Source organism: Streptococcus nakanonensis, assembly GCF_059738785.1.
Window position 1 is genome coordinate 1,340,699 of sequence record NZ_AP027139.1, and the last position, 57,671, is coordinate 1,398,369.

General features: G+C 40.2%; 52 protein-coding genes, 3 tRNA genes, 1 other RNA gene and 2 pseudogenes (2 of these 58 running past the window's edge). 11 read left to right on the top strand and 47 right to left on the bottom strand.

The window, feature by feature from the left end:
* Together pfkB and AC6I9F_RS06490 are read right to left on the bottom strand one after the other, a co-directional pair.
* On the bottom strand, window positions 1-681 hold the 5' portion of the coding sequence (gene pfkB, locus AC6I9F_RS06485) for a 1-phosphofructokinase (RefSeq protein ID WP_079252826.1). Its footprint begins 285 nt before the window's first position; only the first 681 of its 966 coding nucleotides appear in the window; it begins with the start codon at window positions 679-681; its stop codon lies beyond the left edge, outside the window.
* Window positions 678-1,418, bottom strand: coding sequence for a DeoR/GlpR family DNA-binding transcription regulator (locus tag AC6I9F_RS06490; protein ID WP_000920651.1), 741 nt, complete (start codon window positions 1,416-1,418; stop codon window positions 678-680). The genes pfkB and AC6I9F_RS06490 overlap by 4 nt, the downstream gene beginning before the upstream one ends.
* A gap of 161 nt (window positions 1,419-1,579) precedes the next feature.
* On the opposite strand from AC6I9F_RS06490, the gene AC6I9F_RS06495 reads away from it, so the two are divergent.
* Window positions 1,580-1,667: transfer RNA gene (locus AC6I9F_RS06495), tRNA-Ser, on the top strand.
* Between the two features lie 78 nt (window positions 1,668-1,745).
* Here the strand turns inward: AC6I9F_RS06495 and AC6I9F_RS06500 are convergent.
* From AC6I9F_RS06500 to cozE, 3 genes are all read right to left on the bottom strand, one after another.
* Entirely contained in the window at window positions 1,746-3,080 is a 1,335-nt protein-coding gene (locus AC6I9F_RS06500) for an Nramp family divalent metal transporter (RefSeq protein WP_000094601.1), read from the bottom strand.
* A gap of 327 nt (window positions 3,081-3,407) precedes the next feature.
* Window positions 3,408-3,755: a transfer-messenger RNA gene (ssrA, locus tag AC6I9F_RS06505) on the bottom strand.
* Between the two features lie 541 nt (window positions 3,756-4,296).
* The gene (gene cozE / locus AC6I9F_RS06510) at window positions 4,297-5,406 is read right to left on the bottom strand and encodes a cell elongation protein CozE (RefSeq protein WP_050079225.1); all 1,110 of its coding nucleotides are present in this window, start codon (window positions 5,404-5,406) and stop codon (window positions 4,297-4,299) included.
* Between the two features lie 102 nt (window positions 5,407-5,508).
* Between cozE and pbp3 the strand changes: the two genes are divergently transcribed.
* Both pbp3 and AC6I9F_RS06520 read left to right on the top strand, forming a co-directional pair.
* Window positions 5,509-6,750 (top strand): D-alanyl-D-alanine carboxypeptidase PBP3, encoded by a 1,242-nt coding sequence (gene pbp3, locus AC6I9F_RS06515; RefSeq protein ID WP_498021209.1) that lies wholly within the window; start codon window positions 5,509-5,511, stop codon window positions 6,748-6,750.
* A gap of 80 nt (window positions 6,751-6,830) precedes the next feature.
* Window positions 6,831-6,974 carry a hypothetical protein gene (locus AC6I9F_RS06520; protein WP_498021211.1) on the top strand — a complete coding sequence of 48 codons (144 nt, stop codon included), beginning with the start codon at window positions 6,831-6,833 and terminating at the stop codon, window positions 6,972-6,974.
* On the opposite strand, the gene sufB is transcribed toward AC6I9F_RS06520, so the two are convergent.
* The 18 genes from sufB to parE form a co-directional block, all read right to left on the bottom strand.
* Window positions 6,947-8,359 (bottom strand): Fe-S cluster assembly protein SufB, encoded by a 1,413-nt coding sequence (gene sufB / locus AC6I9F_RS06525; protein WP_000797047.1) that lies wholly within the window; start codon window positions 8,357-8,359, stop codon window positions 6,947-6,949. The genes AC6I9F_RS06520 and sufB overlap by 28 nt on opposite strands.
* 57 nt (window positions 8,360-8,416) lie before the next feature.
* Complete coding sequence (gene sufU, locus AC6I9F_RS06530; RefSeq protein WP_173270323.1) at window positions 8,417-8,857, bottom strand: Fe-S cluster assembly sulfur transfer protein SufU; 441 nt, start codon at window positions 8,855-8,857, stop codon at window positions 8,417-8,419.
* Window positions 8,844-10,070 (bottom strand): cysteine desulfurase, encoded by a 1,227-nt coding sequence (locus AC6I9F_RS06535; protein WP_485678815.1) that lies wholly within the window; start codon window positions 10,068-10,070, stop codon window positions 8,844-8,846. Before AC6I9F_RS06535 ends, sufU begins: the two co-directional genes overlap by 14 nt.
* Window positions 10,071-10,080: 10 nt before the next feature.
* A complete protein-coding gene (sufD, locus tag AC6I9F_RS06540) occupies window positions 10,081-11,343 on the bottom strand; it encodes a Fe-S cluster assembly protein SufD (RefSeq protein WP_498021214.1) in 1,263 nt (420 codons plus the stop codon).
* A 27-nt stretch (window positions 11,344-11,370) separates the two neighbouring features.
* Window positions 11,371-12,141: a Fe-S cluster assembly ATPase SufC gene (gene sufC, locus AC6I9F_RS06545; protein ID WP_000114489.1), complete on the bottom strand. Its 771-nt coding sequence runs from the start codon at window positions 12,139-12,141 to the stop codon at window positions 11,371-11,373.
* Window positions 12,142-12,405: 264 nt separating this feature from the next.
* Window positions 12,406-12,600 (bottom strand): DUF3272 domain-containing protein, encoded by a 195-nt coding sequence (locus AC6I9F_RS06550; protein ID WP_119943155.1) that lies wholly within the window; start codon window positions 12,598-12,600, stop codon window positions 12,406-12,408.
* A 27-nt stretch (window positions 12,601-12,627) separates the two neighbouring features.
* Window positions 12,628-14,283, bottom strand: coding sequence for a DNA polymerase III subunit gamma/tau (gene dnaX / locus AC6I9F_RS06555; RefSeq protein ID WP_498021217.1), 1,656 nt, complete (start codon window positions 14,281-14,283; stop codon window positions 12,628-12,630).
* A complete protein-coding gene (locus tag AC6I9F_RS06560) occupies window positions 14,283-14,780 on the bottom strand; it encodes a GAF domain-containing protein (protein ID WP_498021219.1) in 498 nt (165 codons plus the stop codon). Before AC6I9F_RS06560 ends, dnaX begins: the two co-directional genes overlap by 1 nt.
* 85 nt (window positions 14,781-14,865) lie before the next feature.
* Window positions 14,866-16,068, bottom strand: coding sequence for a 30S ribosomal protein S1 (gene rpsA / locus AC6I9F_RS06565; protein WP_498021221.1), 1,203 nt, complete (start codon window positions 16,066-16,068; stop codon window positions 14,866-14,868).
* Window positions 16,069-16,229: 161 nt separating this feature from the next.
* Window positions 16,230-16,301: transfer RNA gene (locus tag AC6I9F_RS06570), tRNA-Gln, on the bottom strand.
* A 9-nt stretch (window positions 16,302-16,310) separates the two neighbouring features.
* A tRNA-Tyr gene (locus tag AC6I9F_RS06575) sits at window positions 16,311-16,391 on the bottom strand.
* Between the two features lie 49 nt (window positions 16,392-16,440).
* Complete coding sequence (locus AC6I9F_RS06580) at window positions 16,441-16,671, bottom strand: DUF2969 domain-containing protein (protein WP_000037113.1); 231 nt, start codon at window positions 16,669-16,671, stop codon at window positions 16,441-16,443.
* 98 nt (window positions 16,672-16,769) lie between these two features.
* Window positions 16,770-18,737: a peptide ABC transporter substrate-binding protein gene (locus AC6I9F_RS06585; protein WP_498021230.1), complete on the bottom strand. Its 1,968-nt coding sequence runs from the start codon at window positions 18,735-18,737 to the stop codon at window positions 16,770-16,772.
* A 22-nt stretch (window positions 18,738-18,759) separates the two neighbouring features.
* Window positions 18,760-19,782, bottom strand: coding sequence for a branched-chain amino acid aminotransferase (locus AC6I9F_RS06590; RefSeq protein ID WP_218757600.1), 1,023 nt, complete (start codon window positions 19,780-19,782; stop codon window positions 18,760-18,762).
* Window positions 19,783-19,916: 134 nt separating this feature from the next.
* Complete coding sequence (gene parC, locus AC6I9F_RS06595) at window positions 19,917-22,388, bottom strand: DNA topoisomerase IV subunit A (protein ID WP_498021232.1); 2,472 nt, start codon at window positions 22,386-22,388, stop codon at window positions 19,917-19,919.
* Window positions 22,389-22,867: 479 nt separating this feature from the next.
* A complete protein-coding gene (locus AC6I9F_RS06600) occupies window positions 22,868-23,428 on the bottom strand; it encodes a RelA/SpoT-related domain-containing protein (protein ID WP_050242447.1) in 561 nt (186 codons plus the stop codon).
* A 29-nt stretch (window positions 23,429-23,457) separates the two neighbouring features.
* Window positions 23,458-24,285 (bottom strand): aminoglycoside 6-adenylyltransferase, encoded by an 828-nt coding sequence (locus tag AC6I9F_RS06605; protein ID WP_498021234.1) that lies wholly within the window; start codon window positions 24,283-24,285, stop codon window positions 23,458-23,460.
* Window positions 24,286-24,312: 27 nt separating this feature from the next.
* Complete coding sequence (gene parE / locus AC6I9F_RS06610) at window positions 24,313-26,256, bottom strand: DNA topoisomerase IV subunit B (RefSeq protein WP_176139801.1); 1,944 nt, start codon at window positions 26,254-26,256, stop codon at window positions 24,313-24,315.
* A 135-nt stretch (window positions 26,257-26,391) separates the two neighbouring features.
* Here parE and plsY point away from each other — a divergent pair, with 135 nt between their 5' ends.
* On the top strand, window positions 26,392-27,033 hold the full coding sequence (gene plsY, locus AC6I9F_RS06615; RefSeq protein WP_498021237.1) for a glycerol-3-phosphate 1-O-acyltransferase PlsY: 642 nt from the start codon (window positions 26,392-26,394) through the stop codon (window positions 27,031-27,033).
* A 37-nt stretch (window positions 27,034-27,070) separates the two neighbouring features.
* Here the strand turns inward: plsY and AC6I9F_RS06620 are convergent, their stop codons facing one another.
* The 9 genes from AC6I9F_RS06620 to AC6I9F_RS06660 all read right to left on the bottom strand — a co-directional run bounded on the left by AC6I9F_RS06620 (window position 27,071) and on the right by AC6I9F_RS06660 (window position 35,443).
* Window positions 27,071-28,027, bottom strand: a complete 957-nt coding sequence (locus AC6I9F_RS06620; protein WP_498021239.1) for an ABC transporter permease — start codon at window positions 28,025-28,027, stop codon at window positions 27,071-27,073.
* Window positions 28,028-28,029: 2 nt separating this feature from the next.
* Entirely contained in the window at window positions 28,030-29,088 is a 1,059-nt protein-coding gene (locus AC6I9F_RS06625) for an ABC transporter permease (protein WP_023942990.1), read from the bottom strand.
* Window positions 29,081-30,616 carry an ABC transporter ATP-binding protein gene (locus tag AC6I9F_RS06630; protein WP_000929812.1) on the bottom strand — a complete coding sequence of 512 codons (1,536 nt, stop codon included), beginning with the start codon at window positions 30,614-30,616 and terminating at the stop codon, window positions 29,081-29,083. The genes AC6I9F_RS06625 and AC6I9F_RS06630 overlap by 8 nt, the downstream gene beginning before the upstream one ends.
* A gap of 142 nt (window positions 30,617-30,758) precedes the next feature.
* Window positions 30,759-31,811 (bottom strand): BMP family lipoprotein, encoded by a 1,053-nt coding sequence (locus AC6I9F_RS06635; protein ID WP_498021241.1) that lies wholly within the window; start codon window positions 31,809-31,811, stop codon window positions 30,759-30,761.
* 89 nt (window positions 31,812-31,900) lie between these two features.
* Entirely contained in the window at window positions 31,901-32,290 is a 390-nt protein-coding gene (locus AC6I9F_RS06640) for a cytidine deaminase (RefSeq protein ID WP_000246098.1), read from the bottom strand.
* Window positions 32,277-32,939 (bottom strand): deoxyribose-phosphate aldolase, encoded by a 663-nt coding sequence (gene deoC, locus AC6I9F_RS06645; protein ID WP_054392738.1) that lies wholly within the window; start codon window positions 32,937-32,939, stop codon window positions 32,277-32,279. The genes AC6I9F_RS06640 and deoC overlap by 14 nt, the downstream gene beginning before the upstream one ends.
* 19 nt (window positions 32,940-32,958) lie before the next feature.
* Complete coding sequence (locus tag AC6I9F_RS06650; RefSeq protein WP_498021242.1) at window positions 32,959-34,236, bottom strand: pyrimidine-nucleoside phosphorylase; 1,278 nt, start codon at window positions 34,234-34,236, stop codon at window positions 32,959-32,961.
* Window positions 34,233-34,823, bottom strand: a complete 591-nt coding sequence (locus tag AC6I9F_RS06655) for a class I SAM-dependent methyltransferase (RefSeq protein ID WP_319946291.1) — start codon at window positions 34,821-34,823, stop codon at window positions 34,233-34,235. The genes AC6I9F_RS06650 and AC6I9F_RS06655 overlap by 4 nt, the downstream gene beginning before the upstream one ends.
* A gap of 215 nt (window positions 34,824-35,038) precedes the next feature.
* Window positions 35,039-35,443, bottom strand: coding sequence for a hypothetical protein (locus AC6I9F_RS06660; protein WP_173217585.1), 405 nt, complete (start codon window positions 35,441-35,443; stop codon window positions 35,039-35,041).
* A 200-nt stretch (window positions 35,444-35,643) separates the two neighbouring features.
* Between AC6I9F_RS06660 and coaA the strand changes: the two genes are divergently transcribed.
* From coaA to AC6I9F_RS06675, 3 genes are all read left to right on the top strand, one after another.
* Entirely contained in the window at window positions 35,644-36,564 is a 921-nt protein-coding gene (gene coaA / locus AC6I9F_RS06665; RefSeq protein ID WP_173217587.1) for a type I pantothenate kinase, read from the top strand.
* Window positions 36,565-36,631: 67 nt separating this feature from the next.
* On the top strand, window positions 36,632-36,868 hold the full coding sequence (rpsT, locus tag AC6I9F_RS06670) for a 30S ribosomal protein S20 (protein WP_001274000.1): 237 nt from the start codon (window positions 36,632-36,634) through the stop codon (window positions 36,866-36,868).
* A gap of 52 nt (window positions 36,869-36,920) precedes the next feature.
* Window positions 36,921-37,445, top strand: a complete 525-nt coding sequence (locus AC6I9F_RS06675; RefSeq protein WP_173217589.1) for a DNA topology modulation protein — start codon at window positions 36,921-36,923, stop codon at window positions 37,443-37,445.
* Window positions 37,446-37,471: 26 nt separating this feature from the next.
* Here AC6I9F_RS06675 and deoD read toward each other — a convergent pair whose 3' ends face one another.
* The 13 genes and pseudogenes from deoD to AC6I9F_RS06740 all read right to left on the bottom strand — a co-directional run bounded on the left by deoD (window position 37,472) and on the right by AC6I9F_RS06740 (window position 51,440).
* Entirely contained in the window at window positions 37,472-38,182 is a 711-nt protein-coding gene (gene deoD / locus AC6I9F_RS06680) for a purine-nucleoside phosphorylase (protein ID WP_173217591.1), read from the bottom strand.
* Window positions 38,183-38,744: 562 nt separating this feature from the next.
* Window positions 38,745-40,024: pseudogene (locus AC6I9F_RS06685) on the bottom strand (chloride channel protein).
* Window positions 40,018-40,253 (bottom strand): annotated as a pseudogene (locus AC6I9F_RS06690) (phosphorylase family protein); the annotation flags it as partial. The pseudogenes AC6I9F_RS06685 and AC6I9F_RS06690, both read right to left, overlap by 7 nt.
* A gap of 291 nt (window positions 40,254-40,544) precedes the next feature.
* Window positions 40,545-43,292: a thiol-activated cytolysin C-terminal domain-containing protein gene (locus AC6I9F_RS06695; RefSeq protein WP_498021245.1), complete on the bottom strand. Its 2,748-nt coding sequence runs from the start codon at window positions 43,290-43,292 to the stop codon at window positions 40,545-40,547.
* Window positions 43,293-43,593: 301 nt separating this feature from the next.
* Window positions 43,594-44,403: a purine-nucleoside phosphorylase gene (locus AC6I9F_RS06700; protein ID WP_112443522.1), complete on the bottom strand. Its 810-nt coding sequence runs from the start codon at window positions 44,401-44,403 to the stop codon at window positions 43,594-43,596.
* Complete coding sequence (locus AC6I9F_RS06705) at window positions 44,400-44,960, bottom strand: DUF1697 domain-containing protein (protein WP_112443521.1); 561 nt, start codon at window positions 44,958-44,960, stop codon at window positions 44,400-44,402. The genes AC6I9F_RS06700 and AC6I9F_RS06705 overlap by 4 nt, the downstream gene beginning before the upstream one ends.
* Before the next feature lies 1 nt (window position 44,961).
* Window positions 44,962-46,173 carry a phosphopentomutase gene (locus tag AC6I9F_RS06710; RefSeq protein ID WP_000033091.1) on the bottom strand — a complete coding sequence of 404 codons (1,212 nt, stop codon included), beginning with the start codon at window positions 46,171-46,173 and terminating at the stop codon, window positions 44,962-44,964.
* Between the two features lie 23 nt (window positions 46,174-46,196).
* The gene (gene rpiA / locus AC6I9F_RS06715) at window positions 46,197-46,880 is read right to left on the bottom strand and encodes a ribose-5-phosphate isomerase RpiA (RefSeq protein ID WP_498021248.1); all 684 of its coding nucleotides are present in this window, start codon (window positions 46,878-46,880) and stop codon (window positions 46,197-46,199) included.
* A gap of 281 nt (window positions 46,881-47,161) precedes the next feature.
* Window positions 47,162-48,034 (bottom strand): NAD(P)H-hydrate dehydratase, encoded by an 873-nt coding sequence (locus AC6I9F_RS06720; protein WP_498021250.1) that lies wholly within the window; start codon window positions 48,032-48,034, stop codon window positions 47,162-47,164.
* Between the two features lie 14 nt (window positions 48,035-48,048).
* Window positions 48,049-48,870: a phosphate ABC transporter ATPase gene (locus AC6I9F_RS06725; protein ID WP_498021252.1), complete on the bottom strand. Its 822-nt coding sequence runs from the start codon at window positions 48,868-48,870 to the stop codon at window positions 48,049-48,051.
* Between the two features lie 136 nt (window positions 48,871-49,006).
* Window positions 49,007-49,864, bottom strand: coding sequence for a bifunctional methylenetetrahydrofolate dehydrogenase/methenyltetrahydrofolate cyclohydrolase (locus tag AC6I9F_RS06730; protein ID WP_000192089.1), 858 nt, complete (start codon window positions 49,862-49,864; stop codon window positions 49,007-49,009).
* A gap of 158 nt (window positions 49,865-50,022) precedes the next feature.
* Window positions 50,023-50,757, bottom strand: a complete 735-nt coding sequence (locus AC6I9F_RS06735; protein ID WP_112443516.1) for an amino acid ABC transporter ATP-binding protein — start codon at window positions 50,755-50,757, stop codon at window positions 50,023-50,025.
* A complete protein-coding gene (locus tag AC6I9F_RS06740) occupies window positions 50,757-51,440 on the bottom strand; it encodes an amino acid ABC transporter permease (RefSeq protein ID WP_001011642.1) in 684 nt (227 codons plus the stop codon). The genes AC6I9F_RS06735 and AC6I9F_RS06740 overlap by 1 nt, the downstream gene beginning before the upstream one ends.
* Before the next feature lie 189 nt (window positions 51,441-51,629).
* On the opposite strand from AC6I9F_RS06740, the gene AC6I9F_RS06745 reads away from it, so the two are divergent.
* The 4 genes from AC6I9F_RS06745 to AC6I9F_RS06760 all read left to right on the top strand — a co-directional run bounded on the left by AC6I9F_RS06745 (window position 51,630) and on the right by AC6I9F_RS06760 (window position 55,439).
* Window positions 51,630-51,860 (top strand): DUF1797 family protein, encoded by a 231-nt coding sequence (locus AC6I9F_RS06745; RefSeq protein ID WP_000443574.1) that lies wholly within the window; start codon window positions 51,630-51,632, stop codon window positions 51,858-51,860.
* A gap of 228 nt (window positions 51,861-52,088) precedes the next feature.
* On the top strand, window positions 52,089-54,347 hold the full coding sequence (locus tag AC6I9F_RS06750) for an ATP-dependent Clp protease ATP-binding subunit (protein WP_498021255.1): 2,259 nt from the start codon (window positions 52,089-52,091) through the stop codon (window positions 54,345-54,347).
* 129 nt (window positions 54,348-54,476) lie between these two features.
* The gene (locus tag AC6I9F_RS06755) at window positions 54,477-54,929 is read left to right on the top strand and encodes an NUDIX hydrolase (protein ID WP_498021257.1); all 453 of its coding nucleotides are present in this window, start codon (window positions 54,477-54,479) and stop codon (window positions 54,927-54,929) included.
* 210 nt (window positions 54,930-55,139) lie between these two features.
* On the top strand, window positions 55,140-55,439 hold the full coding sequence (locus AC6I9F_RS06760; RefSeq protein ID WP_061439313.1) for a DUF1827 family protein: 300 nt from the start codon (window positions 55,140-55,142) through the stop codon (window positions 55,437-55,439).
* Between the two features lie 185 nt (window positions 55,440-55,624).
* On the opposite strand, the gene ezrA is transcribed toward AC6I9F_RS06760, so the two are convergent.
* Window positions 55,625-57,352: a septation ring formation regulator EzrA gene (ezrA, locus tag AC6I9F_RS06765; protein WP_173233801.1), complete on the bottom strand. Its 1,728-nt coding sequence runs from the start codon at window positions 57,350-57,352 to the stop codon at window positions 55,625-55,627.
* A gap of 81 nt (window positions 57,353-57,433) precedes the next feature.
* Window positions 57,434-57,671, bottom strand: the 3' end of a protein-coding gene (gene gyrB, locus AC6I9F_RS06770) for a DNA topoisomerase (ATP-hydrolyzing) subunit B (protein ID WP_173233799.1). It continues 1,709 nt past the right edge of the window; only the last 238 of its 1,947 coding nucleotides appear in the window; its start codon lies off the right edge, out of view; it ends in the stop codon at window positions 57,434-57,436.

Below are 57,671 nucleotides of genomic sequence, written 5' to 3' on the forward strand. Positions count from 1 at the left end.
TGTGACAAGAAGGGCACCGTCCCCAGCCATAGAGATAATAACATTTTGAGCACCTTTAGCCAGTAACTCACGAGCGTATTTCTCAATTTCATCTAAACTTTCGAGTTTAACCCCAAAAATCGCTCCAAGTTCATGATTGTTTGGTTTTACAAGAAGAGGTTGGTAGTCCAAACTATCAATTAAGGTCTGTCCTTCAAAGTCACAGACCACTTGCGCACCAGTCTGGCGCGTCAAGGAAATCAAATCCTTATAGATGACATTGCCTAGATTTTTAGCACTTGAACCAGCAAACACAACCGTGTCTTCTGCTGTCAGACTAGATAAAATAGCTTTCAATTCTTCTAGCTGAGCTGCGTCAACATTTGGACCGGTTCCGTTGATTTCTGTTTCTTGGTCTGCTTTAATCTTGACATTGATACGCGTATCTTCTGCCAATTGGACAAAGCGTGTTTCAATTTTTTCCTCTGCCAAAGTATCTGTGATAAATTTACCAGTAAAACCTCCGATAAATCCCGTCGCTGTATTTGGAATACCCAAGCGTTTCAAGACACGACTGACATTGATTCCTTTCCCACCAGCAAACTTATCATCACTGTCCATACGATTGACACTACCGACTTGAACTTGGTCCAAACGAACGATATAGTCAATGGATGGATTGAGTGTGACTGTATAAATCATACTTCTATTACCTCCGTTTTCTCCTTAATAGCCTGCAAGAGCTCATGCCCTTGACTTGTGATAACAATAGCTCGTTTGAGTGGTGCTACCTTAGCAAAGCAAGTTTGTCCAATTTTTGATGAATCCACCAAGACATAGGTCTGTTTGGCATTCTCCAAAATAGCTCGCTTCACAGCTCCCTCCTCCATATCAGGAGTCGTATAATAGCCATCGTCCACACCATTCATCCCGATAAAGGCACGGTCAAAGTGCAATTGGTTAATTTGGTTAAGAGCAACGCCCCCGATGCTAGCATCTGTTGCCATCTTGACACTTCCTCCAACCATGACAGTTGGAATCTGCTTTTCAACCAACTGTGCGGCATGATGAATCGAATTTGTCACAACAGTAATATTCTTATTGACCAATTCATGGATCAAAAAAGCAGTTGTTGTTCCAGCATCGATAAAGATGACATCTTGTTCCTTAATGAGAGAGGCTGCTTTCTGAGCCAGCAACTTCTTTTCTTGAAGGTTTTTGACAGATTTTTCTTGAATGGTTTCTTCTTCCTGCAAGGAATGGGGCAATTCTGCTCCACCATGCACGCGACGAAGCTTGTTTTCCGCTTCCAACTCATCCAAGTCTCTTCGAACCGTTGATTCTGAGGTCTCTAGCAAACTAACTAATTTTTCTAGAGAAACTACATGATGTTGATTTAACTCCTCTAAAATCAGTTGTTTCCGCTCTGTTTTTAACACTGAATCACCTCCTGTTATCGTTTACACTATTCATTCTATCACACTTTCTTTCGAAGTCAAGCATTTTTTATCATTTTCTTTCAAAATCTATCATTTTTCTTATTTCTAGAATTTTTATTGCAAGATAGGGGCCTTTATGGTAGACTATTTGAGTAAGTATTGGAAGATTACTCAAGAGGCTTAAGAGGCCGTGTTGGAAACGCGGTAGGCGTGTAACAGCGTGCGTGGGTTCGAATCCCATGTCTTCCGTTTATTTTAAAAAAGATACCCAAGAAATCTTGGGTATCTTTTTTCTTATATGCTTGTTTTATAACTCGGGTGAATTTCTTAGAAAATATCAAATAACAATTTCACATTGAGAATTGTTAAGATAATGGAAACGATATAGCCAAGGATGGTATTCCATTTGGCATTGGTAAATTCTCCCATCAGTGATTTCTTAGAAGTTAGATAAATCAGTGGGAAGATTGAAAATGGAAGAGCAATCGAAAGAAAGACTTGTGAATAAACCAATAACTGATCCAATGTTTTTTCCTGATGACCAAACAGAACCGCTACAATCATGACAGGCAACAAGGCAAAGAGACGAGTTGCCAAACGAATGAACCATTGAGGTAATCTCATATGCAAGAAACCTTCCATAACGATTTGTCCAGTCAAGGTACCCGTAATTGTCGAATTTTGACCACTGGCTAATAAAGCCAAGGCAAACAAGGTTGATAAGGTCGAGCTAGCTATAGCTCCTGCAATAGTAGAATCCTGCAAGGCATTATACATTTGAGAGAAGGCAGAAATCTCAGATGCATGGCCGAAAAAGAGAGCCGCCCCGAGAATTAATAGAAGGGAGTTAACCACAAAGGCCAAGGATAATTGGAGATTTGAATCCCAGGTCATAAAGCGCACGGCTTTTCGAACATCATTCTTGTCCTTGTGATTGATTTTCCGAGTTTGTGACAAGGAAGAATGCAAATAGAGGTTATGGGGCATAACCGTTGCTCCCACGATCCCTAGTGCCAAGGTTAATTGACTTTCATGCCCTGGCAAGGGACTTTCAAATAAGGTTGCATTCGGTAGATAACCCTCAACGATTCCTTGGAAGCTTGGATGTGACAAAGCTACCAGATAGGTAAAAATTGCTAGAATGGTTAAAATCAGTGTTGTCACAATAGCTTCAATCTTCTTAAAGCCAAATTTCATCAGAAGCAATAAGAGAAAAACATCCAACACGGTCAAGAGAATTGCTATCATAATCGGAATCTTAAAGAGAAGATTGAGAGCAATCGCTGAACCTAGAACTTCTGCCAGATCTGTCGCCATCAAGGCTAATTCTAAAATCACCCATAGACTATAACGAAGCCATTTAGGTGAATGATGAGCCGTTGCTTGAGCCAGGTCCATCTGGGTTACAATACCAAGCTTTCCTGCCATCTGCTGAAGTTGCATGGCAATGAGAGATGAAATCAAGATAACAAACAAGAGACTATACTTATAGGAAGCACCACCGACTACACTGGTAATCCAGTTTCCTGGATCCATATAACCAACTGCGACAAGAGCACCCGGACCTAAAAAGGCATTTAAATTTTGCCAGAAATGATTGTTATTTGGAGTATCGATAGATTGATTAATCTCAGAGAGTGACACTTTTTTATGAGAAGACATAGATACTTACCTCTTTCTAAACCTACTTTTTCATTATTTTCTATTAGAGAAAAATAAGATTGACTTTAAACTATTAAAACAATGAAAACTATATGAAAAACATTTAGTTTTTTCATTATTTTTCTTAAGGCACCTTAATATTTTTCTTAAGGCACCTTAATTATAACAGAAAATATGATAAAAACTTAAGAAAATTCAGGACTTGATTTAATATTTAGGATACAACAAAATGTTGTATTCTTTTTTTGCAAAAGAATACCAAAGAATAAAATAAAAAACGTTGTAAAAACAACGTTTTAGAAAGATTTACAAAACAATGTAAATTATCAATGGAGCCGGTGGGAGTCGAACCCACGTCCAAACATCTGCTAACATATTTGTCTACAACCATAGGTTATGTATTCGTTTAACAGTCCCTCGACACATAACTCAAGCCTAGAAACCGCGAGTCTATCAATCTCTTATCAAGCCGCTAGACAAGACTTGATCGTATCTCGCTAATAATAAGACCTGTCATTGAACACGAGCAATCCAAATCGGGTCACGCCTGCTGGTTTTTAGGCAGCTAGAGCGTAAGAAGTGTTATTTTTTGCAGTTATATTTAACTGAGCGTTTACGTCGCCACACGAGTCGCAAAATATGCCTCATAATGCCTGTCGAATCCGTAACGACCCCAAAAGACAATAAAACCATTATACCTTATCTAACACAAAAATGCAAAAAGGAAATCACGTACCTAAAAAAGATACTATTCGAGAAATTTAGCAAACTGGGAGACTAACTACAACTTTCTCAGTGCATAACTTTACGATTGTGAATAGAGCTTACGAAATCCAATTAACACATACCTAAGATGAAGCTATCTGTTTTTAAGAAATTCACGAAGAGAATTATTCTAAAATACTTTCAGATGAGAAGTTTCCTACTCTCTTTGTTTCAATTCATTTGAGTTTAAAAACTATAAAATCAATCCTTATATTATTCGAACTACGTTTCATTTGCTGTGCTAAAATAAATAAGTTTCATTCGAACTTTAATAGACTATGAAAACCAGTGGAACTTACCCTGACACGGAATTCCACTGGTTTTTTCGATTTTTATCAGATTAACTTCTACTATTTTTAGCTGTGAAAATTAGTTTAGGACTTTAACTTATTTTCAATCTTCTAATCTAAAGGCCACTTCCAGTAAAGAAAAATCAGGGTTCTCCTGACTTTTACTTAGCTAATTCTCTTTCTCGTTCTTTCATGATTTTATGATTTTCATACAAACGGGATAAGAACTTAGAAATTTCTTTTAAGATAGAATAGGTTGGCACTGCGACAATCATTCCAACTACACCATAGATATTGCTTGACAACAAAAGTAAAACCAAAATCGTGATTGGATGAACCTTCATAACACTTCCTACGATTCGAGGATATAAGATATTGCCATCTACCTGCTGAACAACAAGCATATAAATCACTGCAATCAGCATTCTATGGGGATCAGTGAATATATTTGCGATGATCATAGGAATCAAACCAATACTTGGCCCCACATAAGGAATTAAATTGGCTACACCAGAAAAAATAGCGAAAACTAAAGCATATTTTAAACCAATAATACTATAGCCAATATAAGCCAAACAACCTATAATGATTGCGTCAATCGAAACTCCACTAATATAGCGAGCAATCGTCGCATTTAAATTCTTTAATAAGCCTGCAATATGCAAGCGATCCCTCTTTAGAATTGTTCTTTCAAGCATGGGCAAGAATTTATGTCCATCTAGTAAGAAATAAACCAAAAAAACTGGAGTCATAATCAAAATCAAAACAGTACTGATAAGAGCTGACAAGACGCTCCCCACACTATTTGATACGCTATTTAGGATATTTTGAAGAATATCAACATAGGATAAGTTTAGTTGCTGAATTGTAGCTTCTACATCCAAATTCTGGAGCGCAGGATAATTAGATAAGTCTATGATTAAGTCTTGTACTCGACTATAAATAGTTTGACTAGATATAATCAAACTAGATAACTGATTAATCAAAATAGGTAAGAGATAGACAACACCTATGACCATTCCCCAGACCAAAGCACACAAGGTAATTAAAATACCAAGTAAACGATTGAGTTTACAGACTTTATTTAAGAAAGTAACAATAGGGTTTGTCAAATAATAAAGAAAGCCCCCTAATAAAAATGGAATCATAATTGTATTAAGCACACTAACAAAAGGGTTAATCAAAGACCCCATCTGTCTCCATAGGTAAAAGATGATGGTTAAGAGTAAAATTTCTGTGGTCCAAAAAAATAATTTATTTCTACGAAACATGAGTTACCTCCCTCACTCTATTTTACCATATTTTCAAAAAGCTTAACGGATGAATTATTAAAGCAAGAATATTTTTTTTCTTTATGATAGAATAAGACTACTATGAAAAAAATATTTTTAACTTTATTAACTGTCTCCCTTTTAGGAGGTGCTTCTACTGTTGCTGCTCAAGATTTTACCGTTGCCGCTAAACATGCCATTGCTGTTGAGGCAAATACTGGTAAAATTCTCTATGAGAAGGATGCAACGCAACCTGTCGAAATTGCTTCCATAACAAAATTGATTACTGTTTATCTAGTCTATGAAGCTCTGGAAAATGGAAGTATCACACTATCCACCCCAGTAGATATTTCTGATTATCCTTATCAATTGACGACAAATTCTGAAGCCAGTAATGTTCCTATGGAGGCCCGTAATTATACTGTCGAAGAGTTACTTGAAGCAACTCTGGTATCTAGTGCCAACAGCGCCGCTATTGCCCTAGCTGAGAAAATTGCTGGCTCAGAAAAAGATTTCGTCGATAGGATGAGGGCAAAACTCTTGGAATGGGGAATCAAAGATGCCACGGTTGTCAATACAACTGGTCTTAACAACGAGACTCTAGGAGATAACATTTACCCAGGTTCTAATAAAGATGATGAAAATAAGCTCAGTGCTTATGATGTTGCCATCGTTGCCCGCAACCTCATCAAAAAATACCCACAAGTCTTGGAAATCACCAAAAAACCTTCTTCTACTTTTGCTGGAATGACAATTACTTCAACCAACTACATGTTAGAAGGTATGCCTGCTTACCGTGGTGGTTTTGATGGGCTAAAAACAGGAACAACAGACAAAGCTGGAGAATCTTTTGTTGGTACTACTGTCGAAAAAGGGATGAGGGTTATCACAGTTGTTTTAAATGCAGACCATCAAGACAATAATCCCTACGCTCGGTTTACAGCTACATCGTCCCTAATGGATTATATTTCTTCTACATTTACACTTCGCAAAATCGTTCAGAAAGGCGATGCCTATCAAGATAGCAAAGCCCCTGTACAAGATGGAAAAGAAGATACGGTCACTGCAGTGGCCCCAGAGGATATCTATCTAATTGAACGTGTTGGAAATCAATCTTCCCAATCTGTTCAATTCACTCCCGATTCTAAAGCAATCCCAGCACCACTTGAAGCCGGAACAGTGGTTGGCCATCTGACTTATGAAGACAAGGACTTGATTGGTCAAGGTTACATCACCACAGAGCGCCCTAGTTTCGAAATGGTTGCAGAAAAGAAAATTGAAAAAGCCTTCTTCTTAAAAGTTTGGTGGAATCAGTTTATCCGATTTGTTAATGAGAAATTATAAAAAAATCGCGATTTAAACCGCGATTTTTTTGTTACAAGTTCATCTGCAAAATCTTTGATTTTGAATAAATCTAATACTCAATGAAAATCAAAGAGCAAACTAGGAAGCTAGCCGCAGGTTGCTCAAAGCACCGCTTTGAGGTTGTAGATAAAGCTGACGTGTTTGGAGAGATTTTCGAAGAGTATAAAAACAAATTTTACCCGACTGATCCTTCCATTTCATAGCTAATCAAGCGGTTCAGCTCAACAGCATACTCCATTGGAAGTTCTTTTGTGAAGGGCTCCACAAATCCCATGACAATCATTTCTGTCGCTTCTGATTCTGACAATCCACGGCTCATGAGGTAATAGAGTTGCTCTTCTGAAATCTTAGAAACCTTAGCTTCATGTTCCAAAGCGACTTGCGAGTTATGAATTTCATTAAATGGAATAGTATCTGATGCTGACAAGTCATCCATGATAATGGTATCACACTCGATGTGAGAAACAGATTTCTTAGAGTTCTTGTTAAAGGTTACTTGTCCACGGTAGTCAACCTTACCTCCACCTTTAGCGATGGATTTAGACACGATAGACGAGCTTGTATGTGGAGCGTTGTGGATCATCTTAGCTCCCGTATCTTGGTGTTGCCCTGCATTAGCAAAGGCAATAGAAAGCATGGTACCACGCGCACCTTCTCCATCAAGGTAAACAGATGGGTATTTCATAGTTGTCTTGGCACCCAAGTTTCCATCAATCCACTCAACAGTAGCATCTTTTTGAGCCTTAGCGCGTTTTGTAACCAAGTTATAGACGTTATCAGACCAGTTTTGGATGGTTGTATAACGCATATAAGCTCCATCCAAGGCAAAGATTTCTACGATGGCCGCATGCAAGCTGTTACTTGAATAAGTTGGTGCTGTACAGCCCTCTACGTAGTGGACACTTGCTCCCTCATCAACGATAATCAAAGTACGTTCAAACTGACCAGTATTCTCGTTGTTGATACGGAAGTAGGTTTGAAGTGGAATATCCACTTTGACCCCTTTTGGTACGTAGATAAAGGTTCCACCTGACCATACTGCTGAGTTAAGGGCAGCCAACTTGTTATCTGTCGGCGGTACCAACTTAGCGAAGTATTGTTTAAACAAGTCTGGGTATTCCTTGAGGGCAGAATCTGTATCTGTAAAGATGATACCTAACTTCTCAAATTCTTCCTTCATGTTGTGGTAAACTACTTCTGACTCGTACTGGGCAGAGGCACCAGCTAGATAAGCACGCTCAGCTTCTGGAATTCCGATACGTTCAAATGTTTCCTTGATTTTTTCAGGCACATCATCCCAAGAACGAGCTGGTTTATCAGATGGTTTTTGGTAGTAGATCAAGTCATCAAAATCAATCTCTGACAAATCTGCTCCCCAAGTTTGCATGGGCATTTTTTTGAAGGTTTCATAAGACTTCAAACGGAATTCTAACATCCACTCAGGTTCTCCCTTGGCAGCTGATAGTTCACGAATGACATCTTCATTCAATCCTTTTCCTGTCGATAGGACAGGCTCTACATCATCATGGAAACCAAATTTATATTCACCAAGATCAATTGGTTTTGGTTCTACTCTTTCTTCAGCCATAATATCCTTTCTTTCATTCTTCATTTCTACTGATTCATAAGACAAAAGAAACTTGCCTTACTTGTTTTCTTGATTTTCAATTGTTTTCTTCAGGGCGTTCCAAGCTAGGGTCGCACACTTGATTCGTTGAGGGAATTTGGCAACACCTGACAAGAAAGCTGCATCACCAAGACTATCTTGTCTGTCATCTTTTTGCCCTTGAACCATTTCAGAAAAAATGGTCGCAAGTTCTAAGATTTCTTGCTTGGTTTTTCCTAAAACTGCATCTGTCATCATGCTAGCAGAGGCAGTTGAGATGGTACAACCTGAGTTTAGAAAAGCGATATCTTCCAAACGGTCATTTACATCAAACTTGACAGAGAGATTGATAACATCGCCACAGGTCGGATTGTTGAGACTGATTTGTTCAGCATCTTCCAACTTCCCTTGGTGATGTGGATTTTTCGAATGGTCCGCTACCACTGCCATATAAAGGCTATCTAGTTTAGAAAGTGCCATTGAAAAACTCCTTTGTCTTTTGTAAGGCATCAACTAGCTTGTCGCAATCTGCCTTGGTATTGTAGATATAAAAACTTGCACGAGCTGTTGCTGGAACACCCAAATACTGGAGCAAGGGTTGCGCACAATGGTGACCTGCACGAACAGCCACTCCTTCATAATCCAAAGCAGTCGCAAGGTCGTGAGGATGAAGGTCGCCTAGGTTAAAAGCAATGACACCTGAACGTTGAGTCAAGTCCTGAGAACCGTAAATAGTCAATCCTTCAATCGCCTGCAATTTTGGATAGACATAGGCGATCAATTCCTGTTCATGGGCTTCAATGGCATCCATACCAATCTTTTCCAGATAATCAACTACAGCAGCAAGTCCGATTGCACCAGCCATGTTAGGAGTTCCAGCCTCGAATTTCCAAGGCAATTCCTTCCAACTAGCAGATTGTTCATAAACGAAATCAATCATTTCGCCGCCAAATTCAACTGGTGACATTTGTTCCAGATACTTTTCTTTGCCGTAAAGAACACCGATACCAGTTGGACCAGCCATCTTGTGACCTGAAAAGGCAAAGAAGTCCACATCCAAGTCCTGGACATCAATCTTCATATGAGGCGTAGATTGTGCTCCATCAACTACCATGATGGCTCCAACTTGGTGGGCTATTTGAGTGATTTCCTTGATAGGATTAACCACTCCAAGAACATTTGAGGCATGAGCTAGGGAGACAAATTTCACCTTATCAGTCAATTTAACTCGCAAATCCTCCATATCCAAGGCACCGTCCTTAAGATAGACATAAACAAGCTCTGCCCCAGTCTTACGGCAGGCTTCCTGCCAAGGAATGATGTTGGAATGGTGTTCCATGACGGAAATCAAAACTTGATCTCCCTCAGTCAGAATTTCCTCAGCAAAGCGTGCTACCCAGTTAAGACTGGTTGTCGTTCCTCTGGTAAAGAGAACTTCCTTTGTAGAGCCTGCATTGATAAACTTACGAATGGATTCACGAGCGGCTTCATAGGAAGCTGTCGCACGCTCTGCCAAGGTATGAACACCACGGTGAACATTGGCATTGTCGTTCTCATAGTAGCGGTTAATCGTTTCAAGAACTGCTAGTGGTTTTTGTGTCGTCGCAGCATTGTCCAAATAAACCAACGGTTCATCGTTGACAATCTGGTCTAAAATTGGAAAATCCTTGCGAATCGCTTCTACATCTAACATAGGCTACCCCTTAGCGTTTTGACAATTTCTCTTCGATCGTTGCAATCATTTCATCACGAACTTCCTTGACTGGAATCTCAACGATAACGGAGCCAAGAAAACCACGGACAACCAAGCGTTCTGCAGTTGCCTTGTCCAAACCACGACTCATGAGGTAATACATATCTTCTGGATCTACCTGACCGATAGAAGCCGCGTGTCCTGCAGTTACGTCATTTTCATCAATCAAAAGAATTGGGTTAGCATCTGAACGAGCCTGGTCTGAAAGCATGAGAACACGACTTTCTTGTTGCGCATCTGCTCCCTTGGCCCCCTTGATAATGTGGCCAATACCATTGAAGGTCAAGGTTGCTTTTTCAAGAATAACCCCATGTTGTAGAATGTTTCCGATTGAGTTGCAACCATAGTTAGTTACTCGAGTATCAATCCCTTGTACCTGACGACCGCTTGAAAGAGCTACAACTTTCAGGTCAGCATGGCTACCGTTACCAATCAAATCGCTATCAAAGTCAGCAACAACATTTCCTTCGTTCATAACACCAATCGCCCAGTCAATACTTGCATCGTTGCCTAATTTACCACGACGGCTAATGTAAGCAGTGACGTTTTCACCTAGACGATCAATCGCAGCAAACTTCACTTGAGCACCAGAACGTGCAATTACTTCTACTGTGATATTGGCAGTTGCTTTTACACTACCTCCACCTCGTGACTCTAAACGTTCTAGATAACTAATCTTAGAGTTTTTACCAGCGATAATCATAATATGCTTGTTAAACGGCACATCACTATCGCTGTCTTGGTAGAAAACACCTTCGATTGGCTCAGCAATCTCAACATTATCGGGAATGTAGAGAACAGCACCACTGTTAAAGTAAGCTGTATGGTAGGCTGCCAACTTATCATCATCATATTTAACTGATGACATGAAGAATTCCTCAATAAGCTCTGGAATTTCTTCTAAAGCTGAGTGAAAGTCTGTAAAGACAACACCCTGTTCAGCTAATTCAACTGGAGTTTGCTCAAAAACAGTTTGAGTTCCTACTTGCACCAACTTCAAGTGATTATCTAGTGCAGTGAAATCTGGAACATTTGCTGATGGCTCACTTTCTGTAATCGTTCCATCACCCAGATTCCAACGGTGAAATTTGACACGCTCAATAACTGGTAATTCCAAACTCTCAATCTTATCAAAAGCTTTTTGACGGAGGTCAGCCAACCAGCTTGGTTCAGCGTGCATTTCTGAAAAAAGTTTAATATTTTCTTTAGTCATTTACTTCTCCTAAAAGATACGAGGGAATTACAATTCTTCCTTATAGTCGTAGCCAAGTTCTTCAGCTAGTTTTGCGTATCCTTCACGTTCCAAACGCGCAGCCAATTCTGGACCACCAGAAAGGACAACACGACCTTCCATCATGACGTGTACCACATCAGGTGTGATGTAGTTCAAAAGACGTTGGTAGTGAGTAATAATCATAGCACCAAAGCCTTCACCACGCATGGCATTGACACCTTTAGAAACAACTTTAAGAGCGTCAATATCAAGACCAGAGTCAATCTCATCCAAAAGGGCAAAAGTTGGTTCCAACATCAAGAGTTGAAGAATTTCATTACGTTTTTTCTCACCACCAGAGAAACCTTCGTTGAGGTAACGCTCTGCCATTTCTTCTTTCATGTTGAGCAATTCCATTTTTTCATCTAGCTTAGTGATGAACTCGCGAACTGAAATTTTTTCATCATCTTCTTTACCAGCATTCATAGCTGCACGAAGAAACTCAGCATTGGTAATTCCAGGAATTTCTGATGGGTATTGCATAGCAAGGAAAAGTCCCATACGCGCACGCTCGTCCACTTCCAACTCAAGAATGTTTACGCCATCAAACAAGACTTCACCTTTGGTAACTTCATAGTTTGGATTTCCCATGATAGCAGCAGAAAGAGTCGATTTACCAGTACCATTTGGTCCCATGATAGCGGCGATTTCTCCTGTTTTCAGGGTCAGGTTAACCCCTTTTAAAATTTCTTTTCCTTCAATCTCAACGTGAAGATCTTTGATCTCTAATACTGACATGATAGTTCCTTTCTTTTTCAAGACCTTTACAGTGCTTACTAGAAACATACTAGTTGTCTCTAGAAAATACGGTAATACTCAATGAAAATCAAAGAGCAAACTAGGAAGCTAGCCGCAGGTTGCTCAAAGTACCGCTTTGAGGTTGCAGATAAAGCTGACGTGGTTTGAAGAGATTTTCGAAGAGTATAAAAGGTCAATAAATATACTTTTATAGTATAACAAAAAAAAGCCTAAAAGGCTTTGATTTTGTCTGGAAGCTGAGGGCTAGTCTTTCCTATTAAAATGCTGATCGATGACATCAACGATTTTGCCCATCACATAACTGACTCGGAAATTTCTAAAGAGTAAAATTGCCCAAAAGGCTGCCATAATATAACGACCAGTCATCCAAGCTTCATTGAAAAAATAGGTCTCAGCAGCTGTAAACAGCGCGATGATAATAAATTGTTGTCTATTCATAAACTTATTGTATCATGAAATCTTTCTTTAGTCTTCCTCTACCTTCACTTTATCAGCCAAAAATTCAAATCCTTCTGGAATCAGACTTTCTTCTGCTTCTTTTTCAGTTTGAGAAGATTTGGCTTTTGCTGAAAAGGCTGCGCGAACTTCTTTCCATTCCTCCATGGAAATAGCTAAAATCTCAGGTGAAAAACCTGCTGCCTGACTGAGGATGTTGCCAAACATAGTGTTGAGATTGTCCCGTTTCATGGTTTGACCAGCATTAAAGTTAGACTCAAAAGCAAGAATTGCATGGTGTTCATTGGCCGCAACCGGTTGAGAACCAACCAGCAAAGCCTTATCCGGCCCACCTAAACTTTCAATTACCTCTCCCCAAGCATTCTGCAAACGAATCAGGTTTTGACGTGCTAAATCAGGATTTTCGACAGCCTCTTGTAAGATAGATTGAACTTTATTGCGATCCACACGATAGACTGTCTTGCCTGTTGCTGGGCGACTAGGAGCTGGATTTGTTGGCTTGGGCACAGTTCCCACATTTGCGAGTTCTTGTTTGAGACGTATCACTTCCTGTCTCAGCGTAGCAATTTCATGTTCAACTGCCCCAGAAAGAGCTGGTTCAGGCTTAATCTCCGCCAAACGGATGGTCATCATCTCAGCATAAATCTTGGGCTGCAAACTAGACTTAATATCTGCTAAACTCACTGTTGCTAAGCGAATCATTTCAAACAGATTTTCTTGAGGAAGTGCCAAATTTTCTACAAAGACTGGACTATGATGAGTGTTTTCTCCACCTGTTTGAACAATTAACAAGTCTCTTAAATAGTGCAAAAGGTCGGTCACAAAACGGGTCATGCTCTTGCCATTGTCAAAAAGAAGATTTAAGCAAGACAAGGCCTTGGTAACATCCTGTTGAGACAAGGCAACCACATAATCATCCAAGGCTGATAGGCTAATGGTGCCAGTAATTTCTTCAGAGATGGCAGTCGTCAATTCATTTCCCTGTGTCAAACTCAGGGCTTGATCCAAAATAGACAAGGCGTCCCGCATTCCACCTTCCGCCCGTCTGGCAATGATTTCCACAGCCTCTGGTTCAGAACTAATATTTTCTTTTTCTAAGATATAGTGGATATGTTCCTTAATATCCTGTGTCTTAATTGATTTAAATTCAAAACGTTGCACACGGGATAGAATAGTCGCAGGAATCTTGTGCAATTCAGTAGTGGCCAAAATAAAGACTACATTCTGTGTTGGCTCTTCCAGCGTCTTTAGGAGGGCATTAAAAGCCCCTGTAGACAGCATGTGAACCTCATCTATGATATAAACCTTATAACGAGCAAGGCTAGGGGCATAGGTAGATTTATCACGAATTTCACGGATTTCATCCACCCCATTATTAGAGGCCGCATCCATTTCGATGACATCTTCTAAACTACCGTCCGTCACTGCCTGACAAATATAGCAGTTATTACAAGGTTCACCACCCACTTGATTTGGGCAGTTCATAGCCTTGGCAAAGATCTTAGCTACACTGGTTTTTCCTGTTCCACGTGGACCAGAAAAAAGATAGGCATGACTTATTTTCTCTTGTTCTACTGCTTGTTTAAGAGTCTTAGCTACAACTTCTTGACCAACTAACTGGGAGAAGTTTTGACTTCTATATTTTCGATAAAGTGCTTGATACATTAAGATTTTTCCCCAAACATTGTAAAGTCCCATTCTGTCTTTTCAAGCAAAATAGCGACAAATTGTTCCAAATAATCTCGATCCATAGCATCATAATCATCAAACTCTGAAGAATCAAGATCCAGAACTCCAAGTAACTGACCATTATTCATCATCGGCACCACAATTTCACTTTTAGCTAGACTATCACAAGAAATATAGTTGGGATAGGTACTTACATCACCAACCAGAACTGTTTCCTGAAACTCAGCAGCTTCACCACAAACACCCTTGCCTAGTGCAATACGGATGCAGGAAACACCTCCTTGGAAGGGACCTAAAACCAATTCCTTTCCATCGAACAAATAAAAACCTGCAAATACGGTATTAGGAAAACGTGATTTTATGAGAGCACTGGCGTTGGAAAGATTAGCCAAAACATTGGTCTCGCCTTCCAATAGGAAGGACAATTCTTCATTTAACATTTGATAACGTGATTGTTTTTCTGATTTTAACATAGAACTATTATATCAAAAAAGGAGCAGAGACAAAAGAAAAATCCCTTGTTTAGTAAACAAAGGATTTTGTGGGTTTTCAATTTGATTAAAGTTCGATATCACCAAACAAATCAGCCATTGAGAATCCTGTTTGTGTTTCTGGAAGTTCAAAATCACGTTTTTCTTGACGTTTTGGACGACGTGGACGAGCAGCACGTTTTTCTTCTTTTTGTCCTTCTTCTTGAGCTGGACGCTCTTCAAGAGCTTTAATAGAAAGTGATACGCGCTCTGCATCTGAGTTAACTTCAAGAACTTTAACTTGAACTTCTTGACCTACTTTAAGAGCTTCTTTTGGATTTTCAATACGTTTGTGTGAAATTTGTGATACGTGAACAAGTCCATCAATACCTGGCAATACTTCAACAAATGCACCGAAGTCAGTCAAACGTTTAACTGTTCCTTCTACTACATCACCTTTAGCCAATTTTTGCTCAACACCATCCCATGGTCCTGGTACTGTTGCCTTAAGTGAAAGTGATACACGTCCTTCTTCTTCGTTAAGATCAAGGATTTTCACTTCAATTTCTTCACCAACAGTTACAACTGATTTTGGTGATACGTTACGTTCATGTGACAATTCCGTCAAGTGAACCAATCCGTCAACACCACCAAGGTCGATGAAAGCACCGAAGCTTGTGATACGTGCAACTTTACCAGTTACTACATCACCAACAGCCAATTTACCGAATACTTCAGCGCGAGCTGCTGCTGTAGCTGCTTCAACAACTTCACGACGTGAAAGGATGAAGCGGTTTTCTTTAGCGTCAACTTCTTTGATTTTAGCGTCAAATTCTTGACCTACAAAACGTTCAGTGTTACGTACGAAACGAGTATCCAACATTGAAGCTGGGATAAATCCACGAACACCTTCAAATTCTACTGAAAGTCCACCTTTAACGGCACGAGTTCCTTTAACAGTAACAACTTCTTCTTCGCGACCAACAAGTTTGTCCCATGCTTTGCGAGCTTCAAGGCGTTTTTTAGATACAAGGTATGTAACTGTATCAGTATCTTTACCAACTACTTGACGAAGTACAAGAACATCCAATACTTCTCCTACTTTAACAAAGTCATTGATATCTGCATCGCGATCGTTTGTCAATTCGCGAAGAGTCAAGACACCTTCAACACCAGTTCCAGAGATTGCAACGTTAGCTTGAGTCGCATCAACTGTCAATACTTCAGCACTAACAACATCACCAGTCTCAACTTGGCTAACGCTATTTAGCAAATCTTCAAATTCGTTCATCTAAAAAATCCTCCAACAATCAAGTTTTTCTTAAACTTGACATACTTATAATTTTTTTCCTAAGCACCCGCAAGGACATGTTCATATCATTCACGTCTTTCAATTATAAAAATAAAATACCCTAAGATATTTTGCTTTTTATCTTGATTATTACCTAAGAACTGGGGTAGCTGGATTCGAACCAACGCATGAGGGAGTCAAAGTCCCTTGCCTTACCGCTTGGCTATACCCCATTGATAAAATGGAGAGAGAGGGATTCGAACCCCCGAACCCGAAGGAGCGGATTTACAGTCCGCCGCGTTTAGCCTCTTCGCTATCTCTCCTACAATCAACATGGACTATTATATCATGAAAATTTCAAAAAAACAAGACTTATTTTGCTAAATTATAATTTTCAATCAAAATTTCTACAGCTTTTTCCAATTTTTTATAAAAACTATCGACATTCCCATTCTTTATGATGGCAAATTGTCCGTCTAATTCGGCAATTTCTCCGATAACTTTTTTACCAATAGTCAAGGTATAGCCTTCAAAACTGTCTTTTCCTACATTAACTTTGGCATCTGCTACTTGAATTTCGATTTTTTTATCTTTCTTACTCATTTCATACCTCTCTTCACTTTTTCTATTTTACAAGAAAATCCTAAAACTAGCAAGAAAAAAACTCTATATCAGGCTTGTCTGACATAGAGTTTTCTGCTTTATTTAATGTGTTTTTCTAGTTCTTTTTGGTATTTGCTATTGGATTCCAATTTTTCTTTTTGCCATTTTTTAAGAGCTTCGTCATATTCTTTTGTTGTAACAATATCTTTTTGCAATTTCATTCCTTTAAAGATATATGGATCCCCCTTAATACCAACTTGTGAGTATGGTTTTGAGAATGGTACTACGTTACTTACAACTGGAGAACCACCAGATGAAGCTGTTGGCATCAATAATGAACTATCTGTCAACCAAGCTTGAGCTTTGGCATATTTTTCATATCTCTTCTCTAAGTCAGTGGTCTCAGAAACAGCATCTTCTAACAACTTCTTATATTGATCCAAACCAAGTTTAGCGACAACATCCTTATCTTTTCCTTTCGTAATACCAAGGTGTTTCATGGCAGAACCAGATTTTGGATCCATAATATTCAAGTAAGACGCTGGATCTTGATAGCTTGGAGCCCATCCTGTACTGTTCAAATCATAGTCTTTTTGAGAAGGAACACGCGCTTGTGATGTAATCGTTTCTTTTTCATTATCTGTCATTTGAAGTACATCGATGATAACATTTTCAGCACCAAGAGTTGATTCAATAGACTGTTTGAAAGAGTTGCTTTGTTGCACGGCGATAGTATCTGTTTGTTCAACCGGGACATCCAAGTGAATTGGGAAGGTTACCCCTTTAGATTCCAAGTCTTTCTTAGCTTTTTCGAACGCAGCTTTAGCCTTGTCAGGGTTGTAGATAGAATCCTTACCGTCAACTAGCTCAACGCCTTTCCATTGGTCACCATAGTTCACCAACTCTGCTTGAGCAATTTGACCAAAGTTCTTACCACCTGCTTGTACGAAGTTATCTGGAACAAGGCTGTTACGAATAATCTTGTCCGCACCATCTTCACCGTTTAGCTGGGCAGCATACGAATGACGGTTGAAGGCAAAGTTAATAGCCTGACGGAAGTCCTTATTAAGCATAGCTTCTTTTGTAGAAGTCTTTTGCTCCTCACTTGTTTTCGCAGTTTTATTGTATGACTGACGATTTACGTTAAAAGTAAAGTAATAACTACTTGAGTCCTGTGGGCTATAAGTGATTTTATCTCCGTATTGTTCCAAAGTTGAAGCAAAGTTTGAGCTGCTTGGGAAGAGACGGGCTGTCGTATAAGCACCAGAGGAGAAGCTACGGATCAAAGACTCCTGATCTGAACCATCGTAGTAGGTCAATTTAATCTTCTCAATTTTAACATTTTCTTTATCCCAGTAATTTGGATTTTTTTCATATTCAATCAACGATTTAGAAGTCAATGTTTTTAAGAAATAAGGACCATTGTAGAGAATACCTGCTGGGCTAACCTCTCCGTAATTCTTTCCTGATGCCTTTAAAAACTCTTCATTTACAGGCAACATCGTCGCTGTAGTCACTTTTGAATTCCAGAAACTTTCTGGCGCATTCAATGTATACTCAACTGTGTAGTCATCCAAAGCTTTAACACCAACTGTAGAGAAATCATTGGTTTCACCAGTCATATAGGCGTCCAAGCCTTTGATTGAATTTTGGATGAGAGAGACACCGTCTGACTTACCGTCAGCAACGTGTTTCAATCCTGTTACAAAGTCATGGGCTGTTACTTCTGCGTATTCTTCACCTTCAGAAGTGTACCATTTCACTCCTTTACGAAGTTTATAGGTATAAGTCAGACCATCTTTTGACACGGACCAATCTTCAGCCAAAGAAGGAATAACATTACCATATTTATCATTTTCCATCAAACCATCAACGACATTCCCGATAATATCTGTTGTGGATGTACGCGTTGCTATGCTGTAGTCCAAGGATGCTGGATCCACTGCATAGACATAAGAAAATGTTGTCGGAGCATCTGCTTCTTTATCAGCTTTTCCACAGGCTGCTAAAAGAGCTGTTGTGCTCAGGACCACTCCTGCTGTTAAGAGCCACTTTTTCGATTTCATAAAAATCTCCTTTAATATATTTTTAATCTACTTTTACAATCCAACCTTCTGGCGCTGGAATATCACCAAACTGAATTCCTGTCAGTTCATCATAGAGTTTACGAGTCACAGGTCCTACTTCTGTTTCACTATAGAAAACATGGAAATCATCACCGTGTTGAATACCTCCAATTGGAGAAATAACCGCTGCTGTACCACAGGCACCTGCCTCTACAAAACGGTCAAGGTTATCAATTGGAACATCTCCTTCAATAGGAGTTAAGCCCAAGCGATGTTCTGCCAAATAAAGTAAGGAATACTTGGTAATAGATGGCAAGATAGATGGACTCAATGGCGTTACAAATTCATTATCAGCTGTAATTCCAAAGAAGTTAGCTGATCCAACTTCTTCAATCTTTGTATGTGTTGATGGATCTAGGTAAATAACATCTGAGAAATGACGTGACTTGGCCAATTTCCCTGGCAAGAGGCTGGCAGCATAGTTCCCACCAACCTTAGCCGCACCTGTACCATTTGGAGCCGCACGATCGTATTCATCCTGAATCAAGAAGTTGGTTGGAACCAAGCCACCCTTAAAGTAATTTCCAACTGGCATAGCAAAGATAGTAAAAATATACTCCTCTGCTGGTTTTACCCCGATAATATCTCCGACACCAATCAAAAGAGGGCGAAGATAGAGGGTTCCACCTGTTCCGTATGGTGGTACGTATTCTTCATTCGCACGGACAACTGCTTTACAAGCTTCTACAAACATGTCTGTCGGAACTTGTGGCATCAAGAGACGGTCACATGTACGTTGCAGACGTTTGGCATTTTCATCAGGACGGAACAGTTGAACACTGCCATCCTTAGTACGATAAGCTTTCAAACCTTCAAATGCTTGTTGTCCATAGTGGAGACTTGGAGAAGACTCTGAAATATGCAAAGTTGCATCCTCTGTAAGCTCTCCTTGATTCCATTGTCCATTTTTAAAATGAGCAATATAGCGATAAGGTAATTTCATATAGGAGAAACCAAGGTTTTCCCAATCAATCGTTACTGTCATATTCCACTCCTTATTCTAAAAACCTATTTCTTATATTCTACACTATTTTTCTAAAATAGCAAGTATATTTTGTAATTTTCAGAAAATTTCTTCAATAAAAAGAACCAGCTCTTAGAACTGATTCTTCATTTCACTTATTTAGCTTCAGTAAATACTTCTTTAAGATAAGCGTCAAAAACTTCTTCATCAGAAATCGTGTCAGAGATGAAGCTACCGTTACTTGTGCGTTCTGACAGACTCAAGTCTTGCAATCGGCTTTCATAGATTGTTCCTTTATTGGATTGAACAAGTAGAATTTGGTCGTTCACGTCCACTTCTGTACTAAATAGGTCACCAACGAAGCCTTGTTCTGCAACTGCTCCTGCCAAGAAGACACGGTGCGGTTTGTTTTTCAACTCACGCAAGACTTGTAAACCACGTTTGGCACGGCTGGTTGCTGGAATTTCGTCAATAGAAACACGTTTCAAACTTCCACGCTGAGTCAAGAGGTAGAAGGACGAGGTATTACAGATAAAGGTCGATTGGAGGACATCATCTTCTTTCAAGTTCATAGCCTTGACCCCTGCCGCCTTGGCACCGACAACTGGAACCTCTTCGATGTTGAAACGAAGGGCATAACCATTTTGGCTAATCAAGACAACATCATCTAGTTTAATCGGAGCCACTGCTACAATCTGGTCTGTATCGTCTTTGAGCTTAGCATACTTAACTGACTTAGACTTGTAGGTCCGCCACGGAGTGAATTCTTTTCGTTCTACACGCTTGATTTGACCGAGACGAGTCGCTGCAAAATAAGTTGTCGCATCATCAAACTGATCCACTACTTCAACATAAAGGATTTCTTCGTTAGTTTCAAAGTTTGTAATGGTCTGGCTCAGATGCTCGCCGATGTCCTTCCAACGAATATCTGCCAATTCATGGATTGGTCGATAAATGACATTTCCAAGGGTCGTGAACATCAAAAGATGCTGGGTGGTCTTGGCAGATTGAACAAAGATTAAACGGTCATCATCACGTTTGCCAATTTCTTCCAGAGTGGAAGCTGCAAAGGAACGTGGGCTGGTACGCTTGATATAACCTGCCTTGGTCACGCTGACGTAGGTATCTTCCTCGGCGATCAGACTAGCTGTATCAATCTCGATTGCTTTCGCAGTGTCTTCTAAAGTACTCAAACGTGGAGTCGCAAATTTCTTCTTGACCTCACGAAGTTCTTTCTTCATGAGATTGTACATGGTCCGTTCATCACCGATAATCGCCGCAAGCATAGCAATCTTTTCACGAAGTTCTGCTTCTTCTTCCTGCAAGACAACTACGTCTGTATTGGTCAAACGGTACAGTTGCAAGGTTACGATAGCCTCAGCCTGCTCTTCTGTAAAGTCATAGCTGACCTCAAGGTTTTCCTTGGCGTCCGCCTTATTCTCAGAAGCGCGGATAAGGGCAATGACTTCGTCCAAAATCGAAATCACGCGAATCAAACCTTCTACGATATGGAGACGTTTCTCTGCCTTTTCCTTGTCAAAGCGTGAACGCGCCAAAATCACTTCACGACGATGTGCGATGTAGCTAGACAAAATTGGAACGATCCCAACCTGACGAGGCGTGAAATTGTCAATCGCCACCATGTTAAAATTGTAGTTAATTTGCAGGTCAGTGTATTTGAAGAGATAGTTAAGAACGAGCTCGGTGTTAGCATCTTTCTTGAGTTCGATAGCAATGCGAAGACCATCACGGTCAGACTCATCACGAACCTCAGCAATACCTGCCACCTTGTTATTGACACGGACATCATCGATTTTCTTGACTAGATTGGCTTTATTGATTTCATAAGGAATCTCAGTGATAACGATTTGTTCCTTACCACCTTTTAGCTTTTCAATTTCAGTCTTAGAACGAACGACCACACGCCCTTTCCCAGTTTCATAGGCCTTCTTGATTTCATCACGACCTTGGATGATAGCTCCTGTAGGAAAGTCTGGTCCAGGCAAGAATTCCATCAACTTGTCAACCTTGGCTGTTGGGTGGTCAATCATGTAAATCGCCGCATCGATAACCTCAGCCAAATTATGAGGTGGAATGTCAGTGGCATAACCAGCCGAAATCCCAGTAGAACCATTGACCAAAAGGTTTGGAAAGGCTGCTGGCAAGACAGTTGGTTCTTTCTCGGTATCGTCAAAGTTCCATGCAAAAGGGACTGTCTTTTTCTCGATATCTTGAAGAAGATAACCAGCAATCTCAGACAAACGAGCCTCGGTATAACGCATGGCCGCAGGTGGATCTCCGTCCATAGAACCATTATTACCGTGCATTTCGACCAAAATCTCACGATTTTTCCAGTCCTGTGACATACGGACCATGGCATCATAGATAGAATAATCTCCGTGTGGGTGAAAATTCCCCATGATATTCCCGACAGACTTGGCCGACTTGCGGTAACTCTTGTCAAAAGTATTGCCATCCTTATTCATCGAATAAAGAATACGACGCTGAACCGGCTTCAAGCCATCACGAATATCTGGCAAAGCCCGATCTTGAATAATATACTTGGAGTAGCGACCAAAGCGCTCTCCCATGATGTCCTCCAGGGACATATTTTGAATGTTACTCATATAGGATACAGAGCCCGTAAAATACCAAGTGAAAATAGAAAATTCTTGAAGTAAGCAAGCTCACAAGAGAATTTATCTTTTTCACACAGTATCTAGGGCGTGTTCAACTCCTTTCAAAGAATATAGAGTAGGTTTTTACAGAAAAGGTGTTCAGTTAAGATATAAAGGGACGATTTGGCTTGCCAAAAATGTCTGTAGAAAAATAGAAAATCGATGTAGGGCTCGATGAAGTCAAGACGATTTGACTTTTTTCCGAATAAAATTAGTCCCGTGTTCAGTTACTACAAATAACCAAACGACCCTTTCTGTAGTTTAATGTGTTTAAAATGCGTTGCTTCAGTTAATAAGAAATTTCACATAGCATTCAGGGCACGTTTAACTCCTTTCGAAGAATGTAGAGTAAATACTATGAAAAAAGAAAAAATATAGAGTAAGTCACTTCCATCCAATTCCTGTATCGTCGTTTCCACTTGAAAAGTCTACTCCACAAATCCTCGTTTATACTTGATATGGCTGGCGATATTACTATCTACATCTTTCTTATCCCAAAGTTGGAGTTCCCATGGGTAATAAAAATTACTTTTATTTTTAAAATAGATATGAATACCGACATAGCCATCTTTATCACGTAAATACCAGTTTTTTAGTCCGTAAATCTCTTGCCAATCATCTAATTTATCCATGACTTGAGCTATCTCTTTGGAACTTAAAATCATACGAGCACCAAAAACATCATTAAGAATTGAATTAACTGGATAGCCCTCTTGACGCTCTGAAAAACGTGTAATTTTATCTAAAATAGACTCAGAAGTTTTGACACGATAAACATAGGCAATATCTTGGACATCCGCTTTCATCAGATAGTCATTAATTGACTCATGTAAATTCAGACGGTAGGCCAAAATCGCTTTCGTCGGAACTTTTGAAAAGGTATGCTTGAGATTGATTTTTTCCACCTTACCCGTTTCAAAATAATCTTTAGAATATTCTCGATGAATACGATTAATCTCTGTAATAAGGCGTTCCACTTTTTCAATCATGAGTCTTCTCCTCTCGCTTTTTCATTTTTCTAGTTATTCCCAAACTTCTTCACTCTTTCCTCAGCATACTCAATCATCTTCTCAGCCACTTCTTTATCGTAGTCAAAGCCCAGCTTTTGAGCAAGTCTTTGAGCTTCTCTATGGAAAAGTTGCATCGTAGCAAACAAAGACTGAGTGATTTTATCTATACTTGAAAAATCAAGCAAATCTGAGAATTCCTTTTCTTTCTCAGTGGGTAAATAGCTAAAAAGATACTTATAATTCTTACCAACGTCTACTGTTCCCTTATCTGCCGCCACTTGCCAAGCTAAAAGCTTGAGCAATTCTTGCTGACAAATACCGTAGAGATGGTCGGCCGCGTAGATGACTTGTTTGCGACAAATCCCTTTAACCACGTAAGATGATACCCACCAAAATTCATTGCAGGCTTTTTCAAAATCTGTCTCAGTAGCTGGATATATCCAGAAACGCTTTGGACTGGGAGAATAGGACTCAAACAATCCCTTCTCATCTTCTAAAACAGTGAATCCTGCTTCACTGTCCACCCATTCTTGAATGTGTTCTTTAGGACAAAGAGTCAAATCGATACGATTGCCATCTTCAAAGAGCATGAGATAAAGGCGACGATTACCAAGACTAACTTCTTGCTCGATAATGCGTTTCCCAAACTGCTCCAACCAAGAAAGGTCACTCGTCAGATTATCTAAATCATCCACAATATAGACCACGTCATAGTCTTGAAATTCATCTTTTAGGGCCTTTGGGTCTGTCCGTGAACCAGACATAGCGACAGCTTTGACTTGTAAAGTTTTGGCAGTCTGTAAAATCAGATCTAGCATTTCTGTTTCAGCTCTCATGTTGATACCCATTCATTAAAAAGTGACTTAAAACACTGTCGCTTCTTCCAGCGTAAACTTGACATTATCTTCAATCCACTTACGGCGTGGTTCAACCTTGTCTCCCATAAGGACATTGACACGACGTTCGGCGCGAGCTAGGTCTTCAATGGTGACACGGATAAGGGTACGGGTTTCTGGATTCATGGTTGTTTCCCAGAGCTGGTCGGCATTCATCTCACCAAGACCTTTGTAGCGTTGGAGGGTAGCGCCTTTACCGAACTGCTTACGGAGTTCTTCTAGCTCTCCGTCCGTCCAAGCGTAGGCCACTTCTTCTTTCTTGCCTTTACCTTTTGACATCTTGTAAAGAGGCGGAAGGGCGATATAAACATGTCCTGTCTCAACTAGCGGACGCATGTAACGGTAGAAAAATGTCAAGAGCAAGGTCTGGATATGGGCACCATCTGTGTCCGCATCGGTCATGATAATGATCTTATCATAGTTGGCATCTTCAATGGAGAAGTCTGCCCCAACACCCGCACCTATAGTATAAATCATAGTGTTGATTTCCTCATTTTTGAGGATATCCGCCATCTTGGCCTTGGCTGTATTGATAACCTTACCACGAAGAGGTAGAATAGCCTGGAACTTGCGATCACGGCCTTGTTTGGCAGAGCCACCGGCAGAATCCCCCTCTACTAGATAGAGTTCATTCTTAGCTGGATTCTTAGACTGGGCTGGCGTTAATTTACCAGAAAGTAAGCCCTTGTCTTTCTTATTCTTTTTGCCATTTCGGCTTTCATCACGCGCCTTGCGAGCCGCCTCGCGAGCATCACGAGCCTTGATAGCCTTGCGGATGAGATTAGAAGCCAATTCCCCATTTTCCATAAGGAAGAAGGTCAACTTATCCGCCACAATGCCATCCACAACTGGGCGAGCTAGTGGACTTCCTAGTTTGTCCTTGGTCTGTCCTTCAAACTGGAGGTGTTCTTCAGGAACCAGAATAGAAAGAACGGCTGCTAGTCCCTCACGATAGTCTGACCCTTCAAGGTTTTTATCTTTTTCCTTGAGAAGCCCCGTCTTACGCGCATAGTCATTCATGACCTTGGTAATGGCAGACTTAAGTCCAGTCTCGTGCGTTCCACCGTCCTTGGTGCGAACGTTATTGACAAAGGACAAAATATTATCTGAAAATCCGTCATTATACTGAAGAGCTACTTCCACTTGGAAACCATTATCTTCCCCTTCAAAGTAAAGAACTGGCGTTAAGGTCTCCTTGTCTTCGTTGAGATAAGAAACAAAGTCTTGTACCCCATTCTCATAATGGAATTCGATTGCTTCATCTGTTCGCTTATCTGTCAAAGACAAGGTCACATTTTTCAAGAGAAAGGCTGATTCATTGAGACGTTCTGAAATGGTATTGTACTTGAAGTCTGTCGTAGAAAAGATAGTCGCATCCGGCATGAAGGTAACCTTGGTACCTGTTTTAGACTTGGGTGCTGTACCAATTTTCTTCAAGGTCGTGACAGGTTTTCCACCATTTTCAAAACGTTGCTTGTAAACTGCGCCATCACGAGTAATTTCAACTTCTAACCAGCTAGAAAGGGCATTAACAACGGAAGAACCCACCCCGTGAAGTCCACCTGATGTCTTATAACCACCTTGACCAAATTTTCCTCCGGCATGAAGGATGGTAAAGATAACCTCAACAGTTGGAATTCCCATAGCGTGCATACCCGTCGGCATCCCACGACCATGGTCTTGAACCGTTAAACTCCCATCTTTATTGATGGTCACATCAATACGATCGCCAAACCCAGACAGGGCTTCATCGACCGCATTATCGACGATTTCCCAGACTAGGTGGTGGAGACCAGCACCATCAGTCGATCCGATATACATCCCCGGACGTTTTCGAACCGCATCCAACCCTTCTAGCACCTGAATGGCATCATCATTATAATTGTTAATATTGATTTCCTTTTTTGACACAAGGAACCTCCTATTCGTTCATCTTTACTATTCTACAGGTTTTCTAAGGATTTTGCAAAATTTTTCTTTCTCCGGTGTGACAATTTCAGAAGAGATTCTCTGCCTTTCTTCTCCATTTCATGATATAATAGGAGTATGATTACAATAGTTTTATTAATCCTAGCTTATCTGCTGGGTTCGATTCCGTCTGGTCTCTGGATTGGACAAGTATTCTTTCAAATCAATCTGCGCGAGCATGGTTCTGGTAACACTGGAACAACCAATACCTTCCGCATTTTAGGTAAGAAAGCGGGTATGGCGACCTTTGTCATTGACTTTTTCAAAGGAACTCTAGCAACGCTTCTTCCAATTATTTTTCATCTACAAGGTGTTTCGCCTCTCATCTTTGGACTTTTGGCTGTTATTGGCCATACCTTCCCTATCTTTGCAGGATTTAAGGGTGGTAAGGCTGTCGCAACCAGTGCTGGTGTGATTTTCGGATTTGCGCCTGTCTTCTGTCTCTACCTTGCGGTTGTTTTCTTTGGGACCCTCTATCTAGGCAGTATGATTTCACTTTCCAGTGTCACAGCATCTATCGCAGCCGTCATCGGAGTTCTACTCTTTCCACTTTTTGGTTTTATTTTGAGTAACTATGACCCTCTCTTCATCGCCATTATCCTAGCTCTTGCTAGTTTGATTATCATTCGTCATAAGGATAATATCACACGTATCCAGAATAAGACTGAAAATCTTGTCCCTTGGGGATTGAACTTGACTCATCAAAATCCTAAAAAATAAAACGCCAGTTTGAACAGAACTGACGTTTTTTGTATGCTTATTTTGATTTGATATAATTGATACCATCTGCCTTGGGGGCAACTGCTTTTCCAAAGAAGGCTGCCAAGACAAGAATTGTCAAAACATAAGGTGCGATTTGAAGGTAAACCGCAGGCACACCTTGTAGGAACGGCAATTGAGAACCGATAACGGCCAAACTTTGTGAAAGTCCAAAGAAGAGACTAGATAGCATGGCTCCAATTGGATTCCATTTTCCGAAGATCATCGCAGCAAGAGCGATAAATCCAGGTCCAACAATAGTTGTCACTGAGAAGTTAACTGAGATTGATTGAGCATAAATCGCTCCGCCAATTCCACCTAGGAAACCTGAAATGATAACTCCTAAATATCTCATTTTGTAGACGTTGATTCCCAACGTGTCCGCTGCTTGAGGATGTTCACCAACAGAGCGGAGACGAAGACCAAAGCGAGTCTTGAAGAGGATAAACCAAGCAAGGAATGAGAAGGCAATCGCGATATAACCTAGCAAACTTGTTGATTTGAAGAAGATGTCACCAATCACTGGGATATTTGCCAAGACTGGGAAGTCAAAGCGTCCAAAAGTCTGACTTAGGTTGTCGGTTTGACCTTTATTATAAAGTACTTTCACTAAGAAAACAGCCAAGGCTGGCGCCATCAAGTTCAATACCGTACCGCTGACAACATGGTCTGCACGGAAATGAACCGTTGCTGCTGCGTGGATGATAGAGAAGACACCACCAACCAATCCTGCAACTAGCAAAGATAGCCATGGAGTTGCTGCTCCAAATTGTTCTGCAAATTCAAGGTTAAAGACAACTCCAGAAAAGGCACCCATAACCATAATTCCTTCAAGGCCGACGTTTACGACACCACCACGTTCAGAGAAAACACCACCGATACTTGTAAAGATGAGGGGTGCTGAGTAAATCAGCATAGAAGACACCAAGAGGGTGAGCAAGGTTGTAATAGACATCTTTACTTACCTCCTTTAACTTGTTTTTTCGGTTTGACAAAGCGTTCGATAAGATAATGAACACTGACAAAGAAGATAATAGACGCTGTTACAATGCTGACAAGCTCAGACGGTACCTGCGCCGCATTCATACCAGGAGCTCCAACTTGGAGAACACCAAATAGGAAGGCTGCAAAGAGAATACCAATTGGTGAATTTGCCGCAAGCAGACTAACCGCCATCCCGTTAAACCCGACAGCCAATGACGCCCCTTGAACATAGACGTTCTGGAAGGTTCCAAGTCCTTCAACGGCTCCACCAAGACCAGCTAAGGCACCTGAGATAATCATTGAGAGGATAATTGTTCGTTTGGCAGAAATACCAGCATATTCTGAAGCATGTGGATTAAGACCAACTGCACGGATTTCAAAACCAAGAGTCGTTTTCTTGAGCATAAACCAAATAACTGCAACGGCAATGATGGCAAAGAAAATACCAATATTCATCCGCGAATTACCAGTCAACTCAGCTAACCAAGGTGTCTGGTAGGTTGCATTAGCCCCAACACGAATCGTCGAATCTGTACTTTGCATGAAGTCTTTAGGAAAGGCATGGATAAAGGCATTTCCTACATACAAGACAATGTAGTTCATCATGATGGTTACGATAACCTCTGACGTCCCTAGATAAGCTCTAAGAATACCCGGAATGGCACCGACAATCCCACCGGCAATCAAGGCAATCACAATAGTTGCTAGAATCATCAAGGGACGTGGCATATCTGGATGCGACAAGGCAAACCAACCACTGAGAATCCAACCTGCTAAAGCCTGACCAGGAAGTCCGACGTTAAAGAAACCAGCACGACTGGCAACGGCAAAACCAAGACCAATCAAGACCAAAGGTCCCATAGCACGGAAGATTTCCCCAATCCCGCGTAGACTACCAAAGGCTGTATAGAACAATTCTTCATAGCCCCAAATAGCATCATAACCGAAGATCCACATGACAATGGCTCCGAGCAAAATTCCTAGGAAGACAGAAATCAAGGGAACCGAAATTTGTTGTAATTTTTTAGACATCACTCTTCTCCTTTCCCAAGTTTCCACCAGCCATCAAGACACCAAGTTCTTGTTTATTGGTTGTTTCTGGTGATACAATACCTTGAATCTTACCATCGTGAATAACGGCAATACGGTCTGAGACGTTTAAAATCTCATCTAGTTCAAAGCTGACAACAAGGACAGCCTTTCCATTATCACGCTCTTCAATCAAGCGTTTGTGGATATATTCAATGGCACCGACATCCAAACCACGAGTTGGTTGGCTGACGATAAGGAGATCAGGATCTCGATCAATTTCACGAGCAATAATTGCTTTTTGTTGATTTCCTCCTGAGAGTGCAGCTGCAGGCACAAATTCGCTGGCAGCACGAACATCAAATTCTTCCATTAGCTTTTTAGCATACGAAGTAATATTTGAATAGTTCAAAATTCCATTTTTACTATGTGGTTCTTTGTAGTAGGTTTGAAGGGCAATATTTTCAGAAATCATCATTTCCAAAATCAAACCATCACGGTGACGGTCTTCTGGAACGTGCCCAACACTCAACTCTGTAATCTGACGTGGGTGCAAGCCTACAATTGAATCTCCTTTTAGCTCAATGCTACCAGATTCAACCTTGCGAAGACCTGTAATGGCTTGAATCAGTTCAGACTGACCATTTCCATCAATCCCCGCAATACCAACAATCTCTCCAGCACGAACATCCAAGGACAGATTTTTGACAGCTGGGACTCCACGGTTTTCATTGACCACCAAATCTTTGATTGACAAGACCACTTCTTTTGGTTGAGAGGCTTGTTTCTCTGTTTTAAAGGAAACAGAACGTCCTACCATCATTTCAGCCAAATCAGCATTGGTAGCCCCTGCAATTTCGACGGTTTCAATTGATTTCCCACGACGGATAACTGTAACGCGGTCAGAAACTGCACGAATCTCATCCAACTTGTGGGTAATCAAGATAATTGATTTTCCTTCTTTGACAAGATTTTTCATAATAGCCATTAACTCCTCAATTTCTGATGGAGTCAAAACAGCCGTTGGTTCGTCAAAGATAAGAATATCAGCCCCCCGATAAAGGGTTTTTAAAATTTCTACACGTTGTTGGGCCCCAACTGAGATATCTGCCACCTTGGCAGAAGGGTCCACAGCTAAGCCATAACGTTCAGAAAGAGCCTTGATTTCTTTACTAGCTCCAGCGATATCTAGCACACCATTTTTAGTCAATTCACTTCCTAAAATAATGTTTTCAGCCACCGTGAAAGCCTCTACCAACATAAAGTGCTGGTGAACCATTCCGATTCCCAAGCCAGCTGCTTTAGATGGCGAGTCGAGGTTAACAACTTGACCGTTGACCGCGATTTCACCACTAGTTGGTTCAAGAAGGCCTGCTAACATGTTCATGAGCGTGGACTTACCAGCCCCATTTTCTCCTAAAAGTGCATGAATTTCACCTTTTCGTAGGTGCAGGTTGATTTTGTCGTTGGCAACAAATTCACCAAACACCTTGGTAATATCACGCATCTCAATGACATTTTCGTGTGCCATGTGCTCTTCCTTTCAGAGTCTTATTTTATTTCAATAAAACTTGCTAGTTTGTCTAGTAGCAAGCTTTACTGAGACAAAATGACTTTGTCTCAACTCTTAAAAAGCGGCCGAGGGCCGCTTCCTAAGAAATGACTTTCATCCATTATTTTTCAGGAACTTTTACGCTTCCATCAAGGATTTTAGCTTTAGCGTCTTCAACAGCTTTTTTACCTTCTTCAGAAAGGTTAGTTGTTACCAAGTCAACCCCTTTATCTTTCAATGAGTAGACAATGATTTGACCACCAGGGAATTCACCTTTTTCTGCCTTGTTAGCAATATCTTTTACAGTTGTACCAACTTGTTTCAATGTAGATACAAGAACAAAGTTTGATTCTTTGCCATCTTTAGAAGTGTATTTACCTTCTGCTTCTTGGTCACGGTCAACACCGATAACCCAAACTTTTTCATTTTCAGGACGGCTTTCGTTGAGTGATTTTGCTTCTGCAAAGACACCAGCACCTGTACCACCAGCTGCTTGGTAAACAACGTCTGCACCAGCTGCGTATTGTGCTGCTGCAATTGTTTTACCTTTAGCAGCATCACCAAATGAACCAGCATAGTCAACTTGTACTTTGATAGATGGGTCTACTGACTCAACACCAGCTTTAAATCCAGCTGCAAAACGTGAGATAACTTCAGATTCGATACCACCTACAAAACCAACTTGTTTTGTTTTAGTTGTTTTAGCTGCTGCAACACCTGCAAGGTAAGCAGCTTCGTTATCAGCAAATGTTACGCTAGCAACATTCTTTTTATCTTTAATCACATCATCAATCAAGACATAGTTCAAATCAGTGTGCTCTTCTGCTGCATCTTTAACTGCATTGTGAAGGGCAAAACCAACTCCGAAGATTAGGTTGTAACTTCCAGCCGCTTGTTGCAAGTTGTTAGCGTAGTCAGCTTCACTTGTTGATTGGAAGTAAGTGAAACCGTTATCTTTTGAAAGATTGTGTTCTTTACCCCAAGCCTGCAAACCTTCCCAAGCTGATTGGTTGAATGATTTATCATCAACACCACCAGTATCAGTGACGATTGCTGCTTTTGTCTTCACATCAGAAGATGAATCTGCCTTACGAGAAGAGCGGTTACCACATGCAGCAAGTCCAACTGCTGCCACTGCTACTAGGCCAAGACCTAGCCATTGTTTCTTGTTCATTACTGAACCTCCTAAATAAGATGTGCAACGATGTTGCAAGTATGGATTGGTTGGCCACAAGGACCGTGCCACTCAAAGAGCGACTCAGACTAATTTAAGTCTGTAAAAGAATATGGAAGTAATTCCCCGACCGTCATCTCGACCGTCGATTTATCTTTTGCGACTAAGGTCACTTTTAGATCTTGTTCAAAAAATTCGACCATTACTTGGCGACAAGCACCACATGGTGAGATTGGTTTTTCAGTTTGACCATAAACAATCAGCTCTGAAAATTCTCTTTGCCCTTCAGAAACTGCTTTAAAAATCGCTGTACGCTCTCCGCAGTTTGTCAAAGGATAGCTAGCATTTTCGATATTCACTCCCGTGTAAACACTGCCGTCTTTGGCTACTAAAACTGCTCCGATAGGAAAGTGAGAATAAGGGACATAGGCTTTCTTGCTGGTTTCAATTGCCAGTTCAATCAACTCAGTAGTCGCCATCTGCCAATTCTCCTTTTAGAATTGCTACTCCAGCTGACGTTCCGATACGGGTCGCACCTGCTTCGACAAAGGCAAGAGCATCCTCATAAGAACGAGCTCCACCAGCAGCCTTGACACCCATATCAGGCCCAACTGTTTCACGCATCAATTGAACATCTGCTATCGTAGCGCCACCAGTTGAAAAGCCAGTAGATGTTTTAACAAAATCAGCTCCTGCTTTTTGGGCTAATTGACAAGCCACAACTTTTTCTTGATCTGTCAGAAGGCAAGCTTCAATAATGACTTTCACTAACTTGTCACCACTTGCTTCTACAACAGCACGGATGTCCGATTCAACCAAGGCTAAATTACCTGATTTGAGAGCCCCAACATTGATCACCATATCAATCTCATCTGCACCATTTTGGATAGCTTCTTTTGTCTCAAAAGCTTTCACAGTTGAAGTTGTTGCCCCCAAAGGGAAACCTACTACTGTGCAGACCTTGACATCTGTGCCTTCAAGCCCTTTTTTGGCATGTTCAACCCAGGTCGGATTAACGCAAACACTGGCAAAATCATACTCTCTAGCTTCAGACAACAAACAATCAATTTGATTTTCTGTCGCATCTTGCTTTAAAAGCGTATGATCGATATATTTATTTAATTTCATGTTCGGATTCTCCTGCAGTTTATGAGATAATTTCTATAATTTCTCGTAAACTTTGCACCCTATCATTTATTTTAACATATTTTTGAAAATCTGTAACTAGCTGAGGAGAAATTTTTCCATTTGTGTATACTTTTGCAACAATTTCTCCCTTTTGAACGGAATCTCCAACTTTCTTTTCAAAAACAATTCCTGTCTCATAGTCCAAGGCATCAGACTTGACTGCACGACCAGCTCCCAGTCTCATGGCATAAAGCCCAAATTCCATAGCTGGAAGAGCTGAAATGACACCCGTTTCCTGAGCAGGGATTTCCACCACATGGGCAACATTGACTGGGCGATAGAGGTCTTCCAAGTCTCCACCTTGGGCTTGGACCATCTCCTCAAACTTAGCCAGTGCTTGACCATTTTCAAGATGTTGGCGAACTTCTTCAACTGTTTTATTTACATTTGCCAAACCAAGCATAATTTGAGCTAGTTCACAGATGAAGTGGGTAATATCCTGACGGCCTTGACCTTGTAAAATCTCCAATGCTTCAAGGATTTCCAAACGATTTCCAATAGCACGCCCTAAAGGCTGGCTCATATCGGTAATCACTGCTACCGTCTTTCGACCAACTGCCTTACCAAGTTCCACCATGGTTTGAGCCAATTCACGCGCCTCATCAACCGTCTTCATGAAGGCACCCTCACCGACAGTCACGTCTAGCAAAATAGCATCCGCCCCTGCCGCAATTTTCTTGCTCATCACCGAACTTGCAATCAAAGGAATCGTGTCGACAGTTGCGGTCACATCACGAAGGGCGTAGAGAAGCTTATCCGCTTTGACCAGCTGGTCTGATTGCCCAATGACAGATACACCAATATCCTGAACCTGACGAATAAAATCCTCTTGACTGCGTTCCACTTGATAGCCCTTAATGGACTCCAATTTATCAATTGTTCCACCAGTATGGCCGAGACCACGACCACTCATTTTTGCCACAGGCACACCAAAGCTAGCAACAAGAGGAGCCAAAATCAAGGTCACCTTATCACCAACACCACCCGTAGAATGCTTGTCAACTTTCACACCATCAATGACAGACAGGTCAAACTCTTGCCCAGTCTTAACCATATTCATCGTTAAATCAGAAATTTCACGAGTCGTCATTCCTTTGAAATAGACAGCCATAGCAAAGGCAGACATCTGATAATCAGGAACCGTTCCTGACACATAGCCTTCAACTAACCATTCAATTTCACTCGAAGTCAGTTCTTGACCGTCTCGTTTTTTTTGGATTAAATCAACTGCTCTCATTCTTTCACACTTCTAAGGATATAGTATCCCTTGTCTTTTTTAAGGATTTCACAATTTCCAAACACATCTTCCATCTTAGACTTAGCACTTGGAGCCCCTTGTTTCTTCTGGATGACGATTGTCAAATCACCACCAATTTCCAAGAAATCTTTACTTTTCTCAATGATTTCATGAACCACTTGCTTTCCTGCACGGATAGGAGGATTAGAAATGACGTGGTCAAAATTCCCTTCAACTTGTTCATAGATGTTGGACTGGAAAATCGTCGCTTCTACTTTATTTCGTTCAGCATTTTGTCGCGCCAAATCCAAGGCACGATTATTGATATCAACCATGGTCGCCTGAACTCCGTAAACCTTGACCAAGGACAATCCTAATGGACCGTAACCACAGCCTACATCTAGGACTGTCTCTCCTTGGTTGACCTCAAGACACTTGAGCAAGAGTTGACTTCCAAAATCAACCATCTTTTTGCTAAAAACACCTGCATCCGTCAAAAAGGTCATTTTTTCTCCCAACAATTCTACTCTCAACTCATGAATATCGTGAGCAGCGTCAGGATTTTCTGCATAATACATTTTACTCATGAAACTATTTTACCATAATTTGACTTAAATTGTAAATCGTTTACATATCCAGAATGAGACAAAAAGATTGAAGGAAGTTGCTTTACAATAGCTCCCCTTCAATCTCTTTCAACTTTTATAAGCAAATTGTATTTCATCTAGGACTACAGTTATCATTGCCACGATAAAACACATAACACAAAGTTTATTGTCTATCATCAGACGCATTGTCAGCGCTATTTCTTTACTTTTAAATATTTCACTATCAATAGGATTCCCAACAAAATGTTTAAATAAAAACCCAACTGATAAGTTTGTGTCAAGATTTCTGAACTTGTCCAAAGTCGTAGCAAATCTTCTATCGACATGCGGAAGAAATAACCCTCTGTCGCAATCCACAAAATCAAAAATAGATAACTTCCAGCAGCAAGTCGTTTCGTCCACCGTTTTTTGAGTAGCCAAGCAATCAAGAGCGAACAGATAAAGACAGTTGTTATAATGGCATGCTCCATCAAAAAAGTAAAACCGTAATAGATTTCCACAAAGCGTCTACCATTATCCGCATTGACTCCTTTTATAAAAGGTAAGGCAAAACTTAAAATAAAACAGAGTTCCAATAGGTAAGGTTTCAAGATTTTCATAGTACACCTCCTATAAGTTATAAACCCCAAAGCCCCCTTTATAGCTGATAAGTCAGCTATAAAGCAGCTCCTACTTCATCAATAAATTGTTCATCCTCTATCTACTTATATTATATACTATTGACTTACCACATTCAAGAAACCGCTTTATTTTTTTAGCTTTTTATGGTATGATAGACAAAATATCTAGGGGAAAACAAATGACCAACGAATTTTTACATTTTGAAAAAATCAGCCGCCAGACTTGGCAATCTTTACATCGAAAGACAACACCTCCTTTGACAGAAGAAGAATTGGAATCTATCAAGAGTTTTAATGACCAAATCAGTCTTCAAGACGTTACAGATATCTATCTCCCCTTGGCTCATCTGATTCAGATTTACAAGCGAACTAAGGAAGATTTAGCCTTTTCAAAAGGAATTTTCCTCCAACGTGAAAGTAAATCTCAGCCTTTTATTATTGGGGTTTCTGGGAGTGTTGCCGTTGGAAAATCCACAACCAGTCGCCTACTTCAAATCCTGCTTTCTAGAACTGTAACTGATGCTAGTGTTGAGTTGGTTACAACTGATGGCTTTCTCTATCCCAACCAGACCTTGATTGAGCAGGGGATTTTAAATCGTAAAGGATTTCCTGAAAGCTATGATATGGAAGCTCTTCTCAACTTCTTGGACCGCATCAAAAATGGACAAGATGTAGATATTCCTGTCTATTCTCATGAAGTCTACGACATCGTACCCGAGGAAAAGCAAAGCGTCAAAGCTGCTGATTTTGTGATTGTTGAAGGAATCAATGTCTTTCAAAATCCACAAAACGAGCGTCTCTACATTACTGACTTCTTTGACTTTTCCATCTATGTTGATGCTGCAGTCGATGACATCGAGAGTTGGTATCTGGACCGTTTCTTGAAAATGCTGAGCCTAGCCCAAAATGACCCTAATAGCTACTATTATCGTTTTACACAAATGCCGATTGGGGAAGTGGAGTCCTTTGCCCATCAGGTCTGGACCAGTATCAATCTCACAAATCTACAAAATTATATTGAACCAACCAGAAATCGTGCGGAAGTGATTCTACATAAAAGTAAGAACCATGAAATCGATGAAATTTACTTAAAAAAGTAATTTTCCCTTGTCAAAACGTAAGTTTTCAGATATAATGGTATAGTTAGTAAATATGGAGGTAAGAACATTGGCAAACATTAAATCAGCTATCAAACGCGCTGAATTGAACGTTAAACAAAACGAAAAGAACTCAGCTCAAAAATCAGCTATGCGTACTGCTATCAAAGCTTTCGAAGCAAACCCATCTGAAGAACTTTTCCGTGCTGCTAGCTCAGCTATCGATAAAGCAGAAACTAAAGGTTTGATTCACAAAAACAAAGCAAGCCGCGATAAAGCTCGTCTTTCAGCTAAACTTGCTAAATAAGAAACAGTCCATAGAGGCTGTTTTTTTGTCTCCAAATAGGAAAGGGTAGAAAATGAAAATCGCAATTATCGGATATTCTGGTGCTGGTAAGTCAACGCTAGCTGAAAAGTTATCTCTCTACTACTCCATCCCAAAACTTCACATGGACACACTCCAATTTCAACCTGGTTGGCAAGACAGTGACCGTGATTGGATGTTAACCGAGATGAAAAATTTTCTCACCAAGCATGAAGCTTGGGTCATCGATGGTAATTATTCTTGGTGTTTCTATGAGGAAAGAATGCAGGAATCTGACCAAATCATCTTTCTCAATTTTTCACCATTTACCTGTCTCTTTCGGGCCTTTAAGCGTTATCTTAAATACCGAGGAAAAGTCAGAGAAAGTATGGCTAAGGGATGCCCCGAGCAATTCAACTGGGAATTTATTCGTTGGATTCTCTGGGATGGGCGGACTAAAGCTCAAAAAGAGAATTACCAAAAACTTTGCCAAGAATACTCACATAAAGTCACTATTCTTCGAAATCAGAAAGAACTAGATCAATTTCTGGATAAGAAAAGGAAGTCCTCCAATTCATAAAGAAGGGCTTCCTTTTTTGGCTATAATTATTCTGCAATCAAGGTTGCCAAACCAACCTTCATCATATCGGTGAAGGTATTTTGGCGTTCTTCTGCAGTTGTGTCTTCGTCTGGATTAACCAAACTATCAGAGATGGTCATGATAGCAAGAGCATCAACATGGTGCTGAGCCGCCAAATAGTAAAGAGCTGCCGCTTCCATTTCCACAGCCTTAACTCCCCATTTACCAAGCTCGATATTCTTTTCAAAGTAGTTTGAGTAAAAGACATCAGATGACAAAACGTTCCCAACGTGGGTTGTCATACCAAGTTCTTTGGCGATATGGTAGGCCTTGTCCAGCAAGTCAAAGCTAGCGATTTGTGGGAAATCATACTGTGGCCAGTCATTACGGACGATGTTTGAATTAGTTGCAGCTGCTTGCGCCAAAACCAATTCACGAACGTGTACATCTTCATTCAAAGAACCCGCAGTTCCAACACGAATCAATTTCTTCACACCGTAGTCAACAATCAACTCACTCGCATAAATCGAAATAGAGGGCATACCCATCCCAGTTCCCATGACAGATACACGGTGACCCTTGTAAGTACCAGTATAACCCAACATGTTACGTACTTCGTTAAAACAAACAGCATCTTCAAGGAAATTCTCCGCAATAAACTTAGCACGAAGAGGATCCCCAGGAAGAAGAATTTTATCAGCAATTTTACCCTGCTGAGCAGCAATATGGATAGACATAGTTAAGATATAAAGGGCGACAGAGAACAAAGTAAAAATAGGAAACTGACGACGCATCGCAGATGCTAGACAGTTTATCTTTTTTACACAGTTCTCCGCCCGTATTCAGTTCAATGAATACAGTTAACCCATCCTTTCTTTATTCTAAAATTTATAATCAGAAAGATACCAAACCCGTCAAAAAGCAAAGGGAAAATAGGAGTTGGGTTCAGTGAGCGATGCTCGTTAGACCAACTATCTTTTTCCCACTGCTTTTAGGGTGGGTTCAATTCCTTTCTTTCTTAATTTTGATGACAAATAGGAGAATAGCACGGGTTCAATTCAAAACCAAACTACCCTCTCTAAGTTTTTAGAAAAGTTCTCCGCTCGTGTTCAAATCAGAACATCTCGCTCTACCTTTCTTTTTTTATATTTCATAGCTAGGAAAAATCGGATTCAATCATGACTCCGATAAGCCTACTTCTTTTTTATTTCAAACAGTTATTGATAAATTGACAATAGTTTTTAATCTTTTAAGATAAATCTTTGATTAGAAGAAACGATCGTTCTCTATCTTATTACTCTATTCTTTATTCTTTGACTTCTGACACAGTATGTTAGCCCAAGAAAAACGGTCTAATATTTTTGCAAATTCATAGGCTAAAACAGCTGTTACTAAGAGATACGGAAGAGAATCTAAAGCTAGCCCAGTGAACCCTATTACTAATCCAGTTGCAGACCAGGGAGCCCTCAAGGTCACAGACAAAAAGCAAACCGATCCCAAAAGCAAAATGCTTGGCTGGTTATCCCCACCTAGAATCATTCCAAAGAGAGCAGCTCCAGCCATCCCCAAGGCAAAAGATGGCGTAAGAGTACCACCATAGGTCCCTGCCCACAGAGTAATAAGAACGACCAGTGCTTTTAGGATAAACAAGAGGAATACTGTTTTACCATTGCTAGCATTCAATACTTCCTGAGCCATCATACGTCCATTTCCAAGTAGATGTGGAAAATAACTTGCCAACCCAGCAAGAAAAAGAAAAGCTGTAGGCAATGTGAGAAGTACTCGTTTATCTTTTATCCTGTTTGAAGACACTTCTTTACTTAAGCAACCAAAAAACCAAGCTAGTGGGGTTAAGAAAAGAAGTAGCAAGGGAATAATCCACATTTCCTTTAATGACCATGCGATGGCTGGAATCTGGTAGAGAGCCTGATCTGAAATAACCAAGCCTGCTGTATAGGTTGAGACATAGGTAGTCAAACCGACTAAGACAACTCGTTTAATAGATAGAGCAATTCCTAGAGTTTCAAAAACAAAGAAGACACTTGTTAATGGAACCTGATAGACAGCTGCTAAACCAGCACCAGCACCACAAGCAAGGAGAAAAATTTGATCCTTCTTAGAGAGAGAGAACATATTTTTCCAATTGGTCCTGCAAATAGAGTCCCAATCTCTCGTGGCGCAGCTTCTTTACCAATAGGTGCTCCCCCTACAACTGCAATAATCTGCCAAATTGAATGAAATAGCTGTTTTAAAAAATGAAGTTTGTATTGTGAAGTCTCATCCTTCATCTGCGCTTTAATGGAAAAAATCTGTGATTTTTTTTGCAAGAAATACCAGACCAAGGATGAGCTGGCACCCACGATTATTAAACTTAATCCTATCCGCGACGAGGAAACTCCATCTGTCAAGAATACAGTTTGATGCTCTGATTGACCAAAAGCTATCTCCTCTATTATCTTTAAAAGATAATGTAGAAAAATACCAGATAAAACTGAAACTATTCCTTGCAAAATGACTGCTAGGAATAATTTAAGATTATAAGGGATTTTCTGAAAAATACTCCTCAATTCTTTTAACATAGTAATAATTCAGCAAAAATGGCTTTAAGTACGCCTTTAAAATCACCTTTAACACACTCAGTTACTTCTATAGCCTTTTCACGGTTAATCTCTTCTTTGAAACCAGTAGTATAGTTAGTAATACATAAAATTCCTAGAAGTCTCAAACCTGATAGGCTACAACAATAACTTCAGGAGCAGTTGACATTCCGACCACATCTTTTCCAAGCATCTTATAGGTACAAATTTCTACTCATGTTCAAATTAGAACACGCGCTCTACCTTTCTGTTTATACTCTTCGAAAATCTCTTCAAACCACGTCAACGTCGCCTTGCCGTATATATGTTACTGACTTCGTCAGTTATATCTACAACCTCAAAGCAGTGCTTTGAGCAGCCTGCGGCTAGTTTCCTAGTTTGCTCTTTGATTTTCATTGAGTATTAATTTTGTTCTTTCACAGAGAGCTACCTGAGTTCTATTCAAGCTCAGGTAGTACTTTCTTATAAACTAAATCATCTCAGTATTGAATAGTAGGATTTTTTACAAGACATCATCATCAGAAATCTTAGAATTTAATGTTGTTCCCCAATGGGTAATTTTACGGTGGGGTTGAGCTAAAATTGGTCTGTTTTCATAGATTGTTTGCCATCTATTCCATAGTAGACCTGTCTTTTTCTCAATCTTAATTCGCAGATTTCTCATATTCTCTTTGATTGGGAGGTTGAGGACAAAACCTGCAGTCTGGTTGCGACCGTTTCCTTCCCAAGAACGACTACGAACAACTTGGTTTCCATCTTTATCTACTGTAACTTCTTCCCAAGTTATAGAGTAGCGGGCAATGTAAGCTCCACTATGTTGAATTGTCAATGTTTTATCTTTCACAGGAGTCTGACTGATTGGTTGAACTGGCTTAGAAACTTGTGTCGCCGTCTCACCATTCGTAGCGATAAAGCGGAAAACTTCTACTTCTGCAAGACTGAGGGCTTGATTGTTCTTACGTAGTTGCACACGAACACGGCGTCCCAATTTCCCATTTAATTGAACATCCAAGCTCGTTCCGTCAAGTTTAGAAACATACTGTCTAGCAACTTCTGTTCCTTTTTCATCATACAAAATCACATCAAAGTCTGACAGACGTTTAGAAAGCTCACCATCCCCACGGTTATGAAGGCGAACAAGTCCTACCTGTTCTGTACGACCTAAATCAACTTCCCACCAAGGCTGGTTTTCAAATTTTGTATGGGTAATTGATTGCTGGCTATAACTACTATTGGTATTGCCATCCAAGGCTCGACTAGCATCTCCACCAAAATCAGTAGAACTTTGCTTAGCTTGTTTTTTCCAAGCGATATTCTCAGCACGATATACTTGGACTTCTGCAAGACTGAGGGCATTATAGCCTTCTAGCTCAATCCGAACATAGCGCGCTTTTTTATGGTTAATCGCAATTTGTGCTGACACATCTTTAAGAGATGTTATTCGTTTTCTCTCAATTTCTTTACCAGAACTGTCTAAAAGAATGACATCAAAGTTTGCCAATCTATCCTGGGCAGTGTCTGTTCGGTTGTAAATATTGATTTGGCGAATGGTTTCTTCTTTAGCCAAATCTACTTGCCACCAAGGCTTGGATTGGAAGTTGGTATGAGTGACAGAATTGTGACCATAGTTACCATCAACTTTGCCATCCACAGCTCTTCTAGCATCTCCTCCGAAAGCTGTCGAACTTTGAGTAACCTGTTTCCCTAAGGCAATATTTTCCATTGGTTCAGCGCTTGGTTGACTAGAAGATTGAGGCAGAGCCTGTTTCTTAAAGAATCGCACTTTATCCAATTTCGGATCACGATAACCATGTTTATCCAAGGTAGCTCGTTTACCAATATTAAAGTTAGGAATATCATTCATTCGACTTTCAAAATAGCCACGAGAACGGTGTTTAAAGCGTGAATTACCTGTAAATGTAACAATATCACGATCATTATGAATCAATGGAGTCACAACATTATCATTATCAACTACATAATGCTTAATTTTTCCACTAACAGCTAATTTACGGCTTTCCAAACCAACATCCCAGAAACCATTCTTAGCATTCCAAACAGTTCTGGAAGTAATCACTTTAGGCGCACTGAAAGTCGTCACTTTCCTCAATACATGGTTATAAAAGTCAGGATATTTTTGGTAAGCTTCAACCGCTGCAATCTGAGCTAGGTAGCCTCCAAGAGAATGACCTGTCATATACAACTTGGTAATACTTGTATCCTTAGCTAATTCCCCAACAACCTTGCGGATATCATCCGCTTGAGCTGGTTTATTTCCACCTAATAAAACCAAATCTGCACTTAAGTCCTTGGCGTCATTAACTCGCGTTCCACGAATAGCCAACATGTGCACCGTTCCATCTTTGAGATAAGGAAGGTCGCTCTTGGTCTCAAATAAGAAAGCATCCAGACCACTATCTGTATGGTAGGCTTTTTTCATCTTCCAGAAAGGAGCCAATTCATTGTGCATGAGTTTGTATTCTTGACGGTCAAGATAGAGACTAGGGAAAGGATTCTTATGATCTAAAATTTTCTCAATATAATCATCGTCTCGATAGGCTAACTCCATAAAGAGAAGAGAATCACGGTCTGTGACATACCATTCTTTCTTATTGTCATCTTCTCCATCTGACAAACCATCCCCATCACTGTCTGCTAGCAAGGGATGACTGTTATATCCTAGATAATCCTTACCATCTTTGTTGTACACATAAAGTTCATCTTTGTTTTTGATGCCATCTTGGTCATCATCCCCTTCCAAATCAAGAACTTTTTCACCATAGAGAGATTCATCAATCAAATCATTTTCTAAATGCAATTCCCCTTTGGAAATCTTCACCAAATCTTCTGCTGTTAAAGAACGAGTATTTGTTGGTTTTTCTGTCACAACTTCTTCTTTAGTTTCTTCTACAGGAGCATGAATAGGTGAGTCTTGAGCTGGCTCTGTTATCTCTACTTTTGACTCTTCCCTTTTGTTTTCAAGAACTTCACTTGCTTCTGGAAGCGTTTGAGGAGTTAGTCTTGGCTCCTCTCTAAGAGGAGTTTCTAGTTTTGGAGCAACATTTTCCGGCTCTCTCAATTCCTCCTTAGAATCTAGCACTCTTGTTGCCACTTCAGATGTTACATCTTGTTTTAGTTCATTGGCTGAAATTCCAGCTGGAGCTAGAAATGCGAAGCCGACTGCAACAGATACAACTCCGATACTTAATTTTTTTATGCCAAAGCGCATAATTCGTTGACCAATTTTCATTATTTCTTATCTTTCTTTTCGTTTATTTGTAAGCAGACTCAAGCAAAATCTCATTGTGCTATATATGATAAGACTGAGAAATTCAGAAAGTAAATTCATTCTTATCTCTTCTTATCATACTAGTCTGCTTGGCTAGGAAGCTAATGCTAGTATCCTAGAATCTTGTCTTTCACAATGCTAACTATCAGACTCTTTCAGTTACAAGAGTAGGAAGAAACCCATAGTCTACCTATGTTTCTTCTTTGTTCCGAATAGTCAATTATGAAAAGGTAGAGGTATTCCCCCTTTTAAATCTTTTTTCTTACAATTCAGCAAGAATAGCTTTAAGCAAGCCTTTGAAATCACCTTTGACACGTTCGGTTACTTCTACAACTTCTTCGTGGTTGAGTTCTTCTTGGAAACCAGCCGCAAAGTTAGTAATACATGAAATTCCTAGAACTTTCAAGCCTGAGTGGGCTGCCACGATCACTTCAGGAACCGTAGACATACCAACTGCATCTGCTCCCAGTGTCTTATAGGCACGAATCTCTGCTGGTGTTTCATAAGTTGGACCAGTAACGCCGATATAGACACCTTCATCAAGCTTGATACCAAGTTTTTGGGCCACTTCATGGGCAGTAGCACGGTATTCTGGTGTGTAGGCCTTAGACATATCTGGAAAACGTGGACCAAAGTCATCCAAGTTTTCACCCATCAATGGATTTTGCCCCGTCATATTGATATGGTCTGAGATAGCCATCAAAGTACCAGGGCCATAACCAATACCACCAGCTGCATTGGTTACAATGACACCTTCACATCCAAGAACTTTCATGACACGAACTGGGAAAGTCACCACTTCCAGAGGGTTCCCTTCGTAGAAATGGAAGCGACCTTGAAGAGCCAAGACCTTGCGACCTGCCAGTTCACCATATACCAATTTCCCAGCGTGACCAACTACTGTAGAGCGGCCCCAGTTTGGAATCTCAGCATAGTCTACTACAACTGGATTTTCGATTTCTTCTGCCAATTCTCCAAGCCCTGATCCAAGGATTAAACCAAACTCAGGCGCTTGGATTCCTTTTTCTTTCAGGAAAGTAGCTGTTTCCTTGATCTTATCTAAAAATGTCATTGTGTGTCTCCTCTATTATTTTTTAGCATTTGACCGATTTTGTCAAAAGTTTTAGCATTGCGAATAGTAATGTGGCGGTAGAAAGGCATCTTGAGCAAGTACTTGTGATAGGCAGTCTTAGAGTAGGTTTCCTCAGAGAATTTCCCCCAGAAAATACCAAGTTTTCCAAAATGAACGACCTCATCTTTCATCTCTAAACTCTCAACTGTCGTGATGACTTGCTCCACATCCAAACCCTCCGTGTAAAAGAGAACGTCTTTTCTTGCCAAGTCTTCATTCCACCAAGCTGGTAGACTCTCAAGTTCGTCTTCATAGTCTTCTTGACTCAGTAAAGAAAAGCTTTGAATAAATGGATAATTGACTGCAAAGAAAGTCTCTAATTTTTCAACCAATCGAGCTTTTGGTTCTGTCGAAGTAAAGAAAATATTGCCACTGTTGATGTAGCTTTCAACCTTTTCAATTCCCAACTCTGTCAATTCTTGCCGAAGCTGCGCCATAACAACTTTATTTTTCCCACCTACATTAATGCCCCGAACAAGTAAAGCATATCTCGTCATCTTATACCAATTTATCTAAGAAACTTTCACCAATCATGGCAGTTTCAACACCAAAGTTATCGGCAACAGTCGCTGAAATATCTGCAAAATGTCCTACTGGAATGACACCATTTCCTTTAAAAGCAGGACTGTAAGCCAAAAGTGGGATATATTCGCGAGTATGGTCTGTTCCTGCGTAAGTTGGGTCGTTCCCGTGATCCGCAGTAATCAAGAGGAGGTCATTCTCTCTCATGGCTGCGATAATTTCAGGTAAGCGTTCATCAAACTCATGCAAACAATCACGGTAGCCATGAGCATTACGACGGTGGCCATAAAGGGCATCAAAGTCAACCAAGTTTGTGAACGAGAATCCTTTTTCAAACTCAGCAAGGCCCATGGTCTTCAATAGTGTATCAATTCCATGGCTATTTGACTTGTTATGGCCCATGTCGTGGTTGATACCAGCACCGTTAAAGATATCGTTGATTTTACCAACAGCATAAGTATCGATACCAGCTTCATTCAATTTATCCAAAACAGTTGGTGCAAATGGAGATACCGCCAAGTCACGACGGTTTGCAGTACGAGTGAAGTTACCTGGTTCACCTACATAAGGCCGAGCAATGATACGTCCTAGAAGGGCTGGGCGCTCAAGAGTAATTGAACGAGCGTATTCACAGATACGGTACAATTCGTCCAAAGGAATAATATCTTCGTGGGCAGCAATTTGCAAAACAGGATCAGCTGAAGTATAGATAATCAACTCTCCAGTTTCCATCTGACGTGGTCCAAAATCATCGATAACAGCTGTACCTGAGTAAGGTTTGTTGGCTTCACGAATGACCTTACGTCCTGAAAATTCTTCTATTTTTGTCAGGATTTCTTCTGGGAATCCGTTCCAAAAAGTATCGAAAGGCTCAGTAATATTGAGTCCCATGATTTCCCAGTGTCCAGTCATCGTATCCTTACCAAGAGATACTTCTTCTAATTTTGTTGCATAACCTGTTGGATTACTTTCAGCTGGTACAGTCTTAAGAGGAGTTTCTCGAGGAATATTTCCAAGACCAATTTTAGCCATGTTTGGGACATTCAAACCAACTGCTTTTGAAATGTGTCCTAATGTGTCAGAAGCTCCATCTGGAACTCCTGCATTGACAAAGTTATTAGCATCTGGTGCAGCACCGATTCCTACAGAATCTAGTACCACCAAGTGAATACGATTAAATTTTGACATAGTGTATCTCCTTATTATTTTAGTTATCTTGCTTTTGTTGAAGTTAAAATCTGAACCCCGTCTCGTCCAGCAACGATGACCTTATCCACCATTTGGTTGAATAAGCCGTGCTCCACGACGCCAACGACATGGTCCAATTCTTGTCCGAAGGCAATTGGATCTTCGATGACATCCAAGGCAAGGTCAATGATAAAGTTCTGCATATCGGTCACAAAACGTTGGCTATCTTTTTCACGGAAACTTGGTTTGTAGCCAGCTCGTTCGAAACGACGAAAGACCTGTTCTGCGCCATACTGAACCACTTCTACTGGCAATTTAAAAGCACCCAGTTTCTCGACTAGCTTGCTTTCATCCACTACCCAAATGTATTCTTTTGAGGGTGTTGCTACAACCTTTTCCATCAGAAGGGCACCACCACCGCCTTTGATTCCGTTAAACTGGCTATCCACTTCATCCGCTCCATCAACCGTCACATCGACAACATCTACTTGGTCAATAGACTTGAGCGGGATATTAAGCCCTTCAGCCTGTTTACTAGTCACACTAGAAGTCGTTACAGCTGTAATCTGTAACCCTTCTTCCTTGATCCGACGACCGATTTCTTCTACAAAATAATAGGCAGTAGAACCCGTTCCCAGTCCGACAACCATTCCATCGCTCACGAACTCAGCAGCCTTGATACCTGCCATTTTCTTCAGATTTTCCACCGATTTACCTCCATCATTCTCAGTTCTTATTCTACTATGAAACCGCTTTTTATTCAAGTAAAAAGATCAAATTTACATTTTTCATCAATCTTTCTTTAAAAATATGCATTTTCTTTTTACTAAACGAATAAAAATGAGTTTATCTTTTATGTATTTGATTTGTTCATCTCTTTCCAGTTCCAAAAACAAGACCTTATCTTTGATACGTCTAGTTTAGCATTAAAGCAGGCGCATTTCAAGAATCATAAATTAAGAGAAGGAAGTAGGTTTATCTATCTATTTTAAACAAGTTTATCTTTGCTTACCCTCTCTTTTTGACAAATAATTTTCATTACTTTAGGAATACAATTACTAATCTCCGTTGGCAAAACCACATACTGTTCTTGAGCTAGTTCTTGGGCTATGGCTGAATGAAGATGGGTCGCTACTGCCACACGCTCGTAAAGACTGGCCTGTCGGAATTGGCCCACAAATCCTGCAATCATTCCAGCCAAAGTATCTCCCATACCACCAGTCGCCTGATAAGGACCACCAACCTGTAACTGGTAATAATCAGACTGACCAGCTTGCCAAATACGAGTCGCTGGACCTTTCTCTACCAAAATTGTTCCTTGAGGAAAGGAAGGCAGGATACTAGCCGTTGCATCTTCCTTTTGCTTTTCAATCGTAATTCCAGATAATTTTTCCCATTCTTTTTGGTGAGGAGTTAGGATAAGCGGGTTAGATGGAAATGATAAACTTGTCCTAGCAAGAATGGTCAAGGCACCTCCGTCTACAATCAAAATCTGATTTTGGCTTAAGCTAGCAAAGACTTGTTTTACTAGATCTTCTCCAAAAGCATCGTCTCCTAAACCAGGACCCAGCAAGACAACTTCTGCCTTCTCCAATTGCTCTTGTAACAACTGCTGGTCTTGAAGAGAAAAGGCCATAGCCTCAGGTAAATGGCTGTGCAGAGCTGGAATATTTTCCCTGTCCGTTCCAACAGTCACCAAACCAGCTCCACTTTTAACAGCTGCCAAAGCAGCCATGATGATGGCACCTCCATAAGGATAAGTACCACCAAGTAGCAGCAGACGACCATAATCTCCTTTATGACTTGAACGAGAACGTTCAATAATAACTTTTTTTGGTAAGGCTTGATCAATCACTTTCATCATTTTTTCCTCAACTATCCTTTATCTGATTGTTTTAAAACAACTTGATAGACTTTCTTAGTCCACTCTTCTAAGTCTTCTCCAGCATAGTCAAGATAATGCACTCTATCTTGTATTTTAGTTGGAATAATATTTTCAAATTGGCTCTTATTATGAGTTGGAATAACACAAATATACAACTCACTAAATAAATTCAACATGTCCTTAATTTTTGCAACATGGTAGCCATCAAAAATATAACCAGTAACTTTAATCAAATCTGTATAGATAAAATGAAAACTCACTCCAGGAATAAACTTGTCTTGTAATTCTTTCTCTGAAGGAGCTCGACCTAATAAACGCTCCATCGCTAATCGATAACCAGAACTTGTATTTGACCACCCTAACATGACATAGTCAAAATAATCTATCGGATCCGATGCAGCATTTCTACTATCCAAAACCAACTCCTCAGCATCTCGCCCAAAGGCTTTCACAGCAGATAAGAGCTGACCTGTTTTAAAGATAGAAATCGCTGCATCTATAGTCGTAGTATGACTACAGTAGTCTGAAGTCACTAACCTCTTATGTAGATCATAAGTCGAGGCTACTATTTTATTTGTAGGGATAAATGGTGGCAGAAAGGGATTCTGAAAGATGTAATCTAAAATCTCTTTTTTTAAACAAGAATCAGCACACTCAATACTTGTTTGACGTTTATGAAGTTTTTCGTAAGCTATAAATTTAGCAATTTTTTCTAATTCCCATTCTTGAATATTTGGATAATCAATTAGTGCTAAGTAGTATATTCCATCCCATTGTAAACTATATTCCCCATTATAAATTTTTAATATCATCTAATCACCTCACTCCATTATACAACAAAAAGGAGGCGCAGACCTCCTTTTATAAACTTATTTCTAAAATTTAATACTCATTTCTGCCATTTCAGATATAGCTATAGAAAATACACTCTCTTCAGCGATTTTTCTCTTATTTTCTATCCAATGTCCGAAGTGCTGCTTGATAAGTTTGCTCCATCAGCATAGTAATGGTCATAGGACCGACACCTCCAGGGACTGGCGTAATATGGCTAGCAAGTGGGGCAACTGCCTCATAATCCACATCCCCACAGAGCTTACCATTTTCATCTCGGTTCATCCCAACGTCAATGACTACCGCACCGGGTTTCACAAAGTCAGCAGTAACAAACTTGGCGCGACCGATTGCTACTACAAGAATATCCGCTTTTGCAGCCACCTTAGCGAGATTATGGGTGCGTGAGTGAGTCAAGGTCACTGTAGCATTCTTTGCCAAAAGAAGCTGGGCCATGGGTTTTCCAACGATATTAGAACGACCGATGACGACCGCATTTTTACCTTCCAAGTCAATCCCATATTCATGAAACATTTCCATAATTCCTGCAGGTGTTGATGGAATCATAACTGGATGTCCAGACCAAAGGCGTCCCATATTTAGAGGATGGAAACCATCCACATCCTTTTCTGGGTCAATAGCCAATAGAACCGCCTCTTCATCGATATGTTTTGGTAATGGCAACTGAACCAAAATCCCATGCCAAGCTGGATCTTGATTGTATTTGGCAATCAAGTCTAACAATTCCTCTTGAGTAATGGTCTCTGGAACTCGCACTACTTCGCTACGGAAACCAGCCGCAAGAGCTGACCTCTCCTTGTTGCGAACGTAGACTTGGCTGGCTGGATTGTCCCCAACCAAAATCACTACCAAACCAGGCACTAGACCTGTTTCTTCCTTTAATTTTGCAGTCTTTTCAGCCAACTGCCCCTGCAATTTGGCAGCTAAAGCTTTCCCATCAATAATCTGTGTCATATCACTTCTCTTTTCTTTTCTTTCAAATATCTTCCATTATACCAAAAACTGCTAGTACCCTCTAACACTTCTTTCCTAGGCAATCCTATAGTTTCAAACTATAAGAAAAAGCTCTGGTTGAGCTTTTCACTAATCTTGTCTTGAAATTTTAAAATAGATTATAAAACCTTACTCAAGAAGTCCTTAGTCCGTTGTTCTTGGGTTTGTTCAAAAATCTGTTCAGGTGTTCCGTCTTCAACAACCACACCGTCTGCCATAAAGATAACACGATCTGCCACCTCGCGGGCAAATCCCATCTCATGTGTTACGATAACCATGGTCATTCCTGACTTGGCAAGGTCTTGCATAACAGCCAATACCTCACCTACCATCTCAGGATCCAAGGCTGAAGTTGGTTCGTCAAAGAGCAAAACATCTGGTTCCATAGCCAAACCACGCGCGATGGCAATCCGTTGTTGCTGACCACCTGACAAACTCTGTGGATAAGCGTCTGCCTTATCTGGCAAACCAACTTTTTCCAAAAGCTCTTGGGCTCTCTTCTCAGCCACTGTCTTGCTCTCACCTTTGGTCTTGATAGGTGACAAGGTGATATTTTCCATCACAGTCATATTAGGAAAGAGATTAAATTGTTGGAAAACCATGCCCATCTTCTCACGCATGGCAAACAGGTCATTCTTCTTGTCCGTAATATCGACTCCCTCAAAGATAACCTTCCCCTTTGTTGCTTCTTCCAACAAATTCATAGAGCGAAGCAAGGTAGATTTCCCGCTCCCCGAAGGACCGATGATAACAACAACTTCTCCTCTTTTAATCTCGAGGTTGATGCCCTTCAATACTTCATTCTTTCCAAAGGATTTATGTAAATTTTCAATTTTTATCAAGGTTTCTGTCATTATTTCTTATCTCCTTGTCCCATACGTTTTTCAAAAGCTTTCAAGGCTACTGTCAAAATAGAAGTCATAATCAAGTAATAAAAGGCTGCAAATAAAAGTGGTGTTAAAGGTAGATAGGTTGTTGTAGAAACTGTTGTAGCACCGTTCCACAACTCCATAACCCCAATAGCTGATAAGAGGGAGCTGTCCTTGATAATGGTGATAAATTCGTTCCCCAATGCTGGCAAAATATTTTTGATTGCTTGTGGCAAAATCACATACCGCATCGCATTTTTAGGACGAATCCCTAGCGAATAAGCCGCTTCTAGCTGACCTTTTGGAACTGCATTGATTCCGGCACGAACAGTCTCAGAAACATAAGCACCACTGTTCATAGAAATAATCAAAATCCCTGGAATCAGACGAGAAAGGTCAACACCCAAAATTCCAACCTGAATAGTCGGAGCATTGATATGCATTAGAGCAAAGGCAATCATAATCTGAACCATCATCGGTGTCCCGCGGAAAATCCAAACGTACAAGTTGGCCAGCCAAACAAGCGGTTTAAACTTTGAACGTTGCCCAAAAGCCAAGACAACACCCAAAATAGTTCCCAAAAAGACAACACAGATAGAAATGAGAACCGTCACAACAGCCCCATAGTTAAAATAAGGTAAATACTTAGGTAAAAAAGAAAAATTCATAGTCACACTGCTTTCTAAAATAGAGTACTGTATGATTATAACATGCATTGAATTAAAATTCAAATCTTTTATCCAATTTATTTAAAAATCTTTAAACTAGCAGAATTAGCGAGAAATCTTAGTTTTTTCTAGTCAAGTTGGCCTCCTTTATGGTAAAATAGTAACGATAAGAAATGAAGGAGAATCAAAATGGAATCACATTTGGTTAGAATCATCAACCGCCTTGAAGCAATGGCAAACGATGGCGGAAATTTAAAACGTAATTTTGAACGCGAAGGAGTTGTTGTTGCAGAAGTTGCATACAGCCACGACGAAGAAAACGGATCAATCTTTACCCTTCGTGATGTAGAAGCTCGCGAAACTTATACTTTTGATAGCATTGACTTAATTGCAATGGAGATTTACGAACTCCTCTACTAATCTAAAGCAAGCTGGGATTGCCCCTGCATGTCTAACCAAAATCCTTTTTGTCTCACAAATAGGATTTTTTTTAGTCCAAATTCACAAAAATTTTCATTGTAACAACTTCTCAAAGCTTCAATCTTTTTACTTGCTTTACACCCCAATCCTGTTATAATGAGAGTATAGGAATTTGACTATTTTTGACCTTTGAACAGGTCAGGCTAAAGAAAGAAATGAGGTAGATGTATGCTTTGTCAAAACTGTAAAATCAACGACTCAACAATTCATCTTTACACCAATCTCAATGGAAAACAAAAACAAATTGACCTCTGTCAAAACTGCTACAAGATTATCAAAACAGATCCTAATAACAGTCTCTTTAAAGGAATGACAGATTTGAACAATCGTGATTTCGATCCTTTTGGTGATTTCTTCAATGATCTAAACAATTTCAGACCTTCTAGCAATACTCCTCCTATTCCCCCAACCCAATCAGGTGGAGGTTACGGTGGAAACGGCGGTTATGGTTCCCAAAATCGTGGATCTGCTCAAACTCCGCCCCCAAGCCAAGAAAAAGGCCTGCTAGAAGAATTTGGTATCAACGTAACTGAGATTGCCCGTCGTGGAGACATTGACCCCGTTATCGGGCGCGACGATGAGATTATCCGTGTCATCGAGATTCTCAATCGTAGAACCAAGAATAATCCTGTCCTTATCGGTGAACCAGGTGTCGGAAAAACGGCCGTTGTCGAAGGCCTAGCTCAGAAAATCGTTGATGGCGATGTTCCACATAAACTCCAAGGTAAACAAGTCATCCGTCTGGATGTGGTTAGCTTAGTTCAAGGAACGGGTATTCGTGGACAATTTGAAGAACGCATGCAAAAACTCATGGAAGAAATTCGCAAACGTGAGGATATTATCCTCTTTATCGATGAAATCCATGAAATTGTTGGTGCAGGTTCTGCGAGTGATGGTAATATGGACGCAGGAAATATCCTCAAGCCAGCCCTTGCTCGTGGAGAACTGCAACTGGTCGGTGCTACTACCCTCAATGAATACCGTATCATTGAAAAGGATGCTGCCTTAGAGCGTCGTATGCAGCCTGTCAAAGTCGATGAACCAACGGTGGACGAAACAATCACTATCCTCAAAGGGATTCAAAAGAAATACGAAGACTATCACCACGTTCAATATACTGATGCTGCAATTGAAGCAGCTGCAACTCTTTCCAATCGCTACATACAAGATCGCTTCTTACCTGACAAGGCCATTGACCTCCTAGATGAAGCTGGTTCTAAGATGAACTTGACCTTGAATTTTGTGGATCCTAAAGTCATTGATCAGCGCTTGATTGAGGCTGAAAATCTTAAATCTCAAGCTACACGAGAGGAAGATTTTGAGAAGGCGGCTTATTTCCGCGACCAGATTGCCAAGTATAAGGAAATGCAAAAGAAAAAGGTCACAGACCAAGATACTCCTATCATCAGTGAGAAAACCATTGAGCACATTATTGAGCAGAAAACCAACATCCCTGTTGGGGATTTGAAAGAGAAAGAACAATCTCAACTTATCCATCTAGCTGAAGACCTCAAGTCTCATGTTATTGGACAAGATGATGCAGTCGATAAGATTGCCAAGGCTATTCGCCGTAATCGGGTTGGACTTGGGACCCCTAACCGCCCAATCGGAAGCTTCCTCTTCGTCGGCCCAACTGGTGTCGGTAAGACAGAACTTTCCAAACAACTAGCTATCGAACTCTTTGGTTCTGCTGACAGTATGATACGCTTTGACATGAGCGAATACATGGAAAAACACAGTGTAGCTAAATTAGTTGGTGCCCCTCCAGGTTATGTTGGCTACGATGAGGCTGGGCAATTAACTGAAAAAGTTCGCCGCAATCCATATTCTCTCATCCTTCTCGATGAAGTGGAAAAAGCTCACCCAGATGTTATGCACATGTTCCTTCAAGTCTTGGACGATGGTCGTTTGACAGATGGGCAAGGACGTACCGTCAGCTTCAAGGATGCCATCATCATCATGACTTCAAATGCAGGGACAGGTAAGGCCGAAGCCAGCGTTGGTTTTGGGGCTGCTAGAGAAGGACGTACCAACTCTGTTCTCGGTGAACTCGGTAACTTCTTTAGCCCAGAGTTTATGAACCGTTTTGATGGCATTATCGAATTTAAGGCTCTCAGCAAAGATAATCTCCTTCAGATTGTCGAGCTCATGCTAGCAGATGTTAACAAGCGCCTCTCTAGCAACAATATCCATCTCGATGTGACAGACAAGGTCAAGGAAAAATTAGTTGACCTCGGCTATGATCCAAAAATGGGAGCACGCCCACTTCGCCGCACTATTCAAGACTATATTGAGGACGCAATCACTGACTACTACCTTGAAAATCCAAGCGAAAAAGACCTCAAGGCAGTTATGACTAGCAAGGGAAACATTCAAATTAAATCTGCCAAAAAAGCTGAAATTAAAACTTCTGAAAAAGAAAAATAAATCCTATAGAAAAGGAGTAGAAAATGAAAATTTTCTGCTCTTTTTTACTAAAATAACTGTAATTTCTTGACAGCTTGGCCTTTGTCCATTATGATAATAATAACGATACTAGATAATGAGGAAAATGCAATGGCAAACCCAACTTTCGGAGAAAAAAAAGCGAATACAGACTATGTTTCACGTTACGGAGTGTATGCAGTTATCCCTGACGCTGAACAAAAACAAATAGTTTTAGTTCAAGCTCCTAATGGTGCTTGGTTCTTACCAGGTGGCGAAATTGAATCAGGTGAAAATCATCAGGAAGCCCTAAAGCGTGAATTGATTGAAGAGCTTGGATTCACAGCTGAAATTGGTACCTACTACGGACAAGCTGACGAATATTTCTACTCTCGTCACCGTGACACCTACTACTACAATCCTGCCTACCTCTATGAAGCGACTTCTTTCAAAGAAGTACAAGAGCCACTAGAAGACTTTAATCATATTGCTTGGTTCCCTATTGACGAGGCTATTGAAAATCTCAAACGTGGTAGTCATAAATGGGCCATCCAATCTTGGAAAAAACAGCATAAGATTGACTAATACTCTTCGAAAATCTCTTCAAACTACGTCAGCGTCGCCTTACCTTAGATATGGTCACTGACTTCGTCAGTCTTATCTACAATCTCAAAACTGTGTTTTGAGCAACCCGCGGCTAGCTTCCTAGTTTGCTCTTTGATTTTCATTGAGTATAAATCAAGCGACTTTATTCAAAAAGTGCTATAATAGAATTAGAAAATCGGAGGAAATATTATGAAGCTTATCAATACGACAAACTCACACTCGCAACTTGTAAAAAGTCAGCTAGAAAGTACCGATGCAACCCTTGTTGAGGTTTATTCTGCAGGGAATACAGATGTTATTTTTACCCAAGCTCCGCTTCACTATGAAATCCTCATCTCAAATAAACACCGTGCTATTCGTGAGCCTGAAATCGAAACCATTCAAGAATTTTTCTTGAAACGTAAAATTGATAAGGAATCTATTGATGAGGCCAATATCAAGACACTCTACTCAGAAAAATTGATTGGAATTTCAATCCCAATCAAGTAAAGAACTTGAGTAAAAACTCGATTTGAGAGAAAGTCCAATAAGTCTTTCCATAATAAAACGCATAGTAGCAAGAGTTCCTAAACCCGCTATTATGCGTTTTTATCATTTTGAATCCTTTTGCTCACGATATTACTATAGAAAAAGATTTGATTCTGCTCCTCACACAATCAAATCTTTTTCTTTTATTAAAAACGAATCGTTTCACGTGTTTTCTCATATGAGGTAACAAAGCGATTGGTTACACCAGGCTCTGCCACTTCCAATGCTTGAGAAATCTTGTCAAATGAAGCATGATAATCAAATTCTTTTTCAAAAATATCTAAAGCTTCGTTAAATGCTTCTTGAATGCGTTCATCAAATGAGCGGTAACGGTTAGAATACTGTAATAATTGTTCTGTCAAAGTTGCATATTGTACAATATTATAAGTTTCCGTTTCTAAAGCTTCCATATCATTCGTTGCAATTTCAAGAACTCGGGTAACAGATTCAATGTTAATCATTTTCTGTTCTAACTCAACCATTAAATCCTCGGTATTATTGCTTGCCGTAAAGAATAACTTCAAGAAAGTTTGTGGAATACCTGGCAGATTGCGTTTTTCCATGTATCGCTTGATAGTATGGAGACGATTGACATAAACATTGGCCTTTTGACGTGCATTGATATCATCTTTCTCAATTTGTGTCAGGCGCTCACTAACTGAAATTTGCTCATCTTCAATATCTTTTAGTTGAGTTTGTAAATCCTCAAGATTTTCTTCAAGAACTGAATAAGCTTGGGTTGGTTCTTCTTGATTTGAAGTTACCTCAACAATAGCTGCCTCAAAATTCTCTAATTCTGTCTGAATACGACGAACATGGCTTGCAGCTGTCTCAGGAAGTAAATAGGTCTTGCTCAAACGTGCAATATCTTCTCCCAATAAAGTATTATTCTCTTTCATATGTTGAAGGTAAGTTGGAAGAGTTGCAAGTAGATTTTCCACTACTTTCTGAGCAGCAATTTCTCGAGTAAAAATATCATACAAGGCATTGATTTCCTCTTGTGCCTGTCCATTCTCATATTCGGCATTATCCAATTCCAACTGACGAATATTCTCTTGGTTTTTCTTGAATGCTTCATAAAGCAAGTGGAAACGTGCTTCAATATCCGTTTCAACAAAATGATAATTAGCATCAATTAGTTTACGATAACCATCTTCTAAATCTTCTAGTTGATCTGGTAGCTCTTTAGATAATGTTGTTACAATTGCTGGTATACGATCAACAATATGTGTCAAAGCCAAGATATGATTTTCAGCATTATCCAAAATCACTGCGGCTTCCACAGGGTCACCCGATGAATTCAAGGTTACAAATTGTGAAAATTCAGATTGGATATTTTCTAATTGTTTTTCAATTTCATCCAAGGCTTGACCATACTGTTCTGAATTTTCAGCAACTCTATGCTGAAGTTCCTCAAATAAATCCAAAGCATGAAGAACACGACCACTATTTTTAGATTCTTGCTTCTCTAAGTCTGCCAAAGCATTGCGAATTTCAGCAATATCTTCTTCAATCAAAGTAATTTGACTCTCAATTTGGTCAATTTGATGACTGGCCTTGAGAAAACGAAATGAATGGTTATAGCCTTCTGCTTCAAAGAGATTATTTTCAATATCGGCAAAAGAGTTGAGAGATAAATCGACCCATTTTTGATTCCATTCACGGAAAGCCACTTGACTTTGTCCAATCAAGTGCATATTTTTTACAGCTTCTACTTCATCATTTACTGGAAGATTGTATAGTTCTTCTTTTCTTTCTTCTAGCGCCTCTAATCTTCCCTCATTTCGCTTACGTAGAAAGATTGCCACTACATAAGCCAGAACTAAAATGACTGCAATTGCAACCATTAAATAAATTAGTTGTCCATTAGACATATCAAACTCCTTTTTTACTTGAAACAATCGTAATGATTATATCATATTTTTTAGACCAAGGGAACTACTTCTCCCGATTTTTTAGACATCAAGTGTACTATAAACGGCATTTTCTTCGATAAACTCACGACGAGGTTCTACTCGATCCCCCATCAACATATCAAAGATTTTATCTGCTTCTGCAGCATCGTCCACAGAAACTCTGGCCATCAAGCGATGTTCGGGATCCATGGTTGTTTCCCATAATTGGTGATCATCCATTTCACCCAGACCTTTATAACGCTGAATGGTTGGTTTGGCACGTCCTTCACTATGGCGA

What these genes read in the sequence shown, in the direction of transcription:
- AC6I9F_RS06700 (WP_112443522.1), bottom strand. Translation starts at nt 44,403, where the DNA reads ATGACATTTTTAGATAAGATCAAGGAAACAGCTACTTTCCTGAAAGAA.
- AC6I9F_RS06675 (WP_173217589.1), top strand. Translation starts at nt 36,921, where the DNA reads ATGAAAATCGCAATTATCGGATATTCTGGTGCTGGTAAGTCAACGCTA.
- AC6I9F_RS06620 (WP_498021239.1), bottom strand. Translation starts at nt 28,027, where the DNA reads ATGTCTATTACAACCTTGCTCACCCTCTTGGTGTCTTCTATGCTGATT.
- AC6I9F_RS06760 (WP_061439313.1), top strand. Translation starts at nt 55,140, where the DNA reads ATGAAGCTTATCAATACGACAAACTCACACTCGCAACTTGTAAAAAGT.
- AC6I9F_RS06585 (WP_498021230.1), bottom strand. Translation starts at nt 18,737, where the DNA reads ATGAAATCGAAAAAGTGGCTCTTAACAGCAGGAGTGGTCCTGAGCACA.
- ezrA (WP_173233801.1), bottom strand. Translation starts at nt 57,352, where the DNA reads ATGTCTAATGGACAACTAATTTATTTAATGGTTGCAATTGCAGTCATT.
- AC6I9F_RS06705 (WP_112443521.1), bottom strand. Translation starts at nt 44,960, where the DNA reads ATGACGAGATATGCTTTACTTGTTCGGGGCATTAATGTAGGTGGGAAA.
- AC6I9F_RS06695 (WP_498021245.1), bottom strand. Translation starts at nt 43,292, where the DNA reads ATGAAAATTGGTCAACGAATTATGCGCTTTGGCATAAAAAAATTAAGT.
- AC6I9F_RS06605 (WP_498021234.1), bottom strand. Translation starts at nt 24,285, where the DNA reads ATGAGAGCTGAAACAGAAATGCTAGATCTGATTTTACAGACTGCCAAA.
- AC6I9F_RS06580 (WP_000037113.1), bottom strand. Translation starts at nt 16,671, where the DNA reads ATGAGTAAGAAAGATAAAAAAATCGAAATTCAAGTAGCAGATGCCAAA.
- coaA (WP_173217587.1), top strand. Translation starts at nt 35,644, where the DNA reads ATGACCAACGAATTTTTACATTTTGAAAAAATCAGCCGCCAGACTTGG.
- AC6I9F_RS06640 (WP_000246098.1), bottom strand. Translation starts at nt 32,290, where the DNA reads ATGGCGACTACTGAGTTGATTGAACTGGCAATTGAAACCAGCAAGAAA.
- cozE (WP_050079225.1), bottom strand. Translation starts at nt 5,406, where the DNA reads ATGTTTCGTAGAAATAAATTATTTTTTTGGACCACAGAAATTTTACTC.
- AC6I9F_RS06710 (WP_000033091.1), bottom strand. Translation starts at nt 46,173, where the DNA reads ATGTCAAAATTTAATCGTATTCACTTGGTGGTACTAGATTCTGTAGGA.
- AC6I9F_RS06750 (WP_498021255.1), top strand. Translation starts at nt 52,089, where the DNA reads ATGCTTTGTCAAAACTGTAAAATCAACGACTCAACAATTCATCTTTAC.
- sufD (WP_498021214.1), bottom strand. Translation starts at nt 11,343, where the DNA reads ATGACTAAAGAAAATATTAAACTTTTTTCAGAAATGCACGCTGAACCA.
- AC6I9F_RS06590 (WP_218757600.1), bottom strand. Translation starts at nt 19,782, where the DNA reads ATGACAGTAACGATTGATTGGGAAAACCTTGGTTTCTCCTATATGAAA.
- rpsA (WP_498021221.1), bottom strand. Translation starts at nt 16,068, where the DNA reads ATGAACGAATTTGAAGATTTGCTAAATAGCGTTAGCCAAGTTGAGACT.
- deoC (WP_054392738.1), bottom strand. Translation starts at nt 32,939, where the DNA reads ATGAAATTAAATAAATATATCGATCATACGCTTTTAAAGCAAGATGCG.
- plsY (WP_498021237.1), top strand. Translation starts at nt 26,392, where the DNA reads ATGATTACAATAGTTTTATTAATCCTAGCTTATCTGCTGGGTTCGATT.
- AC6I9F_RS06735 (WP_112443516.1), bottom strand. Translation starts at nt 50,757, where the DNA reads ATGACAGAAACCTTGATAAAAATTGAAAATTTACATAAATCCTTTGGA.
- deoD (WP_173217591.1), bottom strand. Translation starts at nt 38,182, where the DNA reads ATGTCTATCCATATTGCTGCTCAGCAGGGTAAAATTGCTGATAAAATT.
- AC6I9F_RS06630 (WP_000929812.1), bottom strand. Translation starts at nt 30,616, where the DNA reads ATGGCACACGAAAATGTCATTGAGATGCGTGATATTACCAAGGTGTTT.
- AC6I9F_RS06550 (WP_119943155.1), bottom strand. Translation starts at nt 12,600, where the DNA reads ATGAATAGACAACAATTTATTATCATCGCGCTGTTTACAGCTGCTGAG.
- sufB (WP_000797047.1), bottom strand. Translation starts at nt 8,359, where the DNA reads ATGGCTGAAGAAAGAGTAGAACCAAAACCAATTGATCTTGGTGAATAT.
- AC6I9F_RS06720 (WP_498021250.1), bottom strand. Translation starts at nt 48,034, where the DNA reads ATGAAAGTGATTGATCAAGCCTTACCAAAAAAAGTTATTATTGAACGT.
- AC6I9F_RS06730 (WP_000192089.1), bottom strand. Translation starts at nt 49,864, where the DNA reads ATGACACAGATTATTGATGGGAAAGCTTTAGCTGCCAAATTGCAGGGG.
- dnaX (WP_498021217.1), bottom strand. Translation starts at nt 14,283, where the DNA reads ATGTATCAAGCACTTTATCGAAAATATAGAAGTCAAAACTTCTCCCAG.
- pbp3 (WP_498021209.1), top strand. Translation starts at nt 5,509, where the DNA reads ATGAAAAAAATATTTTTAACTTTATTAACTGTCTCCCTTTTAGGAGGT.
- AC6I9F_RS06500 (WP_000094601.1), bottom strand. Translation starts at nt 3,080, where the DNA reads ATGTCTTCTCATAAAAAAGTGTCACTCTCTGAGATTAATCAATCTATC.
- sufU (WP_173270323.1), bottom strand. Translation starts at nt 8,857, where the DNA reads ATGGCACTTTCTAAACTAGATAGCCTTTATATGGCAGTGGTAGCGGAC.
- AC6I9F_RS06725 (WP_498021252.1), bottom strand. Translation starts at nt 48,870, where the DNA reads ATGATATTAAAAATTTATAATGGGGAATATAGTTTACAATGGGATGGA.
- sufC (WP_000114489.1), bottom strand. Translation starts at nt 12,141, where the DNA reads ATGTCAGTATTAGAGATCAAAGATCTTCACGTTGAGATTGAAGGAAAA.
- AC6I9F_RS06745 (WP_000443574.1), top strand. Translation starts at nt 51,630, where the DNA reads ATGGAATCACATTTGGTTAGAATCATCAACCGCCTTGAAGCAATGGCA.
- AC6I9F_RS06755 (WP_498021257.1), top strand. Translation starts at nt 54,477, where the DNA reads ATGGCAAACCCAACTTTCGGAGAAAAAAAAGCGAATACAGACTATGTT.
- AC6I9F_RS06535 (WP_485678815.1), bottom strand. Translation starts at nt 10,070, where the DNA reads ATGTTAGATGTAGAAGCGATTCGCAAGGATTTTCCAATTTTAGACCAG.
- AC6I9F_RS06660 (WP_173217585.1), bottom strand. Translation starts at nt 35,443, where the DNA reads ATGAAAATCTTGAAACCTTACCTATTGGAACTCTGTTTTATTTTAAGT.
- AC6I9F_RS06655 (WP_319946291.1), bottom strand. Translation starts at nt 34,823, where the DNA reads ATGAGTAAAATGTATTATGCAGAAAATCCTGACGCTGCTCACGATATT.
- AC6I9F_RS06740 (WP_001011642.1), bottom strand. Translation starts at nt 51,440, where the DNA reads ATGAATTTTTCTTTTTTACCTAAGTATTTACCTTATTTTAACTATGGG.
- AC6I9F_RS06635 (WP_498021241.1), bottom strand. Translation starts at nt 31,811, where the DNA reads ATGAACAAGAAACAATGGCTAGGTCTTGGCCTAGTAGCAGTGGCAGCA.
- AC6I9F_RS06560 (WP_498021219.1), bottom strand. Translation starts at nt 14,780, where the DNA reads ATGTTAAAATCAGAAAAACAATCACGTTATCAAATGTTAAATGAAGAA.
- AC6I9F_RS06600 (WP_050242447.1), bottom strand. Translation starts at nt 23,428, where the DNA reads ATGATTGAAAAAGTGGAACGCCTTATTACAGAGATTAATCGTATTCAT.
- parC (WP_498021232.1), bottom strand. Translation starts at nt 22,388, where the DNA reads ATGAGTAACATTCAAAATATGTCCCTGGAGGACATCATGGGAGAGCGC.
- AC6I9F_RS06650 (WP_498021242.1), bottom strand. Translation starts at nt 34,236, where the DNA reads ATGAGAGCAGTTGATTTAATCCAAAAAAAACGAGACGGTCAAGAACTG.
- AC6I9F_RS06625 (WP_023942990.1), bottom strand. Translation starts at nt 29,088, where the DNA reads ATGTCTAAAAAATTACAACAAATTTCGGTTCCCTTGATTTCTGTCTTC.
- AC6I9F_RS06520 (WP_498021211.1), top strand. Translation starts at nt 6,831, where the DNA reads ATGAAAATCAAAGAGCAAACTAGGAAGCTAGCCGCAGGTTGCTCAAAG.